This is a genomic window from Arthrobacter sp. Y3221114 (genome assembly GCF_059092625.1).
The window spans coordinates 112,011-168,006 of the sequence record NZ_JBNHHW010000009.1 but is presented as its reverse complement, the minus strand read 5'-3'; the positions used below and the strand labels follow the sequence as shown (position 1 = coordinate 168,006).

The window sequence follows — 55,996 nt, the reverse complement described above, 5'->3', positions numbered from 1 at the left end:
ACACCGCCACCGTGGGTCCGCCCCGCTGGCCTTCCGCCGGCTGGCGCGCGGTGCTGAAGGGCTGGGGTGGTGGCAGGTGGCCATCTGCTTCGTCATCTGCGTCTATTACGCCGTCATCATCGCGTGGGCCGCGATGTACATGATCTACTCCTTTACCGAGGCGTGGGGTGACGACCCCGCCGGATTCTTCCTGGGGTCGTTCCTGCAGGTGAGCGAGGACGTGAACATCGGCTTCGACTTCGTGCCGACGGTCCTCATCCCGCTGGTGGCGGTCTGGGTAGTGGTGCTGCTTGTGCTGGCGGCCGGCGTGCAAAAGGGCATCGGGCGGGCGAACATCGTGTTCCTGCCGCTGCTGCTGGTCATGTTCCTGCTCCTGGTGATCCAGTCGCTGTTCCTCCCGGGCGCCGCCGACGGGCTGAACGCCCTGTTCACTCCCGACTGGGGTGCGCTCACCAACACGACGGTGTGGGCCGCGGCCTATGGGCAGATCTTCTTCTCGCTGTCCGTTGCCTTCGGCATCATGGTCACCTACGCGTCCTACCTCAAGCACCGGACAGACCTGACCGGATCCGGGTTCGTGGTGGGTTTCGCGAACTCGGGTTTTGAGATCCTGGCCGGCATCGGCGTCTTCGCGGCGGTCGGCTTCATGGCCTTCAGCGCAGGTGCCGAGGTCGGCGATGTGGCCGCCGGTGGGATCGGGCTGGCGTTCATCGCGTTCCCCACCATCATCTCGGAGGCCCCGCTGGGCGGACTGCTCGGGGTGCTCTTCTTCGGCTCGCTGGTGTTCGCCGGATTCACCTCGCTGATCAGCATCATTGAAGTCATCATCTCCGCGGTCCAAGACAAGCTCGGCATGAGCCGCATCAAGACCACATGGTCCGTCGGCATCCCGCTGGCCTTGATTTCCATCCTGCTGTTCCCCACCACCACCGGCCTGAACCTGTTGGACGTCACCGACGCGTTCGTCAACAGCTTCGGCATCATGGCGTGTGCCCTGGCGACCGTGCTGCTGGTGACCTACGGATTCCGCAAGCTGCCGCTGCTGGGCGGACACGTCAGCGAAGTCTCGTCCATCAAGCTGGGCCTGTGGTGGCGCATCATGGTGGGCATCATCGCGCCGATCGTGCTGGGCTACATCCTGATCAGCGAACTGATCAAGAGGATCCAGGAAGGCTACGGCGACCCGCCCATGCCCGACTGGTTCGTGAACGTCTTCGGCTGGGGCATGGCGGGGTCCCTGATCGTGGTCGGCTTCATCCTGTCGCTAATTCCCTGGAGCAAGAAGTCGGCGGCCAATGACCCGGAGTTGGATGCGCACACCCTGAAGGAGACACAGCCATGAGCACCGCGGCGATTGTCATGCTGATCATTTCCATCCTGACGGTCTGGGGAGGCCTGGCGTTGGCCCTGGTCAACCTCAGCCGCCACCCCGAAGACGAGGGTGCCCTGCCGACGGACCACGCACCCGAGCTCTGAACCGCTGCCCGCCCCGGCGGCGTCCCGCGGCCTCCATGCCGCTGTTGCGGGCTCTCCCTTCTGGCCAATTGCACGGCAAGGTGGCGCCGTTTATGTGCGGGCCGCCATAGGCAGCTTCGGGCCGGGAACCGTAATCTCGCTGTAGAGCGCGGCTTCCCCGTGGTCCGGCCTGCCCGCCGGCCTCCTGCGAAGCCGCGGCTGCGATGCGAGTGTGCGGGTCCTTCGGGCTGTCCGCGGCATTCCCACCTCAACGTGAAAGGCACATCATGACCACTCAGACGACCCAGCCCCAGTTCCGGCTGGAGCAGAAGCGGGATGTTTCCGCAGGCTTCCCCGGCCCGAAGTCCGCCGAACTGGCCGCCCGCCGCAGCGCCGTGGTTGCCGGCGGCGTCGCCTCCAGCGTTCCGGTCTACGTGGCCGACGCCGACGGCGGCATCATCACCGACGTGGACGGCAACTCGTTCATCGATCTGGGATCCGGCATCGCCGTGACCAGCGTCGGCGCCTCCGACCCCGCCGTCGTCGCCGCCGTGCAGGAGCAGGTCGCCAAGTTCACCCACACCTGCTTCATGGTCAGCCCCTACGAGGGCTACATCGCCGTCGCCGAGAAGCTGGCCGAGCTGACCCCGGGCGACCACGAGAAGCGTTCGGTGCTGTTCAACTCCGGGGCGGAAGCCGTGGAGAACGCAGTGAAGGTGGCCCGCATAGCCACCGGCCGCACCGCCGTCGTCGCTTTTGACCACGCCTACCACGGCCGCACCAACCTGACGATGGGCCTGACCGCCAAGGCAACCCCGTACAAGTCCAGCCCGGCCGGCAGCTTCGGTCCCTTCGCGCCGGAGATCTACCGGGTGCCGATGAGCTACCCGTACCGCGAGGAAGCCGACATCAAGGGCGAGGACGCGGCACGCCGCGCCATCACCATGATCGAGAAGCAGATCGGCGCCGAGAACGTGGCCGCCATCCTGATCGAGCCGATCCAGGGCGAGGGCGGCTTCATTGTCCCGGCCGAGGGCTTCCTGCCCGCACTGGCCGAGTGGGCCAAGGACAAGGGCGTTGTCTTCATCGCCGACGAAGTCCAGTCCGGGTTCGCGCGCACCGGTGCCTGGTTTGCCTCGGAGCACGACGGCGTGGTGCCCGACATCATCACGATGGCCAAGGGCATTGCCGGCGGCATGCCGCTCTCCGCAATCACCGGCCGCGCCGAGCTGATGGACGCCGTGCACCCGGGCGGGCTGGGCGGTACCTACGGCGGCAACCCGGTGGCCTGTGCCGCCGCGCTCGCTGCCATCGAAACCATGCAGACCCAGGACCTCAACGCCCGGGCCCGCCACATCGAAGAGCAGGTCATGGGCCGGCTGCGGAAGCTGGCCGAGGAAGTGGACATCATCGGCGAACTGCGCGGCCGCGGCGCCATGCTGGCCATGGAGTTCGTCAAGCCGGGCACCGGCCAAACCACCAAGGAGCCCAACGCCGAGGCCACCAAGGAGATTGCCGCAGCCTGCCTGCAGGAAGGCGTCATCATCCTCACCTGCGGCACCTACGGCAACGTGGTGCGCCTGCTGCCGCCGCTGGTGATCGGCGACGACCTGCTGGCCGATGCACTGGACGTGCTGGAAGCAGCCATCCGCAAGGTAGCAGCGGCCTAGCACCCGGGCACCGTCCGAACGGGCGGCCGCCGGAACCCCCGCCATCGGCGGCGGGGTCCGGCGGCCGCCCGCGGTCGTTTCGAGCCGCTTCAGCCGCCCGCTCGGGCCCCGGCTTCCAGCCTGTCGACGCCGGCAGTCTCCGGCTAGAGTCGGAACCATCATCGCCTCATCGGGTGCGGATGTTGCCGGCACCGCCGCATCCGCTGCTGCACGGACAGGGACAGGGGTAGTTTGCATGCGTTATGTGGTGGGTTACCAGCCGGACGAGCGGGGAGCCGATGCCGTGGCATTGGCCGTGGCAATCGCCCGGACCCAGGGGACGGGGCTGGATATCGTCTACGTGGTGGCCGACAGCGCTCCCTACGTGGCGTTGAACCCCGAAGGCAGCCGCGTCAGCGCCAGCGAGCAGGAAGTGCTCACCGCCCGCCGCGAGGCTTTGAAGCTGGTCCCGGCAGACGTCAATGCCGAATTCAAGGTGCGGTCCGCCGAGTCATTCGCCGAAGGGCTGATCGCGGCGGGCGAAGAAGCCGGCGCCAGGTTGATTGTCATCGGCGCCAGCAGCAACAGCCTGTTCAAGCGCTTCACGGTGGGCAGCGTGGCGAATGCACTCCTGCACGCCTCGCCGATTCCGGTGGCGTTGGCGCCCCGCGGCTACCAGCGGACAGAGCCGTTGACCCGGTTGACCGCATTCATCGGGGAGCGGCAGGGCGCACAGGCGGCTCGGGACGTTGCCCTGAACGCGGCGTCGCGCCGCGGCCTGCAGTTGCGCCTGGTCTCCCTGGTCTCCCTGGACACCCGTGAAGACTCGGACAGCGGCGAGGCCATCCACAGTGCCCACCTGCACGCGAACTCCGTGCTGGCCCAGGCCGCCACCGAACTGCCGGCAGGCAACGCCACGGTGACCGTGGCCCATGGGCGCAACATCGAAGAGGCCATCGATTCCCTGGACTGGGACGAGGGTGAACTGGTGGTCATGGGATCCAGCCGGCTGGCCCAGCACAACCGCCTGTTCCTCGGCGCCACGGCGTACAAGGTGCTGCGCTCGCTGCCGGTACCCATGGTGGTGGTTCCGCAGGAAGTGGACGGGGTGCGGGACTAATCCGGCGGGCAGGCCGCTGACCGTTCCACCGGCACATTCCCGCCTGCTGCGGCGCCGGCCACTCCGGTCGCCGCCCGGACGGTACGGTCCGGCCGTCCGGTCCAACCGTGTCTTGGCCGGTGGCCGCTGTCCGGTGCTGGTAACCTCCGTCACAAGCGGGTATTTGTCTCACGTCATGTGTCAACTCCCGTTGTCACGCGCCTCGGCGCGCACGTCGACAAGGGGGATTCCGCATGAGCGCTGTGCGCCGCTATGTTCTGCCGGTGGTCTGGCTGGCGATATTCGCAGTCATAGCTGCTGCACTCTTCAAGCTCGCCTTCGTGGATGGCATGCGCGCGGAGGCGGTCACCCGGCAGCCTTCCGCCCAACTGGTCACGCCCAGTGTCCCGGCGGCCTTGGGCACCGTGAACAATGTGGTGCAGCTTGAGGGCACGGTTGCCAGCGACCCGGCCGTGACCGTGCGCAGCACGGCGGAAGGCACGGTGAACTACCTGTTCGTAGCGGCCGGCGCGAACGTGGCCAAGGGTGATGCGCTCTTCCAAGTGCAGAAGCTCCTGGAGCCAGACGCCGTGCAGCAGGTCTCGCTCGAGCCGGATTCGGAGGACGAGCCGGCTGCACCGGCTGCCCCTGCGTACACCTACGTGAACGTGGTGGCCCCCGCTGCGGGCAAGCTCACCGATCTGTCCGTGCTGGTGGATCAGCAGGTCTCGGTCGGTGCCGAAGCAGCCATTATTTCCCCGGGCACGTTCTCGGTGACCGGAACACTGACCGCTGACCAGCAGTTCCGGCTGCTCGACCGGCCCAGTACCGCCACCGTGGCGGTCACCGGCGGTCCGGCTCCCTTCGAGTGCAAGGCAGTGACGGTCGGGGAAAGCCCGGCAGTCGGCGCCGCGGGCCCGGTCCAAGAGCAGCCCGGGGATCCGTTCGGACCGGCAGCCCCGGCTGCGGCGACGGGCACTGTCAGCTGCGCCGTGCCAGCCGACGTCAAGGTTTTCGCCGGGCTGGGCGCAACGATCGACATCACCGCCGGAACCGCCCAAAACGTGATCGTGGTACCCACCACGGCGGTCCAGGGCTCCGTGGACACCGGCCTGGTGTGGGTAGTGGAGGACGACGGCGGGGCGCCGGTTGAGCGTCCGGTCGCCCTGGGACTGAACGACGGGATGCAGGTGGAGATCGTCGAGGGGCTGGCAGAGGGCGACATGGTCCTGCAGTTCATTCCCGGCGCGCCCGGGGACCAGATGATGCCCGGCATGGAAGCCGATTTCGGCATGGTGGGCGGATGAGCGCTGCGGCGACGGGTGCCCCGCTGCTGGAGTTGCAGGGGGTGACGCGGAGCGTGCACATCCCGGACCGCGGCCCGCTGCACATCCTGCAGGGCATCGAGCTGAGCATCGGTACCGGAGAGCATGTGTCGATAGTCGGCCGGTCCGGGTCGGGAAAGTCCACGCTGCTGAACATCCTGGGCCTGCTGGACGTGCCCAGCACCGGCGAGATGTTTTTTGAGGGGCGGGCGGTTTCTACCATGGGGGAGAAGCAGCGAGCCGTGGCCCGCGGCTGGGGGAGAGGCCGCACAAGCTCTCCGGCGGCGAGCAGCAGCGGATCGCCATCGCGCGGGCGCTGGTGAGGTCGCCCCGGCTGATCCTCGCTGATGAGCCCACGGGGGCCCTGGACATAGACACCGGGCAAAGCGTGATGGCCCTGCTGGACGAGGTGGTTCAGGAATCGGGTGCGGCCCTGGTGACCATCACGCACGATGCGAATGTGGCGGTCTTGGCCCAGCGTCATTACCGGCTCGGCGACGGGATTCTGCACGCATCGGAGTTTGCGGCATGACCGGCGCCGTTGCCCTCCTGGTCGAGGCATGGGCCGAGCTGCGCATCAACAAGACCCGGATCCTCCTGGCCCTGATCGGCGTGGCGCTGTCCGTCGCGGCCCTGACCACCGTCGTCGGGCTCGGCAACATGGCCAGGGAAGGCCTGGTGCAGGGGCAGGAGCAAACCGGAGGCCGCGCAGCGACCGTGACGGTTGAGGTTCACACGCCGACGGGAACCGAGGATTCGGCGGTCCTGCAGGCCGCCTTCGAGGGGCTCGTGGAACGTTACGGCGTGGAATACGCGAGCCGCCGGGCCTTCGCCCAGGTTTCGTTCCAATTCCCCCACGGAGTCGTGACCGCCGAGACCACGGTGGTGGACCGCAGCTATGGCGAGATGCGGCGGGTCAACCTGGTCACCGGCCGCTGGTTCACGGAAGCGGACGCCGCGGCGCTTGCACCGGCGGTGATCATCAACGAAGCATTCCACCGGCAGCTGGGGGAGCCCGATCTGGCGCTGAATCCGGTCGTGCAGATCTTCCAGCAGCGGCCGATCGCGGCCACCGTGGTGGGCGTGATGCCCGACTTCTACCAGGGTGCCATGGCCCGGGCCATGATGCTCACCAGCCAGTACGAGCGTATGGGCCTGGGCGGGGCGGCGGGTCCTCCTCCCGTCTTGGAAATGTGGCTCCCGGTCGAACTCGAGCCAGGCCTGAGCGCGGCGATCGCCGGTGACCTCCAGGCCCAGTTTCCCGATGCCCAGGCGCATGTGTACCGCAGCGACTATGCCGCCTGGGGCGACCCGTTCGAGGGCATCCAGTGGGCGGTGGGCGGCATCGCCGGACTCGTGCTGCTGCTGGGCGCCGTGGGACTGCTCAACATCTCGATGGTCACGGTCAGGTACCGGGTGCGGGAGATCGGCATTCGGCGCAGTTTCGGAGCGACCTCCGGCCGGATCTTCTTCGGCGTCATGCTCGAGTCGGTGGTCGCGACGTTCGTGGCCGGCGTGGTGGGGGTGATGCTCGCCGTCGCCGTGGTGAAGAGCCCGTGGATCCAGGACCTGATCGCCCAGGGCATCAGCGAACTGCCGCCGTTCCCGGTGGAAGCGGCGCTGCTTGGCATCGGCGCTGCGACGGCCGTCGGCGCGCTTGCCGGCGTGATCCCGGCAGTGGTTGCCGTGCGGGTCAAGGTCATCGACGCGATCCGTTACTAGCCGGCCGCCCTAACCCGCGGCTGCCGCCGCGGGTTCGCCCCCGGCCTTGGGCGCCCGCTTGAGGGCAACGGCCATGTCGGTGGTCAGGATGGCCAGGGAGAGCCAGACCAGGCCGAAACCGATCCAGCGTTCCAGCGGCATGGGCTCGTGCAGGAAGACGAGCGCGATGATGAACTGCAGGATGGGGGCCAGATACTGCAGCATGCCGACGGTGCTCAGCGGCAGGCGGCGGGCGGCGGCGCCGAAGAACAGGAGCGGCAGCGCGGTGATGAGTCCGCTGGCCGCCATCAGCCAGAAGTGGCTGGTGCCTTCGGACAGCACAGTGGCCTGGCCGCCGGCCATCAGGATGAGCATGATGACCACCGAGACCGGGGCCAGCACCAACGTTTCCACGCTGAGGCTGGTGACGGCATCGACCCGGCCGCCAATGTTTTTCTTGACCAGGCCGTAAAACCCGAAGCTGAGCGCCAGGATCAGTGCAATCCAGGGGACGTTGCCGTACCCGAACGCGAGCACCAGTACCGCTGCGAACGCCACGCCCATCGCGGCCCACTGGGCCGGGCGGAGCCGTTCCTTGAGCAGGATGACCCCCAACAGCACGGACACGAGCGGGTTGATGAAGTACCCCAGCGCCGCTTCGATGGCGTGTTCATTCAGCACCGCGAACGTGTAGGTGAACCAGTTGACCGCAATAAGGACCGCGGCCAGGGACAAGGTGGCGAAGGTGCGCCTGTTGACCAGCGCGGCGCGGAAGGTGCGCCAGCCGCGCAGCGCCGTGATCAGCAGGAAACAGAACAGCAGCGACCAAACAATCCGGTTGGCCACGATCTCCAGCGGCCCGGCGGGTATCAGGGCGGTGAAGTACAGGGGGAGGATGCCCCAGAGGCCGTAGGCCGAGAGGCCATACGCCATGCCGGCCCGGGTCTCGGTGGTCCGCCGCCGCGGTGCGGATGCGGGGACGCCGTCACTGCGTGTCTCGGCCCGAGGCGCAGGGACGGAGGATCGGGAGGAGGAGGCACCGCCGTCGTTCATGGACACGCTGGCGACAACCTCCGGTCAGTGGGTTCCATTCCACCCACCGTACTCCTGTGCAGCCGCGGCGGTCAGAACTTCCCGCCGGCCAGCTTTCCCACCAGTTCGCTGAACTCGTCGAGCGGATGCCGACGGCCCCCGGAGGGATCGCGGTGGTACGTGACGGCGAGCGACTGCAGCGGCGGGACGCCCACCAGCCGCGCGCGCTCGCCGGCGGCGGCCAGGGCCTGCTGCGGACCGAACTGCGCAAGCGCCTCCGGCCCGAAGAACGAGCATGCGGGGACGCTGACGCCGGTGAAGCGGGCAGGGAAGGCCAGCCGGTCCAGCAGCATGGTGTGTCCGGCCAGCGCGGTGCGGGCGTGTGCGCGGTGCATGGCCGAACCGAAGGAGGCCAGCTCGTCGTCGCTGAGCGGATCCACCGATTCGCAGAACAGCTCCACCGACTCGTGGACACCCGTCGACGAGCGCGTCACCGTCAGCACGCCGATGGACGGCACCTCCGTGCCGGGACGGGGGCGGCCGACCACGACGATGTTGCTGGTCATCGGCGCGAGGCGGAAGCAGTAGCTGGTGAGTTCGGCCGCGTCCCACGGTTCGCTGACCGGTTCGTGGATGCCCCACCCCACCGGCGCGGCGCCGGTCAGCTCCGTGAACAGCGCGGCGGTGAAGTCGCCGATCCGGGTGGACTCGCTGGCCGGATGCAAAATCTCGCCGCGGGCCTGGATCACGCCGTCGGATCCGGCCGGTGCCTGGAGGTAGTCCGCTGCCAACTGTTCCTCGGCGGCGAAAACGTCACCGCTCCAGCGGTACTGCTGGCCGGTGAAGCCGTTGTAGAACGTGCCGTCCGCGGCGCTGGCCATCCAGATGCAGCCCTCGCGCTGCAGCAGCTGGTACAGCGGCAGCGTCAGGGTGCTGGTGCTGGGCGTCATCACCACGAACTGGCGCTCCGATGCGCGGGCGGCCTCATAGGCGCGGGTGAGGGTGGGGGAGAGGAACGCCAGCGGCTTGTCCTGGAAGACGACGGCGGTCCGCCCGGTGTGGAAATCGAAGGCGGAAGCGTGCATGTCCATCACTATTCTCCGGACCCGGGCAGTTGGTGGACGACGACGGCGCCGCGGCACCGCACGGCGATGTTCTGCGCCACCCGGTAGCCGAGCTGGTCGCCGTCGGGGATGCCGTTGCGGATGGTGATCTCCTGCCACCACAGGTCCTGGTGCTCGGGCTCGGCGAAGTCCGGGTCGTCGGAGAAGATCGACGGGATCGGGGTGCCCTCGATGGCCTTGACGGTGGCGCCGGCGAGCAGCCGGGACACCTCGCCGGGGACCCGGACCAGGCGCGGCAGTTCGACGGCGAGCATGGTGGTGCCGCGGCCGTCCTCCACTTCCAGCAGGGCGTTGCCGGCCACCTGGCGGACGTACTCCTGCGGCACCACGGCCAGCAGCGAAACCATGACCACGTCCTGGCCCGGTTCATCGAGCGCGACGACGGTGACGGTGTTAGACATTGGCGGTTGCCTCCATCGGCGTCCATAGGGTCTGCACGGTCTGCACCGGGCCGCCGGAGCGGACCAGCAGTCCGCGGCCGGGCGGCAAGCGGCGGGCGCGCACGTTGTTGAGCAGGCCGCCTTCGGAGCGGTCGCCGGAGAGGATCAGCCCGGTGCTGCCGGAGTCCCGCAGCGCGGCGAAGAACTGTTCGTACATGCCGCGGCCAGCCCCGCGCACCCGGCGGGTGAGGATCACGTTCAGCTGCAGTTCCGGGCCCATCGGCAGGTACTCGATCAGCGAGCGGAGCGGTCCGGCGCCGCCGGCCGTGAGGATGTCGTAGTCATCGGCCAGCAGCACTATCCGCGGGATGCTGTCCGCCTCGCCGATGCTGTCCTGCATCGCGTCGCCGCCGGCGGCACGCTTGGACAGCTCCGAGGCGATGGCGTTGGCCAGCGGCTCGGCCTGGGCCGCGCTCGGCGCGTAGCCGCCCAGGTAGGCATCCGGGACCACGTCGGCCAGCGCCCGGCGGGGGTCGAAGACGGCGAAGACCAGGTCCCGGGACGGGTACTGCGCCACCAGCGAGGCCACCAGGGAGCGGACCAGGTTGGTCTTGCCGGACTGCTCGTCGCCCATCACGATCAGATGGTGCTCGCCGCGGACGACGTCCAGCATTTCGGGGCCCAGATCGGTCTCGCGCAGGCCGAGCGGCAGCAGGCCCTGGAGCGCCGGGACCTCGAGCTGGGCGGCTTCGACCACCTGCGGCAGGATGCGCACCTGCATGGCGCGCGCATCGGTGGAGGCGGCGACGGCGGCCACCATGTCCCGGGTGCCCTGCGTGGCCGTGTCCGCGTCGGCCACGCCGTCGATGCGGGGGAGCGCAAAATGGCCGAAAAGCTTGGCGTCGGTCAGCGCGCGGCCCGGGCGGTCGGCGGGCATGGTCTCGGCCAGTTTGCGGCCGTAGGAGGAATCTGCCGGATCGGCCAAGCGCAGCTCGATCTTGGTGCCGAAGAAGGACTGCTGGGCCAGCCGGATCTCGTTCTGCCGGTTGGCGGTGGTGACCACGTGGATGCCATAGCCGCCGCCGCGGGCGATCAGCGAATGCACGGCCGGCTCGATGTCCTCGAATTCATCGGTCAGCAGGCCGTAACCGTCCAGGACCAGCACGACGTCGGCGCTGGGCAGTTCGGGAATCTTGCCCTGGGCGCACAACCTGCGCAAGGTGGCCAGCGAGTCCACCTGGTACTTCTCGAAGACGATCTCACGTTCGCCCAGCATGGCCAGCAGTTCTTCGACCGTGCGGCGGACCACCTCGCGGTTGGTCCGCACGGCCACGCCGCCCACGTGCGGCAGGCCCTCCAGCGGGATCAGCGAGTTCCCCAGCAGGTCCACGCAGTAGATGCCCACTTCCTGCGGGCTGTGGGTCAGGGCCAGCGAGGCCGCGATGGTGCGCAGCGCGGTGCTCTTGCCCGACTGCGGTCCGCCGATGATGGCCACGTTGCCGCCCGCCGTCTTCAGGTCCAGTTCCCAGACGCCCTGCCACTGTTTGGCCGGGTCATCCAGCAGGCCGATCGGGACCTTCAGCCCGCCGCCGGAGGCGAGCCGGATGCCCTGGCTGGTGGTGGTCACCGAACCGGCGGCGGTGTCCAAGGCCAGCGCCGCCGGCAGCGGCGGCAGCCAGATGGGATCCATGGCGCGCGGGAACCTGGCCAGGGTGGCCATCAGCGCTGACAGGACGGTCGGGCCGGTGGTGCGCTTGGACGCCCCGGTACGGGCCGGCTTGGCGGCGGCCGCGCCGGCGTCGTCCGCCCGCTCCAGGCTGGCCGCATAGGTGGGCATCGGCAGCACCCGGGGGCCGTCGTCGTCGGCGGTTTCCTCCGCCTCCCGGGCCTGGACATCCTCCAGCGGGCCCGACACGTAGCCGGCCTTGAACCGGGTGTAGACGGTGGTATCCACCTTCAGGTAGCCGTACCCGGGGACCGGCGGCAGGTGGAAGGCGTCCGGCGTGTCCAGCACGGTGCGGGACTCCGATTCGGAGAGCGTGCGCAGGCCGATCCGGTAGGACAGGTAGGTCTCCAGCCCGCGCAGCTTGCCGGACTCGATCCGCTGGCTGCTCAACAGCAGGTGCACGCCGATGGACCGGCCGATCCGGCCGATGGAGAGGAACAGGTCGATGAAGTCCGGCCGGGCGGTGAGCAGTTCGCCGAACTCGTCGATGATCACCACCAGGTGCGGCAGCGGCTCCATGGCCTCGCCGCGGGCCAGCCGTTCCTGCCGGTGCAGCTGGTAGTCGGTGATGTTGGCGATGTTGCCGGCGGCCTTGAGCACTTCCTGCCGGCGGACGACCTCGCCGTTGAGGCTGGAGTAGATGCGTTCGATCAGGCTCGCGTCGTCGGCCAGGTTGGTGATCACGCCGGAGACCTGCGGCGCATCGGCGAAGGGAGCGAACGTGGCGCCGCCCTTGAAGTCCACCAGCACCATGGACAGCAATTCCGGCGGATGGGTGGCCAGCAGGCCCAGCACCAGCGACCGCAGCATTTCCGACTTGCCGGAGCCGGTGGCGCCGACGCAGAGCCCGTGCGGGCCCATGCCGAACTGCGCCGATTCCTTCAGATCCAGCAGGGCGGGCCGGCCGCGGTCGTCGGGGCCCAGCGGGATCCGCAGGAAGTCCACTTCGCTGCGCGGCTTCCAGAGCCGCCTGATGTCCGCCTCGTCCAGTGCCGGGCTCAGGCCGAGCATGTCCAGGAAGCTGTCCGAGCTGGCGGCGGTGTTGTGTTCCAGCGAGTCCGCCGAGAGCCGCATCGGCGCCAGTTCCCGGGCCAGCGCCTGGGCGGTCGCCACGGCCAGCGGGTCGAGGGTTCCCTGTTCAACGACCGGCTCGACCGGATCCTCGCGGTAGTTCTGGATCAAGAATCCCGAGTCCGACGGCGGGGCGCCGGCTTCCGGGGCGGCGGCGCCTGCCGCGCGGCCCGCCCGGGGGAGGGCCGTCCGCGCGCCGGACGGGGCGGCGTTCGCGGCCGCACCGTCCTGGGTGACGCGCACGCTGACTTCGCCGGGTTCCTGGCCGCGGTCGGCCACCAAGTACACCACGGTGATCCCCAGGTGGGCCAGTCCGGCGTGCCGGTCCGGCAGCACGAGTTCTTCGGGCAGCCCGCCGTAGCAGTCGGCGAGCACCAGCAGGCGCGGCAGGTGCTGGCTGGCGCCCCTGAGGTTCTTGGAGGATTCGGCCGCCACCACCGCGCGGCGGTTCAGCTCGTCGGCCACCACGGCCCCGAGTTCGTCCAGGGAACGGGCCATCCGGCGGACCGGACCGGTGGCGTGGGCCTGCTTCTGGTCCGCCAGGTGCGGCAGCCACAGGGCCCAGTCCCAGTCGCCCAGCCGGTCTTCGCCGGCCGCGATGCCCACATGCAGGTCTTCGGGCGAGTGGAAGGCGCAGGCCTCGGCGAGCAGGTTGCGGGCGGCATTGAGCACGAACGCGCGGGAGCCGACGATGCTGACGTTGCCGGCCGAGTCCAGCGGCAGGGTCAGCGGCAAATCCGGCGACCTCTCATACCGCCGCTGCAGGATACGGACCTCGTTGTCCATGAAGGTGTCGCGCTGGGCCGTGGCCGGGCCCTGCTCGTTGATGGTGATCTGCCGGCTGATCCGCTCTCCGGAGCCAATCCGCACGTGCAGGAAGTCCTCGTTGCCGCGGCGCCGCTCCCACAGCCGTTCCGTGTTGCGGACAATGTCGAAGAGGGCAGTGGGCTCCGGGTTGCTGGTGCGCGCCGTGGTGATGGTGCGCTGCTCGTCGGCGCGGAGCGTGGCCCGGGACTCCTCCAGGTACTCCAGGTAGCGGTCGCGCTCCTCGGCCCGGGTACGGGCCGCACGGCCGCGCTGGCCCAGCATCATGACGATGGACGCGACGACGGTCACGATCATCGCGATGGCGCCGACGGCGGCCAGGCTGTTGCCGCGGAAGAGCATCATCACGGTCATGGACAATCCGGCGCCCAGCAGCGGAATCAGCGCCATGGCGTTCATCCTGCCGGACTTTTCGGCCATCGGCGGCGGGGCCTCCAGGCTGAAGGGCGCGGCCTCACGGGCCGGGGCGGTGGTCCGGGCCGGCCGGTGGAAGATCTTCACGCTCATCGGCCGGTATGCTCCATCGCCAAGGCCAGCGCCGTGGAGGCGAGCTCCGCCGCCTGCAGCCGGACGGCACGGGACATCAGGCCGGGGTCGATTTCGACCCCGCTGGCCAGGTGCCGGTCATACCCCAGGGGCAGCACGGGGATCCCGTCCCGGGCCAGCAGCTTGGCTTCGGACATCGGATCCAGCGGGGCGTCGGCATCCGTCTGGGTCAGCACGGCCAGCAGGCCGGTCCCGCCCAGCTCCGGGGTGGCTGCCCACGCGGCCGCCGTCCGCCGTACGTCCTGGACGCCGGCCACCGAGGCGGGGGCCACCAGCACGGCCAACTGCGCGGCGCCGACGGCCCAGTTCGTGTCCGGGTTTTCGCCCGGGCCGGTGGCGCAGTCGTAGACCGCCACCGGGCAGTACCGGGAGATGTTCTGGCCCGCGGCGGAGAGCGCGGTGTTCCCGGCATGCCCGCCGAGGGCACGTGCTCCGGCCACCCAGAGGTTGGGCCCGGCGGCGGCCAGCCGCCGGCGCAGGTCGTCGGCGCCCGCGGCGGGGGAGTGTTGCAGGACGGAGGCGGCGTCGTCGATCGCCGGCGCGTCCGGCACCCCGAGGCGCAGCGCCAGGGTGCCGCCGGCGGGTGCCAGGTCCACGGCCGCAATCGTGTCCTGCCGGGCCGCCGCGTACAGCGATGCCAGCAGCGCCGCCGTCGTGGTCTTCCCGGCCCCGCCCCGGCTGCCGATCACCGCGATCCGGCGCCCCGTGCTGACGGCGGCCTGCGCGCCGGCCGTCGCGGCGACCAGCCGCTGCGGGTAGTCGTCGGAGGAGACCAGGCCCTTCGCCGCCCGGAAGGTGCGGACCAGCCAGGGCTCGCCGCGCCGGCTGCGCAGGCGGCGGCGGCGCTGTTCGGCATCGGACTCGAACGGACCGGGCCCGGCGGGTTCGGCGGACGGAACCGGCGTGCTCCACGGATCGGCCAGCTGCGTCCGGCCGGGGCGGCCTGCACCGGATGGGGCCGCCGGGGGCATGGAACCCGGAGCGGGCGGGCCCGCCGGGACGTGGCCGGTGGCGGTGTTCTCCCGGGCGATCAGGTCCCTGCGCGAAATCGGTTCCATGGAGTCGGTTCCAACCTGTCTCAGTCGAAGGTGGTCAGCAGCGAGGCGAAGACGCCGAACAAGCCGATGACCAGCGGGACAGCGGCCAGGATGGCCAGCGTCTCCAGTCGGTTGGCCAGCAGGCGCAGTTTCGCCGCGGAATGGTCGGCGAGCGTGGCGGTCAGCGAGATCACGACGGCGATGGCCAGCACCAGCAGGCCGGCCGCCACGAACCAGCCGTGCCCGGGAGCGAAGGCCAGCACCGAACGTGCCAGGGCGAGCGTGCCGACGGCGGCCGCCAGGTACAGCGCGATCCGATCGGTGGCCAGCGGAAAGGCACGCGCGCGCAGCCCGGTGGCCAGGGCCAGGCAGCCGATCAGCGGCATCGTCCAGACCTGCGACGCGGTGTCGGTGCCCAGGATCCACAATCCGGCGGCCACGGAGAGCGCCGCCAGCGCGGTGCCGAAGCTGAGCCCGCGGTGCGCCGAGGCGATGGCCACGTGGACGTCGGTGCGGCCGATGCGGCCGCCCTTGGCCCGCCGGTCGTCCAGCGTGGCCAGTCCGGACGTGGAGAGGGCGATCTGGGGCAGCAGGCCAAGGGTTGCGCAGCTGAGCAGCGCGGCCACGCCGGCAGCCCGCACCGGGTCGCTGAAGAGAGCCAGCGAGGCGGCCCAGAAAACGGTGAGCAGGGCCAGCAGGCCCGCGGCCGACATCAGCGCCCGCGGACGCTGCGAGATCAGGCCGGCACAGACCAGTGCCACGGCGCTCGCCGCGGCGGCCAGCAGCGCGTGCGTCCCGGGAGCGGCCGGCAGGCGCAGCACGCCGCCCACGGCCAGCAGCCAGCCGGTGCCAACGAGCAGCGGGCCCAGTACCGTTGCGGTCGCCCGGCCCAGGTAGATGCCGGCGCCCAGCAGCACCGCGGCCAGCGCGAAGAAGACAGCGGCGGCCATGGCGGGGGCGGCGCCGTCGAGCAGCAGATGCACGCCCAGATGGAGTCCGACGGCGGCGAAGACGGCCCCCGTCCCGCGGCGGACCCGCTCGGTCCAGCGGCCGCCGATGTCCTCGGTCTGTTCCACCACGGCGTCGGTGATGTCGTACACCACCGGTGCGGGCGGGGCCTCGGACACATTCACCAGCCGGAGCATGGCGCCGTCGGCGATGCCCGCGTCCGTCAGCGACGCGTCCTCGCGGACCGGATCGCCGGCGGGGGTGATCAGCGTCTTGACGGCGACGGCGGCGGCCGGCTGGTCATCGAGCAGCTCCAAGACCTGGGGCAGCAACAGGCCGACCGGCGTCTGCGACGGGAGCAGGACGTCCACGTGGCGCTGCGGTCCGGCCACGGTGACGCGGGTAAAGGTTTCGGCCATGCTCAAGCGGCTCCTCGGTGGGGGACGAGCGGCAGGCGGGCGCCGCCGTCGTCCGCCGGATCGCCACTGAGGTGGAGGACGACGGCGGACTGCGCCCGCTGCTGCCGTTCCTGCCGCAGGTCCTCCAGCAGGTTGGTCACGAACGAATAGCCCACGCAGACGGCGGCAATGACCGCCGCCATGGCGATGCTGAAGAAGAAGGTGCGCACGCTGGACTTCCAGCGCCGCTGCAGCGGATTCGCGCCGTACAGCAGCGCCGCGGTCAGCCGGGCACGCCGGAGAGCCACGGACTCAATGAGCTGGTTGTCGTAATCGTGGGCCACGTCTCTCCTCCCAAGCGGTGCGTCGCCTACCGAGCTTATCGCTCCAAGTGATGGATTAATTCCCGCGTGTCCCGCGCAGGATGGGGAGATGTACCCATTAACTTCGATTGACGCAATGCGGGCCAGCGCGTTCTATGGTAAAGGCGGGGAACCGCTCGAGGACAACCGGCCGGGCGGCAACCCGGCGCACCGCGGACGCAGCAGGCGTCCGCCGGCGCAAGCGGCAGCTACAGCCCCGTGACGGGGCACGGAGGTGGAGCAATGAGCGGCAACCAGTTCATCAAGATGGAAAAGAGCGCGTTTGTCGACGCCGGAAAGGCCAGCGCGGCGGCCGACACCGAACTCCAGGCACTGATGAAGGAACTTGAGGCAGTCCCCGAGCCCATGCGCGGCAACACCGCCGGCGACTTCTGGGAAAAGTTCAAGGGCATCATGGGCCGGGCCAACATGGTGGCGTCCGGGCTGCAGAAATCCCTGGTCTCCATTCAGCAGGGCCAGTCCGAGGTCAACACCACCATGCAGCTGGGCGAGCAGCAGCAGGCCGACGACGCCGATGCCACCGAGGGCAAGGCGGCCTGGGACGACGCGGTGTTCCGCAACCGCGGCTAGCCTGCCCCGGCAGGTGGCCCCGGCAGGTGGCCCCGGCGGGCGGCACCGGCTTAGGGCCTCAGGGCAGCGCCCCCACGGCCCCGCCCCTCAAGCGGGACTGACTCACAGACGATCTTTTTCCGGCCGAGGCCGGGCATGAGGAAGGAAACATCATGGCAGACCAGAATTCATACGCCTTCTCCGACGGCGGAGCATCGCAGGCCCAGGACAACCTGGACCGGGTGAAGAAGAAGCTCAACGCGCTGGTGGAAACCCGCAAGAAGGACGCCGCGGACCTGCAGGCCAAGTTCCAGGCCACCGACATCGCAGAGCAGTACGACCGGGTGGAGCAGGCCTGGGCAGACGCCGGCTTCGCGTTTGCGGGCATCATGGCGGACGTCCACAAGCTGCTGGAGGACGCCAAGAGCACCGCGGGCAACACCATCAAGACGGCCGGCGGGAAGATCGCCAACATCTAGACCGCCAACATCCGGCACGGAAGGCAAACAGCAGTGGCACTCGACGGCTGGGACATCGAACCCACCAAAGTCCAAACAATCGTCACTACCGCCAGCGGGCGGGCCGACAGTTTTGAGAGGGATTTCCCGGCCCTGGGTACCGCAGTCGGCGACATCGTCGCCGCCGCCAAGTCCGGACCGGTGATGGATGCGCTCAACGGGTGGGCGGAGAAGACCGTCCAACCCGGACTGAACAGTGTTGCCGGACGGCTGCAGACCACGTTCCAGGGCACCATGGACGCGGTGAACTCCTACGTCATGGGGGACGCGCAGATGGCCGGAGACGCCCAAAACCTGATCGGGACCCTGCCCGAGGTGGAAGACACGTCGCGTCCGCACCGACCGCACGGACCCACTCCGCTGGCGCTCTGATCAACCGGTCCGCCACTTTCACGAACATCTAGTCTCACGCACCGAATAAGGGGAATCAATGACGGCCTGGGATCCCTACTCCGAGGAATACCCGCAGCGTCCCGACGCGGAACTGCTGCGCACCCATGCCAAGGCGCTGGATGACAAGGCCGAAGACATTGACGACGCCGTCGAACTGATCGAGAGCGACTGGAGCGGGCTGGAAGCGGTCTACAAGTCGCCGGAAGCCCCGCAGGTCTACGCCGCGGTCCAGCCGATCAAGACCACCACCGAGGACATCAAGTCCGACACCGCAGCCATCAAGGCGGCCATCGAGGCATTCGCCGACTGGGCGGATACCTTCACGTCGCGCTACGACGCGCTGGTGGCCCGCTGGCACGGCGTGCGGGCGCGGATCGCGGACGAAGGCAGCGACTGGCGCAAGGACGAGGACCTGGTCAACGACGACAATCGGATCCTCAGGGACGCCAACGCGTTGGCGGCCGAGCACATGGCGGCCGAGCGCACCTGCGCCAACGCGATTGCTGCGCTCTACGGCGGTATCACGCTGGTCGAAACCACCCAGGACGGCCCCGGCACCGGCGAGCAGGCGTACGGCTACTCGGCAGAACAGCTTGATTCGGCTACCGGCGAGGGCCACATTCCCTGGGGCAAGCCGACCGAGTGGGACAAGCCCTGGTACGCGGACGTCTGGGACGGCATGGTGTCCTTCGGCAAGGGCGTTTGGAGCGGCATCACCGGCACGGTGACCGGCCTGTGGAACATGGTCAACTTCACCGACGGCGAGACCTTCGCCGCCACCTGGAAGGGCATCGGCCAGATCGCCCTGAACGTAGCCATCGTTTCCAGCCCGATCACCGCCGCCGTCGCCGAATCGATCGGCGGCCCGGGAACGGTCAAAAAGGCGGGCGAGGAACTGCTGGCCGTCGGCAAGGCAGCCATCCACTGGGACGACTGGCAGCGCGACCCGGCCTATGCCGCCGGCGCGACGGCGTTCGATCTATCGGCCATCCTCCTGACGGCCGGCGGCGGCGCCGTGGCCAAGGCCGGCGGCGTGGCCAACAAGATCACCGCGGTCAGCCGCGCCGGCGGGGCAGCGTCCAAGGTGCTGGACTTCTCCGGCCTGTCCAAGACCGCGGGCCTGACCACCAGGGCCATCGACTTCTCCACCAACTTCAAATTCACGGCCATTGACGTCACGACCAACGGCTTCAAGACGGTCACGGGCACGGTCCGCCCCTACGTCAGCACCGCCGGCCACGTTTTCACCGACGGGCTGCGCAACGCCTCCTCCGGCCTGCGCGCCGGCGCGGACAACCTCACGACGTCGCTGCGCACCGGCGCGGACAACCTCACGACGTCGCTGCGCACCGGCGCGGACAACCTGGCCAATGCGCTGGGGGGCCCGCGCCTGGCCACCGCCGGCGGTGGCTACACCCCTGCCCACCGGTTCGACGTGGACATGCCGTCCAGCCGGAACACCAGCACCATCATGAACTTCGACGCGGACGGGCCCAAGCCGTCGCCGGGCAACAGCGGCTACACAGTGCCGGAACCTTCGGGCCCGCCGCAGTATGGCCAGCGGGTCGAGACGCCGGAGACCAACCCGGCGCCGGCACGCATTCCCGACACCGAGGCGCCCCGCAGCACTCCGGAACCCGATCCCACCACCCCCAAGGCTCCGGAACCCGATCCCACCACCTCCAAGGCGCCCGCTGCGGAGGCCAACGACGGTGTCAACGGCTATGACGTGAACGGGCAGCGCGTCGACGACAACTTCCGCCATCCGCAGTCACCACAACACGGCGCTGCCATGCCTGACGTCATCCAGAATCCGGAATCACACGCGAGGTACGGCCAGCACCGGGCCGATGACCTCTACCAGGACGTCGCGATCCCGGACTGGGCGGACCTGCCCAAGGACCAGCACGGCCGCCTGGACATCAACAGCGACCTCGACGACATCGTGGACCGTTCCCAGCCTGCCTATGGCACGGATGAGTTCGGGAACCCCTTGGATAAAGGCGAGTACGCGAACCGCTACAGCGAGTTGGACGAGTTCCGGCCGGACGAGTACCGGGCGGCCTATCCGGACAACGCCGGAGCGGCCGAGGGAACCATCCGGACGTACTCGTCGTACGACGACCTGCAGGCAGACTTCGGACAGGTCAAGTTGGACCGGATCGGTCCCAACGGCGGAGACTACCTGGCCATCGAGGGGACCCCGTGGCACATGCGCGGCCTGCCGGTCGATACCCTCGGCAAGCCGCTGCACCACTTCGAGCTTGAGCGGTTGCCCGAGGGCGTCAAGATCGAGGTCTCCGAAATCGCCCCGGCTTTCGGACGCCCGGGCGGCGGAACCCAACTGCGGTTCCTCGACATCACCCAGGGGTCGGAACCCAAAGCCATCGGCGTCGACGAACTGATCCGCAGGGAAGGCCTCCGCGAGACCGGACCCCGCCAATTCGACCCGCCGTGGGCGCGCAACGCCGACAACCCGGTGGACCTGTTGGCCGAGCACGACCTCGACTTGTCTGCACGGAAATCCGTCGTTGACGCGGTCGAAGAGCAGGGCATCACGCTGGAACGCACGACCGTCTACGAGGTGGACGGCCGCGGCAAGTTCTACACGAACTCCGCCGGCCATATCCAGCAGATCGAGGCTCCCAGCGGATCCAAGGGCAACTGGAATCCCGAGTTGAACAACCCGAGGCCCAACATCAGGTACCACATCGACGGCAACATCGTGGTCCACACGGACGGGTTCGGGCGCCCCACGGCACTGCACGCCCACGACCTTGAGTACTTTCCCAAGAACCGGGCCGACACCTGGCGGCATCCGGGCAACCAGACCCACGTTGGGGGACACGGCGGCGGCGACTACGACGGCGGCCACCTCCTCGCGGCAATGTTCGGCGGCCCGGGGGAGAAGATCAACCTGATTCCCCAGCTGAACATCCAAAACCGGAACCTCGGCCTGGGCGCCCTGACACCCATCGAGCGGCTGCGGCTGACGGGGGCCGCCGAGACCTGGTATGACACCGAGCTATGGATCCGCGACCGGCTCCGTGACGTGTCTTCGGACGGCAGCAAGCCCTCGGTCACGTGGGACGTCCGCCCGATCTACGATGCTGGTGACGGAAACCGTGTTCCACATATGGTGGAACTCAAAGTAACGGTCAACGGCCAAACCCGGCGCTTCGACTTCGAAAACTAAGGAATGAACTCCCCGTGACATCACAGCTGCTCTCCGACGAGTTCTTGTCGGCCATGGCAACCGCGGCCTCTTCGCGGTTCCGGACCTATCAGGAGATCCGGCTGGAGTTCGAGATCTACGGTGCAACCGTCTCCTGGACGGAGATGGCACGTACGGCCGAAGGCGCATGGGTCAGCATTGACTTTTCCGACGCCGTACCCCTGGACCGCAGGGCGCTGAAGTCGGACAAGGCCGCCAGCTACACGAAGGGCAAGGGCACCTGGTTCGCCGCCCGGCTGACCCTGGTCCCGGACGAAGAACCGCGGTTCGAACGGTTCGACACGGAGCCGTTGGAGCCCACCCCGGGCGCCCTCCAAATTCCGGTATCGCCCGCTGCGGTCCAGGCCGAGCTGGCCTTGTTCCCGCGCGAGCAGGAAGGGATTCCCGGATGGATGCGCGACATCCTCGAAAGCAGCGGTTTGGACGTGCCGTATCTTGACCCGGCAACCGAAGAGTTGGTGCTTGGCAGTGAACGGGCTCCCTTCCAGGACCCCGCCCAGTAGCTCCCCCGCACCCTCCCGGAAGAAGGAAACACCCCATGTCCGAACAGACGCCTGTGCTGCTCCGCCAACAGCAGTTGGCCGAGATACTCGCCGGCTGGATGCTGCAGGCCGTCAACAGCGAGCCCGGATGGGACCGGATGGTGTTGGAGTTGAAGCCCGCCGCCGATGCCATGCTCATGCGCATCACCCAAGAGCGCGGCGGAAGGGCCGCGGCCAATGCCGGGGCCCTGCAGCCCGGAACCGCGCCCTTCGACGCCGCCACCGAACTGCACAGGCTCGGCGTGGGGGACAACGGAGAGTCCTGGCGCTCGGCCGCCGTGAACCTCTCCGCACGGGACTGGCCCGAACCGAAATACTCACTGGACACCTACTTCAATTTCGACCAGCCCGTGCCCGATTTCGGTCTGGGGGAACCGGCCGGCCAGGCGTCCGCATCAGAACCGGAGCATGAACAACCCGGCCGGCACGGCGTGGACAACCGCCTGGTCGCGGACGCGGTGGCCAGATTCAGCGAGAATCCGGGGAAGGCGGCGGCAGTCAATGTGTTGCGCCACCTGATCGGCAGCGAACTGCTGCTCGATGCCACCGATAACCCCGGGCGTCCCGGGATCAGCGTCGTCGAAGTCCACGGTTCGCCGTCCGTGCTCGCCTTCACCTCGCAGGAGAAACTGGCCGAGTTCCGAGCCTCCACTGGCCGACCGGGAGCCCCCGTGTCCTGGGTCCAGCCAGGCGAGGAACTGTTGAAGTTCGTCGACAGCCACCCGGACATTGCCTACCTCTGCATCAACCCGGCGGGCCCGACCTGCGCCCTCGGACGCCAGGAGATCGGCTTCGCCGTCGGGAGCCTGGCCAATGTCGGCCTGAAGCGGGCAGTCGCCGGCCAGGCCGGCGTTAACGCCGTGGCGGAACAGCTCAAGCGGCCCGGCGCCGTCGTGTTGGCGGCCGATCGTGCCGATGAGGGCGGATCAGACGGGGGCCCGGTCCTGCTCAAGGGGCAGGACGGGGGACCGATTCTTCCCGTGTTCTCATCCGGGCCGGAAGTCGCCGCCTTCAAGCCCTCGGCGAGGTTCAGGGAAGTGCCGGCAACCTGGGCCATCGACATGCTGCGCCAGAGGCCCGAGCTGTCGATGGTGGTGGACCCCGCCGGCCCGGAAGCGCTGCTCCGCGCCTCGGACTTCTGACATGGCCGCCCACCTGGAGCAGCTGGACGACGCCCTGCTGGCCACGGCTGCCCAGTGGTTCGGGGGCGACAGCACCATCGAGGACGGCGCCTGGACCGTACGGAACGAATACGGCGTCCGGATGTCCATCGCGGCCGAGGCCGACGGGTTCATCTTGCGGGACGTCATCGCACGTTATTGGCCCGGGAGACGGGAATACGTCCACACCTCGGACCCGGGGGTCCTGCTGCGCTGCCTGTTGTTCCGGGCGGCGTTCTGGCATCGCAAACGCCGCGGCCTGCGCTTTCTGGCATTGTCCGACCAGGGGACGGACGACTCCAGCGGCTGGGCGATGCGCACCAAGCCCCACAAGTCGCCTGCAGTGCTCGAGCGTACGGGGCCGAGCGGCACCGTCACCGCTGGCTTTCCAGTGGCGCGGGATGCGCGGATCTTCACCCGGTATGCGGCACTTCCGCTGGAGACCCTCGCGGTGTCACTCGTCGCGGCGGACGGCGCCCCGCTGTTTGGGCCGGGCAGGCCCGGCCACATGCTTTCCGAGCTGCCGGGCCGGCTGGCGGGGCTGCCGCCCGAACGGATGGACAAGGCCGTACAGTACGCAGCCATAGCCGAACCGCTGGTCCGTGAAGATCAATGGGCCTTCACGAACGCGGCCGGAGAGCGCACGACCGTCAGCGCGACCGCCGACGGGTACATCCTGGACTTCGAAATGCCGCATGACAATGCTGACCGGAAGAGGTCCTACGTGCGCACCGACGACCCTGACATACTCACCCGCTGCCTGCTGTTCCTCAGCGGCCGGGCGAACCGGTTCCTGGAAGCAGCGGACGCCGGGGACGGATTCCTGCCCTACACCGACCGATACGGTTGCCGGGCCGAGGATCCTGGCGTGGCCTACCCCGTCACCCTCACCGGGACCAGTGAGCAAGGGGAGTTCCGGGCCTTCTTCCCGACCGGCACCGGGGCGCGCCATCTGTCCTATTACGCCGGGGCGCCGATCGATGAGCTGCTGGCGTCGATCGAGTCGGACGACGGTTCGCCGCTGTTCGGCCCGGACCGGCTGGAAACCGCCGGCCGCGGCCTGCCGCCGGCGACCGGGAGCCAGTGAGATACGCGGCACACTGTTAGGAGGGAAACGGGCGGGCATTTAGAATAGGAAACTGTGCGCTTATTGCGCAGGAGGATTCCCGAAGAAGAAGGACTGCCCGTGTCTAACTCTGCCGAGGCCATCACCCAGCGTCCCCTGAGGGTGGCTATCGTCGGCGCCGGACCAGCCGGCGTTTACGCCGCTGACATCCTCACCAAGGCCGAGCGGGACTTCGAGGTCAGCATCGACCTCTTCGACCGCTACCCCGCGCCCTACGGCCTGATCCGCTACGGCGTGGCGCCCGACCACCCTCGGATCAAGGGCATCGTCAACGCCCTGCACAAGGTGCTGGACCGCGGCGACATCCGCTTCCTGGGCAACGTCGACTACGGCCGGGACCTGACCCTGAGCGACTTCCGGCACTTCTACGACGCGGTGATCTTCGCCACCGGCGCCATCCAGGATGCCGCGCTGGACATTCCCGGCGTTGAGCTCGAAGGATCCTACGGCGCCGCCGACTTCGTGTCCTGGTACGACGGCCATCCGGACGTGCCCCGCGACTGGCCCCTGGAGGCCAAGGAAATCGCGGTCATCGGCAACGGCAACGTGGCCCTGGACGTGGCACGCATGCTGTCCAAGCACGCCGACGACCTGCTCAGCACCGAGATCCCGGACAACGTGTACCGCGGCCTGAAGAACTCGCCCGTCACCGACGTGCACGTCTTCGGCCGGCGCGGCCCGGCCCAGGTAAAATTCACGCCGCTGGAGCTGCGCGAGCTTTCACATTCGCGCGACGTGGACATCGTGCTCTACCCGGAGGACTTCGACTTCGACGAGGGCTCCGACGAGGCGATCCGCTCCAACAACCAGACCAAGACCATGGTCAACACCCTCACCAACTGGCTGGTGGAAGAACAGGACACCGGCGCCTCCCGCCGCCTGCACCTGCACTTCCTGCACACCCCGGTGGAGATCGTGGAAGGCACCGGCGACGGCACCGGGCACGTGGCGGCGATCAAGTTCGAGCGCAACGAACTGGACGGCACCGGCAACGTCCGCGGCACCGGCGAAATCCTTGAGTACCCCGTCCAGGCGGTCTACCGGGCCATCGGCTACTTCGGCTCCGAGCTGCCCGAGGTCGGCTACGATGCCCGCCGCGGCGTGATCCCCAACGAGGGCGGACGCGTCCTGGACGAGGACGGCAACCCGGTGCCGGGCATCTATGCCACCGGCTGGATCAAGCGCGGACCGGTGGGCCTGATCGGGCACACCAAGGGCGATGCGCTGGAGACCATCGGCTTCCTGCTCGAGGACCGGCTGGACCTGCCCGCGGCCTCCGATCCCGCCGAGGACGCCATCATCAAGCTGCTCGAGGAGCGAGGCGTCGCCTACACCACGTGGGAAGGCTGGCTGAAGCTGGATGCCCATGAGCGTGAGCTCGGGGCCTCCTTCGTCCCCGAAAACAACGACGGCGGTGCTCCCGCCATCGAGCGCGAGCGCGTCAAGGTGGTCCCGCGCGAAGAGATGGTGAAGATCTCGCAGCCCTGATCCACGGGACCGGCTTCCCCGGCCGTCCGGGGAGCCAGCCCGACCCTGCCGGCCCCGCCGTCGGGTGACAGGCGGCCGGAACGTATCGGCCGGACGCGCCGGTACGGTGCCGCTAGCGCTTGACGTAGAAGCGCAGGATGTCGCCGCCGGGGAGTTCCACGCGTACCTTGTCCTCGCCGGGCGTGCTGAGGTGCGCTTCGGGATAGGCGGAACGCAGGCTGCTGAGCAGCGCCTGGTACGGATCCGGAGGCGAAGCATCCGCTCCGGGCAGGCTTCCCGGTGCCGGGCGGTGGAGCCACGCCCGGAAGCGGCCGCCGCACCGCCGCAGCAGGGACTGTACTGGAGCCACCATCGCCATCCTCGCTCGCTTCACTGCCGGCGGCCGGCCGGTCCAATTCCGCGTTTCTGCCCTTTCACCCAGTATGGGAGCCTCCGGCCCTTAATCTGCGAGGCGTTCCGGCAAGTCGCGGAAGCACGTGTGTTGCGGCCCCCAACGACTATGCTGAAGCCGAGTCGATGGCCGGCCGCGCTGAAGCCGAGCCGATGCCCGGCCGCGTCCACCCGTGCCCCCGATCCGTTTCGGGGCGCGTCAGGTCCCAAGCAGAAGGAGGCAGGGCACCCGCATGGCCAGACCGCAGAATCCGCAGCGCAAGCCGCAGCTGCTCGAGGACATCCTGGCCTACCTGCAGGACAAGAACCTGGCGGACCTGTCCTTTCGCCCGCTGGCCGAAGCCCTGGGCATCAGCAGCTACATGCTGGTCTATCACTTCGGGCACCGGGAACAGCTGCTCGAGGAGATTGTGCAACGGGTCGAGACCGATCTCTCCGCGCCGTCGCCGGAGCAGTTGGCCGGCCTGGCGGTTCCGGAGCTGCGGCAGTTGCTTCTCCAGGTGTGGGAGCACTCGCAGTCCCCGCACAGCCGCGCCCTGCAGCGCCTGGGGTTCGAAGCGGCCATCCAGCAGGCGGCCGCCAGGCACACCACCCATTCGGCGCCGCCGCTGCGACCGCCCGGGTTCATCCGGTGGCGCGACTCCGCCACCGCTTGGCTCAGGAGCCGCGGGGCAGGGGAGCAGACGGCAGCGGCCGAAGGCACGCTCTTCGCTGCCGGCGTGTGCGGGCTGTGGTTTGGGCAGGTCGTTGCCGACCAGGCCGGAGAGCCGGCGGCGGCGTTCAACCTGCTGCTGGAACGTTTCCTGGCGGCTGCAGCCTGAGAAGACCGAGGCGCCGTGCCGGCGCCGTCCTGCGTCGCCGTGCTGCGGCGCCGTGGCGAGGCGCCGTGCAGACTCCGTCGCAGACGGACGGGGGCGCTCCGCCGTCGTGATTCGGGAGAGGCTCGCATACTCTGGGGGAGTGACGAACGATATACCGCTGAATGAAGAACAGACCCGACGCGTGGTTGCCCTCGCCATGGACCTGGCCCGCGAGGGCAAGACCGGCGAGCTGGTGGAGTTCCTCGACCACGGGCTGCCCGTGGATGCGCTGGATTCCGACCACAACACCCTGCTGATGCTGGCCGCCTACCACGGGCAGGAAGAGACCGTGGGCATGCTGCTGGAACGCGGGGCCAACCCCGATATCCGCAACGTGCGCGACCAGTCGCCGATCGCCGGCGCCCTGTTCAAGGGCGAGGACGCCGTGGTGTCCAGGCTGCTGGCGGCCGGGGCGGACCTGGATGCCGGCACCCCGAGCGCGCGCGATGCCGCCAAGATGTTCGGCCGCGAGCACCTCCTGGAGAAGTAGGGCCCGCAACAAAAAACTGCCCGGGACCGGCCATGGAGGCGGTCCCGGGCAGCTTCATGCCGTCGGATGAGACTGGGGTGTTACGCCGAGTCGGTGTTCACGTCGACCGGGGAGATCTTGCCGGCCTGCAGGGCCTCGATGGCCTTGCGCACGCCTTCGCCGTAGGCCGGGTCGGCCTTGGTGCAGTTGGCGATGTGGCGTTCGATGGTCGCCTGGGAAGCGCCGTCAATGGCACGGGCGGTGTTCTCGAAGAGGACCTGCCGCTGCTCGGCGGTCATCTTCTCGCGGAAGAGGATGCCGGGCTGCTCGTAGTAGTTGTCGTCGTCCTCGCGGAAGTTGAACCGGTCGGCCACGGCACCTACGGCCTGGGCCGGGTCGCGGTAGGCCGGCTGTTCCTGCCAGCGGCCGTAGCCGTTGGGATTGATGCCCGGGGTCGCGCCCTGGTTGCCGTCAACGCGCATGGCGCCGTCACGGTGGAAGGAGTTGACCAGCCCGGCGCCGCGCGGGTAGTTCACCGGGATCTGGTGGTGGTTGACGCCCAGACGGTAGCGCTGCGCGTCGCCGTAGGAGAACAGGCGTCCCTGCAGCATGCGGTCCGGCGAGAAGCTGATGCCCGGAACCACGTTGGCCGGGGTGAAGGCAGCCTGCTCGACGTCGGCGAAGTAGTTCTCCGGGTTGCGGTTCAGCTCCCACTCGCCAACCTCGATCAGCGGGTAGTCCTTCTTGGACCAGACCTTGGTCAGGTCGAACGGGTGGTACTTGTAGGTCTCCGCGTCAGCCTCGGGCATGATCTGGACCATCAGCTTCCACTTCGGGAAGTCGCCGCGGTCGATCGACTCGAGCAGGTCGCGCTGGTGCGACTCGCGGTCCTCGCCGACCAGCGCTGCGGCCTCGGCGTCGGTGAGGTTCTTGATGCCCTGCTGCGTGCGGTGGTGGAACTTCACCCAGTAGCGCTCGCCGGCGTCGTTGATGAAGCTGTAGGTGTGCGAGCCGAAGCCGTGCATGTGGCGGTAGGACGCCGGGATGCCGCGGTCGGACATGACGATGGTGACCTGGTGCAGGGCCTCCGGCAGGTTGGTCCAGAAGTCCCAGTTGTTCTCGGCGCTGCGCAGGTTGGTGCGCGGATCACGCTTCACTGCGTGGTTCAGGTCCGGGAACTTCAGCGGGTCGCGGAAGAAGAACACCGGGGTGTTGTTGCCCACCAGGTCCCAGTTGCCCTCTTCGGTGTAGAACTTGACCGAGAAGCCGCGGATATCACGCTCGGCGTCGGCCGCGCCGCGCTCGCCGGCGACGGTGGAGAAGCGGGCGAAGAGCTCGGTCTTCTTGCCGACCTCGGAGAAGATCTTGGCCTTGGTGTACTTCGTGATGTCGTTGGTCACCGTGAACGTGCCGAAAGCACCGGAGCCCTTGGCGTGCATGCGGCGCTCGGGGATGACCTCGCGGTCGAAGTGGGCCATCTTCTCCAGGAACCACACGTCCTGCAGCAGCATCGGTCCGCGGGGACCCGCGGTCAGGCTGTCCTGGTTATCGGCTACGGGCGCGCCCGCAACGGTTGTCAACGGCATGGTGTTATCAGCCATTTAGTTATCGCTCCTTGTCGGATCTTCCAATTGAAGGTCTTTCGTGGCAGTGCAGGCGGGGCAGGTGCCCCAGAAGGTGACCTCGGCTTCGTCGATCGCGAAACCGTGGTTGTCGGCCGCCGTCAGGCACGGTGCCTCGCCCACGGTGCAGTCGACGTCGGCAATATTGCCGCACGACCGGCACACCACGTGGTGGTGGTTGTCGCCAACCCGGGCCTCATAGCGCGCCGGGGACCCCGAGGGCTCGATCCGGCGCAGCAGCCGGGCGTCCGTCAGCGCCGCAAGAACGTCGTAGACGGCCTGCTTGGACACGCCGCCCAGTTCGTCCCGCACCACACCGGTAATGGTGTCGGCGTCGGCATGCGGGTGCGCGCGGACTGCTTCCAGCACCGCCGCCCGCGGACGGGTTACGCGCAGCGACGCCTCGCGCAACAAGTCCTCCGGATCCCTCATCTCGACCATGAAACGATTCTCTCACCTTTTTTGGACCGAGTCCAGAAAATGATCTGGACTCAGTCCAGAGAGGACGACGGCGGTGCTCCCCGCCAGCGGGTACCTCGCCCGCCGCCGGCCGCCAGCGGGTACCTCGCCCGCAGCCCGCCGCCAGCGGGTACCTCGGCCGCCGCCCGCCGCCGCCCGCCGCCCGCGCGGGCCCGCTGCTGCCCCCTGCCGCTGCTGCCCGCCGCCGTCCGCCCGCCGCTGCTGCCCGCCGCCGTCCGCCCGCCGTCCGCTGCCGCCCGCCGGCCGGCCGGGGCGCCACGCCCTGCAGCCCGGGCTCGGACCGCCCGGAAAAGGTGCTGCGGGCAACTAGAATCTCCGCCATGCCCAAGTTGTTCGCCGATACGGCGCCGCTCAAGGAGAGCCCGGATTTCCGCCGGTTGTGGATCGGAACATCGCTCTCCGCGATCGGCGCGCAACTGACGGCAGTGGCGGTCAGCCTCGAGGTCTACCAGCTCACCGGGTCAACCTTGGCCGTGGGCGGCGTCGGCGTCGTCGGGCTGATCCCGCTGGTGCTGGCCGGCCTCTACGGCGGTTCCGTGGTGGATGCGTACGACCGCCGCAAGGTGGCGCTCTATTCCGGCCTGGTGTTGTGGGCTTGCACTGCCGTGTTCGCCCTGCAGGCGTGGTTCCGGTTGGAACAGGTGTGGCTGCTGTACCTGGTGATCGCGGTGCATTCGGCCGCGGCCGGGCTCAACCAGCCGGCCCGCAGCGCCATCGTGCCGCGGCTGGTCCGGCGCGAGATGCTGCCGGCCGCCAATGCCCTGACCATGATGACGTTCGGACTGGGCATGACCATCGGTCCGCTGGCCGCCGGGGTGCTGGTTGCGGGGGTCGGCTTCGGCTGGACCTATACCCTGGACGTCCTCACGTTCACCGCGGCCATCTGGGCGGTGGTCAAGCTGCCGCCGATCCCGCCCGAGGGCGACGTCAGGAAGGCCGGCCTGCGGTCGGTGGCCGAAGGGTTCCGGTTCCTGCGCACGCGTCCCAACATCCGCATGACGTTCCTGGTGGACATGGTCGCGATGGTGCTGGCCCAGCCGCGCGCGCTGATGCCCGCCATCGGTGCGGTCATCATCGGCGGCGGCGAGGCGACGGCTGGCATTTTGTTGGCCGCGGTCGCTGCCGGGTCGTTCATTGCGGCGGTGCTGTCGGGGCCGCTGGGAGGGGTCCGCCGGCAGGGCCTGGCGGTGCTGTGGTGCGTGGTGGTGTGGGGGATTGCCGTCGCAGGGTTCGGCGCCGTCGTCGTCATGGCCGGGCGTACAAACGCCGCGGCCGCCGGAGACGTGAGCGGATGGCTCCTGCCCGCGGCCCTTTGCCTCGCCGCTGCCGGTGCGGCCGATACAGTGAGCGGCGTCTTCCGCAACACCATCCTGCAGGCGGCGACGCCGGACGCCATGCGCGGACGGTTGCAGGGCATCTTCATAGTGGTGGTGGCCGGCGGCCCGAGGCTCGGCGATGCCGTCGCCGGCGGTGGCGGCCAATGGCTGGGCGAAGGTTTTGCCGCGCTCGCCGGCGGTGTCGCCTGTGTGTGCGCCGTCGGGCTGCTGCACAGGTTCCAGCCGCGGTTCTCCCGCTACAACGACAGGCACCCCGAGCCCTAGGCGCCTCGGCTGACGGAGGCAGATGGGAGCCCGCGGAACATGGCGCCGGGCTCCGGCGTTGGAATAGGTACCGGTGGATACACTGACATACGGAGCTCCGTGCCTGGATCGGCACGGAGCCGGATCGGCGCGGGAGAGGACTCATACGCGGTGCACAACCACTTCAATGGACTGAAAACGGCCGGCCTGCTCGGCGGACTCTTCGCCCTCCTGCTGGCAATTGGCGCGCTGTTGGCCAGCGGGACCGGCAGCGCCAACTGGATCTGGATCATGGCCCTGATCGGCGTGGGCACAACCGCCTACAGCTACTGGAACAGCGACAAGCTCGCCATCCGCAGCATGCAGGCCTACCCCGTGACCGAAGCCGACCAGCCGGGCATGTACCGGATCGTTCGTGAACTGTCCGCGCGGGCCAACCAGCCGATGCCCCGGCTCTACGTGTCCCCGACGATGGCCCCCAACGCCTTCGCCACCGGCCGCAATCCCAAGAACTCGGCCGTCTGCTGCACCGAGGGCATCCTGCGCCTGCTGGATGAGCGCGAACTGCGCGGGGTGCTGGGCCACGAACTGATGCACGTCTACAACCGCGACATCCTGACCTCCTCCGTCGCCGCCGCGGTGGCGGGCGTGATCACCTCGGTCGCGCAGTTCCTATTGTTCTTTGGCGGCCGCGACCGCAACGCCAACCCGCTCGCGCTGATCGCCATGTCGCTGCTGGCCCCGATTGCGGCCATGCTGATCCAGATGGCCGTCAGCCGCACCCGCGAATACGACGCGGACGAGGACGGCGCCTCGCTGACCAACGATCCGCTGGCCCTGGCGTCGGCGCTTCGCAAGCTGCAGTACGGCACGCAGCAGGCGCCGCTGCCGCAGGACCAGCGGCTGGTCAACACCAGCCACCTGATGATTGCCAACCCGTTCAAGGGCGGCGGCGCGAAGAAGCTGTTCAGCACCCACCCTCCGATGGACGACCGTGTGGCGCGGCTGGAACGGATGGCCGGACGCCCGCTGGGCTACTGAGGCCGGCATGCGGCTGCTGCTGATCCGGCACGGGCAGACCTACTCCAACGTCCGCGGGCTGCTGGACACGGGTGCCCCCGGGGCTGAGCTGACCGAGCTGGGACACGCACAGGCGCGGGCGCTGCCGAAGGCCCTCGACGGCGAACCGATCGACGCCCTGCTCGCATCCACCCTCGTGCGCACGCAGCTCACGGCGTCCCCGCTGGCTGCCGCCCGAAGGCTTGAGACGGACGTGCGCGACGGGCTGCGCGAGATCTCGGCCGGCGAGCTGGAAATGCGCGGCGACCGGGACTCCATCATTGCCTACATGACCACGGTCTTCGCCTGGGCGGCGGGAGACCTGGAGCGCCGGATGCCGGGCGGCCCGGACGGCCACGAAACGTTCGGGCGCTTCGATGCCGTCATCGAAGAAGCCCGAAGCTCCGGCATCGGCACCCTGGCGGTGGTCAGCCACGGCGCCATGATCCGATGCTGGGCCGGTGCCCGGGCGTCCAACCTGTCGGTCCCGTTCGTGGCCCGGAACCAGTTGAGCAACACCGGGGTGGTCGTGCTCGACGGCGGTCCCGACGGTTGGGAGGCGCTCACCTGGATGGGCCAGGCCGTTGGCGGACCCGAACTGGCCGACCCGCTCACCGACGGCCCCACCGCCGATCCGATGAGCCCTGGGAGCGTCCCCTCCGACTCCCGGGACTGACGAGCAAAAAACCGCGCGGACCCGCAGCGGCCGCCAGCATGTCACACATTTGCCGGCGGCGGTGTCCTATCTTTGCAACCACACAACAGAGGGAGTTCGCGGTGAGCGCACAGCATCGGATCGTCATCATCGGAGCGGGCTACGCCGGAGTCATGGCCGCAAACCGGCTGGCCGGCAGCAAGGAGTTGGCAGGCAGGATCTGCGTGAGCGTCGTCAACCCTTCGGCCGACTTCGTGGAGCGGATACGGCTGCATGAGGTCGCGGCGGGCGGCCGGGAATCGGCCTCCGTTCCAATGGAATCGCTGCTGCACCCGGCTGCCACCCTGGTGGTCGGCCGGGCCTCCCGGATCGATCCTCGGAAGCGCACCGTCCACTTCGACGACGGCCGGCCCGCGCTGGACTATGACTTCCTGGTCTACGCTCCCGGCAGCACCAGCCAGCCCGTCCCTTCGGGATCCGGCGGCTACACACTGCAGGACGCCCGGTCCGCCGAGCGGCTGCGGCGCGCATTGAAGCAGCTGGCTCCGGGCGACGTCGTCAGCGTTATCGGTGGTGGCCTGACCGGCATCGAGGCAGCTGCCGAAATCGCCGCGGCGCTTCCGCGGTTGATGGTGCGGCTGGTCTCGCGCGGGCGGGTCGGGGCGGACCTGTCCGACGGCGGCCGCCGGGCCTTGCTCGCACAGCTGGCGGACATCGGCGTCGAGGTCATGGACAACACCCGCGTGGACCGGGCGGAGGGGCCGCGCATCGTGCTGTCTGATGGCACAGCCTTGGCTTCGGACTGCACTGTCTGGGCGGCCGGTTTCACGGTTTCCGGCCTCGCCGAAGCCAGCGGCCTGGCCACCGATGCCCACGGCAGGCTGCTCGTCGACTCGACCCTGTCCTGCCCCGGGTTTCCGGAGATTGTCGGTGCCGGAGACGCCGTTCGCGCGCAGGCCACGGTTGCCTTGCACCTGCGGATGGGGTGTGCGGTGGCCCTGCCGATGGGCGCCCACGCCGCTGAGAACGTGATCGCCCAAATCCGGCAGCGGGCCCCTCAGGAGTTGTCCGTCGGGTTTATGGTGCGTTGCATCAGTCTGGGCCGGCGGTCCGGGCTGGTCCAGCCGGTGCATGCGGACGACACCCCGCGACGGTTTGCCCTGAGCCGCCGGGGAGGCGCGTTCGTCAAGGAACAGGTGTGCCGCATGACGCTGTCGTGGCTCCGGGGCGAACTGCGACGCAGCGGTTCGTACAGCTGGCCCCGCGGCCCGCGCAGGGCCGCGGCACAATAACGGCGGCACCCTCCGAACGGGGTTCCGAACGGAGGCGCGCGGTACTCGGTATTCCGCCGCTTTACCGGTGTGTGCGGGGGCAATTACCTGTTGTACGCAGGCGATTACCGGTTGGTGTCCAGCGCACTACTCGAACTCCTCGGATCCGCCTCGATTTCGTTGCCCGCGGTTTAGTCGGCCTGTTAGTGTCACCGGATCCGCGCCGGCGCGGGGTCCGTTTGGGGGAAGAGAGTTCATCATGCGTTTTTCGTCATTGGTGGCCGCGACGGCGTTGGGGCTCGTCGTCGCATTGGCGCCAGCAGGTCCGGCGCTCGCCGGTCCCGCCGAACGGCAGGCCAACTGTACAGCGCTGGGCGGAACGCTCAGCGGCAACGGCAATAATCAGATCTGCACTGTGACAACTGTCGTCGTCGGCCCTGATGTTCCATCTGGAACCCCGACCACCACGTTCAGTGCAGACCGGCCCGTGGGCGATCCGGTCACCGTGGACACGTCGCTTCCAGCCCGCCAGCCGGATCCCACGGTGACAACCGAGGAACGCAACGTCGGCGATGCGACTGTCGTCAGGACCGAGCGCGCCGGCACCCCTGTGGTGACCGAGGAAGAGCGCAATGCCGGCGAGGCGACCAGCGAGGATGTCGTTGTTCCCGGCACGCCGACGTCGACAACCCGGACGGAGCGGGGCACGCCGACGAGCACCGAGACGCCCACGACCACCAACTGCCGCAGGGTAAACAACGAGCGGGCAGCAAAGCCCGTTGAGAGATGCGAGCGGGCCGTTCTGACTACGACGACGACGCCCACAACGATCGTCACCACGACGACCACCCCGCAGGAACGGGTCACCACGACGACCCAGCCGCGGGAGACGTTGATCACCACCACGACGCCGTTCACCGAGGTCTTCACCAGCACCCAGCAGCGTGAAATGTGCACCACCACGACCTACCAGACGGTGATCGCCACGGCGACGACGCAGCAGACGGAGCGCACGGCGACGACTACGCAGCCGACAACGCGGACGACCACCACGACGAAAACCACGTTCAACTTCCCGCGCGGCACCGACGTCCCCACCCCCACCGGCGCGCCTGAGGTGACGCAGTCGACGGCTCCGGGGACTCCGGTGGTGACGGAAGCAGTGGTTCCCGGCACGCCCATCGTGACCACCGGAACCCGGCCCGGCGATGAGGAATCGGACACCGAGTGCGCGCCGATCGCCCCGGTGGTGACGGTCACCGAAGGGGAAACGCGGCAGGAAGTCACGACGGCGACCGTGCCCGCAGAGCCGATTGTCACGGTGACCCGTGAGGACATCGAGCCGCTGGTCGTCGAGACCGAAGCCCCGGGAGCGCCGATCGTGACGACCGACGTCCGCAGCACCGGGCAGACCTGCTACAACAATCCCTCTAACGCAGAGCAGCGGACCAACCGCTGCTCGGCATAAACCCCTAAGCGGGTCTGACGGCTGCCGCCTTCCACCAGGAGGGCGGCAGCCTTCGCGCGGTGCCGAAGCCGGACGGCTACTTGAGGCGGCTAGAGTCCGTGCACCAGGAGGTTCTGGTGCGGTTGTAGCCAGCCTTTGGCCAGTGCTGTTTTCGCGTCATATCCATCGGCGATCAGCTTGGCCTTGATACCGGATGCTTCGAGTGTAAGTACGCCCGTATTCTCGAGTCGGCCGCACCCAGCGGCGTAAACATCGAATGCCGGGTTGTCCATGATTAAGCACATTTCGCGGGGGTCGGGGGTGTCCATCAAGGCGGTGTAGAACGCGTAGCCGTCCTTTTCCGTCAAGAAACGTACGCTGTCCGAAACTACGCCCAGTTCTTCTAAGCGCTCCGCCGGAATTTCGTCCTCGGTACTGGACGGGGCAGACAGTGCTGACACCCGGGGAGCCTGGTGGTTGGTGCAGCCTGCCAGCGTCAGCAGTACCGCGGCTGCAGCGCCCAGTTTGGTTAGCGTGTGCATTGTCTCCCCGTCTCTGCTGGAACAACGTTTGTCTCACGCTAGCGGGGAAACGATAAGCGTAGGAGGAAATGAACGTTGCGAAGCAGTAACTAAAGCCAACAACACAAACCGGATTTCACCGGTGTTGGGAGCCTCATACCGAGGAATGGAAATTGGGCGGAATCGAGAAACTTATGGCTGAGTCCAACGAACGTTGGGCTCAAGCAGCCAAGAGAGCTCAGGGGTTGGCGGACAACGGACTGGGCGCCGCCGTGAAGGTCTACTACACGCGGTTCTGGCTAATGGGTGTGATCGTCCTGGTCGCGGTTGGTTCCGTGGCGGCGGCTCTGGCATTTGGGGCTTCTTATGGCGACTGGCCCTCGTACCTAACGTTCGGCTGCATGCTTGCGGGGCTAGGCACCATGATCGGAGGTCTGATCTTCAACTCGAAGAAGGTCGTACCGGCAGCCGAATATGGAAACGTCGACGTGACCCTTTCGCTGACGAGCGAGGAACGAAAGCAAGTCCGCCGGCAGGTAGCAGGAAAGGCGGCAGTCGTTCCGGAGCATCTCACGGTAACGCGCGGCGCGGCTGTGCAGATGCGAAAGGCTCTTGCAACGCAGCTGTTGATAATGCCGTTCTACCCTTTGGTTTTCATTGCTCAAGCTATCAACGGTGCCGGAGGGAATGATCCATTCGGCTGGGTCTTTGCAGGTATGATATTCCTCTTGCTGATCGGGAGCCTATTTCTCATAAAAGATTTTTTCCGCTCGGGTCAATTCCTCGCACGCACGGCTGATCAGCCTTGGGGCGCGCGATAGCGGGAACCTTGTACGGCTCTTGCCTAACCAATTGGAGGACGTGGGCATAGTTTAATTCAAGGGTGGACTCAGGAAGGGTCTTCAGCTTCCGCACGTCGAGCCTGAAGCTGCAACTGGCCGTTCCGTCAACAGAGGAAGTCGCTGCGGTGCGGGTGGCGGCAGTGCCGATGACAAGACAAGGACCGCAGCCGTTGGTCTTATGGCTGCGGTCCTTGGCACTCCTGCGGACTCTCTGCGGACTAACGCCTAGTAATCATGCTTTAACTGAGCGTTATGTCCTGGGCTACCGGTAGTTGATGAACTGCAGGTCGACGTCCAGGTCGGAGCCCTTAAGCAGCGAAATGACTTCCTGCAGGTCGTCCCGGGACTTCGAGGTGACGCGGAGTTCGTCTCCCTGGATCTGCGCCTTCACTCCCTTGGGGCCCTCATCGCGGATAATTTTCGAGATCTTCTTGGCCTGGTCCTGGGCGATGCCCTCCTTGACGCCGGCCTCGATCCGGTACTCCTTGCCCGAAGCGAACGGCTCGCCGGCGTCCAGCGACTTCAGCGAAATGCCGCGCTTGACCAGTTTCGACTGAAGCACGTCCAGAACGGCCTTGACCCGTTCCTCGGAGTTGGCCTTCATCAGGATTTTCTCGCCGCTGAAATCAACCTCGGCGCCGACTCCCTTGAAGTCATAGCGCTGTGCGATTTCCTTCTGCGCCTGGTTCAACGCGTTGGCGACTTCCTGCTTGTCCACCTTGCTGACGATGTCGAACGAAGAATCGCTGGCCATGGTTCCTCCTGGGTCGGGGCGTATGTGTCTTGGCACCAGCCTACTGAATCGCACCCGAACGCGCGGCTTTCCCAGCTGGGACGCAGGTTCCATCCATCGTTCCTTCATCCCGATCCGCGAGAATCACAAAGCCGTATCAATCACGAAGCTTCAGGAGAAGCACGCATGGGAGCACGCCCGCGGTACATAGTCACGTCGATGAGGGTTGCCGCGGGTTCGTTCCTGACCGTAACGGCCGTCGCCACCGTGGTTGTGATGGGCTCCGCGCCGGCCTCGGCGGGCACTGCCTCCCTGGCGTCCGTCCAGGCGCCCGCGGCGGCGGCCGGCGCCGCTTCTTTGATCCGTCGGGACACCCAAGAGCTGGAGCGTGAACTTCGGCAAGACGTCACGAGCGGAACCCTCTTCGATGGCGCAGCCGACTATGGCCCCGCCGGCTATGGCCGCACGGGCGGTGGCGGGTCGGCAGGCTTGGGCGGCCCCTCCAGTGCCGTTCGCGACGCGTCCGGTTCCGGGCCCGCCGCCCGGTTGGACGGCATCCGCCGTGAGATGGATCAGGCGGTACGGCTGCAGCTGGTCACCGCGGAGCAGGCAGAGCGGTTCGTCGGGCAGATGCAGGAGCGTATTTCCCGCGGTTTGTAGACTGCGCGAGGCCCGATTCGATTCTTGGGCCGATCTTTGTGTAAAGTTGTCTTGCTTCCTCACGGGGAAGCGGTCTTCTTCTGAAGAAGGCGTTCGGCAGATTACCCGAGCGGCCAAAGGGGGCTGACTGTAAATCAGCTGGCATTGCCTACGGGGGTTCGAATCCCTCATCTGCCACCGAACGGGAAACCCCGTCTGACCAGGTGAATTACTGGTGGGACGGGGTTTTTCCATACCTGCCGGCCATGCCGGCCGCCGCTGGTTCACTCCCCGGCACAGGGTCGGGGACCGGCGTCGATAGACTTGACCGCGGATGTGACCGGCGGCGACCAGCTGCCACGACGAGGAGTTCTCTTGCGACAATTCACCGCCCGCTTCGCGACGCCGGAGGAAATCGAGGCATGGGACAGCCATGTCACGGCCAATCCCAACGGCGGCAACATGCTGCAGGCCAAGGCCTACGCCCTGGTCAAGGCGGACCACGGGTGGAAGCCGCTGTACCTCGCGTATGAGACCGAGGACTACACCAGCTACAACCTGGTGTTGGAAAAGCAGGTCCCGCTGCTGGGCAAATACTGGTACATGATCAAGGGCCCGGACGTTGCTTCGCCCGAGGACCTGCCCGGCATCTTCGAGGCCAACCGTAACTTCTGCCGGGAGCATGCACGCGGGGTCTTCGCGATCCGGATCGAGCCGGATATCGAGGCCACCGACGGAACCCGCGCTCTGCTGGCGGGCGAAGGCCTGGTCAAAATGCCCGACCTGCAGCCGAACGACCACACCGCTATCGTCGACATCTCCCCGGAGCCGGACGTCGTCCTCAAGAGCTTCTCGTCGCGCGGGCGCAACGCCGTACGCCGCGCCATCCGCGAGGGCGCCGAAGTGGTGACGGCCGAACCGACGGAAGAGAACTTCAGGGCGATGTTCAACCTGATGGGTCAGGTGCAGCAGGGCCAGAAGAACGTACAGGTCCGCTCCTTTGAGTACTTCAAGGCGTTCTGGGGCAACTTCATTGCCGCGGGGCAGGGCCGGCTGCTGTTCACGTACGAAGACGGCAAGCCGTCGGTGGGCGCGTTCGTGGTCAACTACGGACGCAAGGGCACCTACAAGGACGGCGGATCGCTGCCGCGCCGCAAGCAGTACGGGGACTCCCACCTGATCCAGTGGACGGCCATGAACCAGCTCAAGGAGCTGGGCATCACTACTTACGACCTGTGTGGAACACCGCCGGCGTCCGAACTCAAAAATACCGAACACGAGTACTACGGGCTGGGCCTGTTCAAGACCAGCTTCACCAAGACCATCACCGATTTCGTCGGCTGCTATGACCAGGTGATCTCCCCGTTGAAGTACAAAGTGTGGTCCGCTGCCGGGGAGAAGATTGCCCGCGGCCTCTACGTGCGCCGCCGCCACCAGCCCTTCTACTGAGCGGCGCCGCCGACCCCAGACCCGGCACCTCGCAACAGCCCGCCCAGCCCTGTAGCCGCCCGGGCAGCCCTTGCTCAGGCCGCTTCGGCCAGCGGCAGCGGGTGGATGTCCCAGAGGAAGCAGTACGTTTTCCGGCCGGAATTGTGCATGACGTTGTAGTACAGCCACTGCCAGGCAGTTGCGTCGTTATGGTCCGCCGGAGCGGGCGGACAGTCGGCGGGCGTGTACCACTTTCCATCGCTCCAGATGCAGTGCAGGTCGCCCACGTAGGTGGCCGCCGGGCCGGCGCCGGGCCTGCCGTGCGGCAGTCCGATCCTTTCCTTCAGCGAGGCGCCCTCGCCCACGGCGTACAGCTCGTTCCGTGACGGGTCATGGGCAAACGGCAGATGCTCCTGAAGCTCGTCCATCACGGCGATGCTCTTGGAAATGGCGGCGTCGAGTTCCAGTCCGTCGGTCACAATCAGGACGGTGCAGCGGTTCATGGCTTTTCCTCCGGTCGCGGTCTCTGGTGTGATCGACCTTAGGGATCCGGCCACCGCAGCCGGTAGCCCCGGTAGCGGATTGTGGATAACGGCCGGGCGGCAGGCCATGCGCTGAGCGAACAGGGGGCGACAGGCCGCAACCCGGCGCGTTAGCGTGGAGGTATGGCAACCATTGATATCACCGAGGCCCAGTTTCCGCAGACCATCGAAGAGAACGACATTGTGTTCGTTGACTTCTGGGCCGACTGGTGCGGCCCGTGCAAGCAGTTTGCCCCCGTCTACGATGCCGCGTCCGAGGAACACGGCGACATCGTCTTCGCCAAGGTGGACACCGAAGCCGAACAGGGCCTGGCCGCCGCGGCCGGCATCACCTCTATTCCGACCCTCATGGCCTTCCGCGAAAAGGTGCTGGTGTTTTCCCAGCCCGGCGCCCTGAATTCCAGCCAGTTCGGGCAGCTGGTGGACGCAGTCAAGGGCCTGGACATGCAGGAAGTCCACGCCCAGGTGGCTGCCCAGCAGCAGGCGGCGCAGGACGGCCAGGCTTCCGAGTAACCGCACGGGGGTCAGGACTCCAGGGGGAGCGGGGCGCATGCCCTGCTCCCTCGGTCTTTAAGGCAAGCCGTGGTTTCGCGGCGTTAGTGCCGGCGGTGGTCCTGCGGCGCCAGCCGCGGTCCGAACGCGGGCTTGCGGAAACCGCTCAGCACCAGCATCCGCACCACCCGCTGGCGGTGGCCCCTCCACGGTTCCAGGAGTTCGAGCATGCCGGCGTCGTCCGTCTTGCGGCCGGTGAGGGCGTAGCCGACGAACGCAGCCAAATGGAAGTCGCCCACCGACACCGAGTCCGGGTCCCCGTGCGTGCGCTGCGCGGTCTCGGCGGCGGTCCACGGTCCGATCCCCGGCACGGTGCACAGCTTGCCGGCCAGCTCTTCGCCGGCCGGCAACGACGCCAGCCGTTCCAGGGCGCCGGCCGAGGAACAAGCCCGCATGATGGTGGCCGAACGCTTCGAGTCCACCCCCGCCCGGTGCCAGTCCCAGGACGGGATACGCCGCCACCCCTGTGCCGTCGGCGGGACCATGAGCCCGCCCGGTGCGGGCCCCGGTGCCGGAGTCCCGTGCCGGCGGACGAGGTATTTGTAGGAGTAGCGCGCCTCGATCGTGGTGATCTTCTGCTCCAGGATCACCGGCACCAGCGCATCAATCATCCGTCCGGTCGCCGGCAGTCGCAGCCCGGGATGCCGCCGGCGCGGCTCACGCACCAGGCGGGGCAGGCCCGCGTGGAAATCCGGAGTGTCGAATCCTGACCAGTCATCGTCCGCCCCCAGCAGCGCGGGGAGCCCGGCCAGTGCTTCCTCGGCACCCGGCCCCCATGCCCGTCCCATGACGACGGCGGTGCCCCGGCTGCCGTCGTGCCCTCCCGGACCGCGGGCGAGGCGCAGGGTTGCCGCGCCGGAGGAGGTGTTCAGCGTCAGCCAGGCACCGGCGTCGTCAATCCGGGCGGTGGGATCCTGCGTGCCGCGGGACAGGATGGACAGCGTTCCGCGCAGGTCATACGGCTCCGGAAACTCCACCAGTGCAGTGAGCCCGGTGGCGGGCGCGGTGGCGGTGGACAGCATGGATTAATCGTCCCACGCGCTCCGGACAGTTCCTTCACCCGCGCCCGGTTCAGGCAAGGTGCGGCCCCGGCGGGCGGGCGGGCGCAGCCGCACGCGGGGCCCGGGCATGAACCCGTCTTACGCCGGATGTGCCCCCGGATACGCTGGCGGGTAGATTTGGGCCCATGAAATATGCCAATTCTGTTCTGGACCTGATCGGCAACACCCCGTTGGTCAAGCTGAACAAAGTGACCGAAGGTCTTGCCGCCACCGTCCTGGCGAAGGTGGAGTATTTCAACCCGGGCGGTTCGATCAAGGACCGCATCGCGGTGAAGATGATCGAAGAAGCCGAAAAGGACGGGCGGCTGAAGCCCGGCGGCACGGTCATCGAACCCACCAGCGGCAACACCGGGGTGGGCCTGGCCCTGGTGGCCCAGCAGAAGGGCTACAAGTCCATCTTCGTGACCCCGGACAAGGTTGGCCTGGAAAAGCGCGACGTGCTCAAGGCCTACGGCGCCGACGTCGTCGTCACCCCGACCTCCGTGGCGCCGGACAGCCCGGAGTCCTACTACGGCGTCTCGGACCGGCTGGTGACCGAGGTGGACGGCGGCTTCAAGCCGGACCAGTTCAACAACCCGGCGGCGCCGGCCAGCCATTACGAGTCGACCGGCCCGGAGATCTGGCGCGACACGGACGGCCGGGTCACCCATGTGGTGATCGGCGCCGGCACCGGCGGAACCATCACGGGAACTGGCCGCTACCTGAAGGAGATCTCCGCCGACCGCGCCGCCGGTCCCGTGAAAATCATCGGTGCCGACCCGGAGGGCTCGGTCTACTCCGGTGGCAGCGGACGGCCCTACTTCGTCGAGGGCGTCGGCGAAGACATGTGGCCGGACAACTACGACAAGTCGGTTCCGGACGAGGTGCTGGCCGTCAACGACGCCGAAGCATTCGCGATGACCCGGCGGCTGGCGCAGGAAGAGGGACTGCTGGTCGGCGGTTCCTCCGGCATGGCCGTGGTGGCCGCGCTCAAGGTGGCCGAAGGGCTGGGGCCGGACGACATCGTGGTCGTGATCCTGCCCGACTCCGGCCGCGGCTACCTGGGCAAGATCTTCAACGACGACTGGATGAAGTCCTACGGCTTTATCGCCGGCGGCGACGAAGCGACCGTGGGCGAGGTGCTGCGGGGCAAGAGCGGCGTGCTGCCGGACCTGGTCCACACCCATCCCTACGAGACGGTGCGCGACGTCATCGGGATCATGAACGAGTTCGGCGTCTCGACCCTGCCGGTGCTCTCGCAGGAGCCGCCGGTGGTCATGGGCGAGGTGGTCGGAGCCGTGAACGAACGCGAACTGACGGCCAAGCTGTTCAAGAACGAGGCGAAGCTGACAGACAAGGTCGGCGACCACCTGGGTGCGGCGATGCCGCTGGTCGGTGCGCTGGAGCCGGTATCTGCCGCCCGCGAGAAGCTGCAGGCGGTCGACGGCGTGCTGGTGACGCTGGCCGGTGCCCCGGTGGGTGTGCTGACCCGCCACGACCTGCTGTCCTACCTGACGAGCTGAAGGAGAGAAGAATGAGCGCAGAGAACAACCAGGGGTTCAACACCCGCGCCGTGCACGCCGGCCAGGTGCCGGACCAGGCCACCGGCGCGGTGGTGCCCGCGATCTACCAGTCTTCGACCTACGCCCAGGACGGCATCGGCGGGCTGCGGAACGGCTACGAGTACGGCCGCGGCACCAACCCGACCCGGGACTCGCTGCAGGTGCAGTTGGCGGCGGTGGAGGGCGGCAAGCACGCCTTCTCCTTCGCCTCCGGGCTGGCCGCCGAAGATGCGCTGATCCGTGCCCTGCTGTCCCCGGGCGACCACATCGTGCTGGGCAACGACGCCTACGGCGGGACCTACCGGCTGATCAACCGCGTGCTCGGTGCCTGGGGGATCGGCCACACCGTGGTGGACATGTCCGACGAGTCGGCCGTGGCCGCCGCGGTCAGCGAGCACAAGGCCCGGTTCCTTTGGGTCGAAACCCCCTCCAACCCGATGATGAAGGTCACCGACATTGCCGCGCTCGCCGAGCTGGCCCACGCCGCCGGCGCGCTGCTGGTGGTGGACAACACCTTCGCCTCTCCGTACCTGCAGAACCCGCTGGCCTTCGGCGCAGACGTCGTGGTGCATTCGACCACCAAGTACATCGGCGGACATTCGGACGTGATCGGCGGCGCCGTGGTGCTCAACGACGACGCGCTCGCCGAGAAGGTCGGTTTCGTGCAGTTCGCGGTGGGTGCGGTCTCCGCCCCGCTGGACGCTTTCCTGACCACCCGCGGCCTGAAGACGCTGGGCGTGCGGATGGACCGGCACTCGGCGAACGCCCAGGCCGTGGCCGAATGGCTGCAGGGCCGGGCCGAAGTCGAGGCCGTCTACTACCCGGGCCTGCCCGAGCACCCCGGCCACGAGCTGGCCAAAAAACAGATGCGCGGCTTCGGCGGCATGGTCTCCGTTTCCTTCACGGGCGGCGAGGCGGCGGCCCGCAAGGTGGCCGAGTCCACCGAGGTGTTCACGCTGGCGGAATCGCTGGGCGGCATCGAGTCGCTGGTCAACTACCCGTCGGAGATGACCCATGCCTCGGTGAAAGGCACCGAATTGGCGGTGCCGGAGAACCTGATCCGGCTGTCGGTGGGCATCGAGGACATCGACGACTTGATCGCAGACCTGGAAAAGGCGTTCGGCCAGCTCTAGGCACGCAAGAGGCTGCGGTACCGGCAGGCCGGGCCGCCGCCTCTGGCGCGTCCGGGGCCGGAAGAGAATACTGTGTCCATGGATGCGAACAAGCAGTACCCTCCGGCTAGCGTTGTCGCCGGTCTGCAGTCGCGCAGGGCCCACGAACTGATCGAGTTCCTGACCGGAACCATGGGATTCACCGAGCACGCACGGTTCGAGGAACACGGCCTGGTGGTGCACGCGGAGCTGCTCTGGCCCGAAGGCGGCATGGTGATGGTTTCCAGCCACGCGGAGGGGACCCTGTGGGCCCGGGAACCCGGCTCGGCCCAGCTTAACGTCTACACCCGCGACCCGGACGGCGCGTACGCGCGCATGAAGGCAGCCGGGGCGTCGATCATCCGGGACCTGCAGGACACCGACTACGGCGACCGCGGCTTTGGCATCAACGACCCGGATGGAAATCTCTGGGCCATCGGAAAATACCGCGGCCAACCGCTGCCGGCCGACGGCGCCAAGGAACAGGACATCAGCTACGAGGGCCACGCCTGAGCAAGCATCCGGACAATCATATGATTGCCCCATGAATTCCGGATCCCTGCTGGCCGTCTGCCGGCTGCACGCCTTGAAACCCGATGCCAGCAAGGTGGGCATCACCGGGATCGATAAGCGCCCGGTGGACGAACGGGTGCCGGTCCACCCGATGGGGCTGCGCGCCGATGTTCAGGCGGACCGCAAAAACCACGGCGGAGAGCTCAAGGCCCTCTACGCCTATGCCCAGGAAGATGCCGACGCGTGGTCGGCCGAGCTCGGGCGCGACATACCGCCGGGGCTGTTCGGCGAAAACCTGCGGACCACGGGCCTGGAAGTCAGCGGCGCGCTGGTGGGGGAGCGGTGGCAGGTCGGCCCCGACGTCGTCGTCGAAGTGACGATGCCGCGGATACCCTGCGCCACCTTCGCCCGCCACATGGGCGAGCCACAGTGGGTCAAGCGCTTCCTGCGCAAGGGGCTGCCCGGTGCCTATCTCAAGGTCGTCACCCCCGGCTCCCTCGCCGCCGGTGACAGCATCCACGTCCTCTTCCGCCCCGCGCACGGCGTCAGCGTGGCGGAATCATCGCTGGGGCTAAGCCCTGAGCAAGCGCAGGCGCTGCGGGCTTCAGAGGCCACGGGCGAGATTGCGCTGCACGGCAACGTCGGCAAAGCAGTCCGGAGGGTCCTCGACCGCGGCCGCGTCCACGCCTGAGGACACCGGCCGCACCCCTCGTCCGGGGTTGTTCGCCCGACCATCGCGACGTAGGCTTTATGCAACTTGTTGTGCAAAGGAGTGCATCGTGGCCGAGGCCTACCCGAAGTTGTTCGAACCGCTGGACCTCGGCTTCACGGTCCTGCCCAACCGGGTGCTGATGGGGTCCATGCACGTTGGGCTCGAGGAACTGCCCGGCGGCTTCGAGCGCATGGCGGCCTTCTACGCCGAACGCGCGCGCGGCGGCGTCGGGCTGATCGTGACCGGCGGCTTCGCCCCCAACGCCGACGGCAGGCTGCAGCCCGGCGGTGCGATGATGACGACGGCGGAGGACGCCGCCCGTCACACGATCATCACCGGCGCGGTCCATGCCGCGGGAGGGCGGATAGCGCTTCAATTGCTGCACGCCGGACGTTACGCCGCGCATCCCGCTCCGGTAGCCCCCAGCCCGCTGCAGGCTCCGATCAGCCCGTTTACGCCCCGCGGGCTCACCGAACCGGAGATCGGGCAAACCATCGAGGACTTCGCGAACGCGGCCGCGCTGGCCCGCGAAGCAGGATACGACGGCGTGGAGATCATGGGTTCCGAGGGATACCTGATCAACGAGTTCATCGCCGCCCGCACCAACCAGCGGACGGACGGCTGGGGCGGCAGCTACCGCAACCGGATCCGCTTCCCGCTGGAGGTTGTCCGCCGGACCCGCGAGCGGGTGGGGGAGGATTTCATTATCATCTACCGCCTGTCCATGCTGGACCTGGTGGAAGGCGGATCCACCTTCGAGGAAGTCGCCGAACTGGCCCGCGGAGTCGAAGCCGCAGGGGCCACCATCATCAATACCGGCATCGGCTGGCACGAATCCCGCGTGCCGACCATCGCCACCTCGGTCCCACGTGCCGGTTTCTCCTGGGTCACCCGCCGGCTGATGGGCGCCGTCGGAATTCCGTTGGTAACCACCAACAGGATCAACAACCCGGATACCGCCGAACAGCTGCTGGCCGACGGATACGCTGACATGGTGTCCATGGCCCGCCCGTTGCTCGCCGATCCGGCTTTCGTGCTCAAGGCCTCGCGCGGACGGGCGGACGAGATCAATACCTGCATCGCCTGCAACCAGGCCTGCCTGGACCACACCTTCGTCGGCAAAACCACCTCCTGCCTGGTCAATCCGCAGGCCTGCCACGAGACAGAACTGCTGATCGCGCCCGCCACCGAGCCCAAATCGCTGGCCGTGGTCGGGGCGGGACCGGCCGGGCTGGCCTGTGCCGTCACCGCGGCCAAGCGCGGCCACCGGGTCACGCTCTTTGAAGCGGCGGACGGCATCGGCGGCCAGTTCAACCTGGCCAAGCAGATCCCGGGCAAGGAAGAGTTCCACGAGACCATCCGCTACTTCAGCCGCCAGCTGGAGCTGCTCGGGGTCGAGGTGCGGCTGAACACCCGGGCCACCGCGGCGGCCCTGGCCGAGGGCGGGTTTGACGAGGTCGTCCTCGCCACCGGCGTGGTGCCCCGGCTTCCGGATTTGGACGGAGTGAATCACCCGAGTGTGCTCGGCTACCTGGATGTGCTGCGCGACCATCGGCAGCTGGGTGAAACAGTCGCGGTGCTGGGAGCCGGCGGCATCGGCTTCGACGTCAGCGCATACATCACCCAGGCCGGCCCCAGCGCCACCCTGGATCCGGACCGGTTCCGCGAGCACTGGGGGGTGGACGACGACCCGGCGGTGCGCGGCGGCCTGGCCGCGCCCAGGCTCGAACGCCCGGCCCGCAGCGTCTATTTGCTGCAGCGCAAGGAATCCAAGCTCGGAGCCGGACTGGGCAAGACGACCGGATGGATCCACCGGGCCGAGCTCAAGAGCCGCGGGGTGCAGATGATCCCGGCCGTGACCTACCGCAAGATCGACGACGACGGACTGCACCTGACCGTCGACGGCACCGACACGGTGCTCGCCGTCGACAACGTGGTGCTCTGCACCGGCCAGGAGCCGCAGCGGGAGCTGCAGCAGGCGCTGTTAGCCGCGGGGCTGCCGGTCCACCTGGTCGGCGGCGCCGACGTGGCGGCCGAACTCGACGCCAAACGCGCCATCGACCAGGCGACCCGGCTGGCTGCGGCCCTGTAACGGAACGAGCTGTCATGTCCTTGCCGCACGCCATCCTCACCGCCTTGCTGGAACGACCCGGATCCGGGGCAGAACTGGCCCGCCGGTTCGACAAGTCGTTCGGCTTCTTCTGGCCGGCGACGCACCAGCAGATTTACCGCGAGCTCGCCAAGCTGGAACAGCACGGCCTGGTCGAATCGACGGGCCGCGACTCCAGCCGCGGGCGGGCCAAGGAGTACCAGGTCCTTGCCGTGGGCCGGGAGGAATTGCGGCGCTGGACCGACGAACAGCAGAACCCCCGCCCCGTCCGGGAGGAACTGATGATCCGCCTCCGCGCCTCCTCGGTGCTCGGAGACGTCCCGATCGCCGGGGAGATCGAGCGGCATCTGGGCCTGCACCGCGCGCAGCTCGAGGCCTACCGCCAGCTCGACCAGCGGGGCACCTGGACCGACGCCAACCGGCTGCAGCGGGCCGTGCTGCGGGCGGGCATCATGTTCGAGGAGGCCTGGATCGAGTGGGCCGAGCAGACCCTGCAAGGGGAGTAGGAACACGAACCGTCACACGGCGCCGGGCGCCGCTGTGCCAAAGGTCACCGCCCGTCGTCGTGCTCTCTGTCCTTGGCCAGCCGGAGCGTGCCGTACACTGGATACATCCCCCACTGTCGGTATTCCCTTAGTTCTGCGCGATAATGCCGTTTACGGTCTTGTCGAAGCGTCTGATTGTGTGTGGGCCCGCCTCTAAGCGGCGGGCAGTTTCATGTTTGGGAGCGCCGGCTAAAGAAAACGCCGCCAGGTCTCTCCGCAGTTTGCGGGTGGCCAGCGAAGCGGCGGAAAGCCCTGCCACGGGATTGGAATAGCGCCGGGCTTTGAGTCAGAGGACCGCGGACATCAATGTGCCGCGGCCACCGGTCCCCAGCTGAATACGAGGAACTGCCCCGTGTCCGAAAACACTGTTAATGCCCTGCCCGAAAACACCGACGCCCCGGCCGTCGAAGACGAGAACACCGTACTCTTCACCGACTTCGGCCTTGACGGCCGTGTCCTGGCAGCACTGACCGACGTCGGCTACGAGAAGCCGTCGCCCATCCAGGCCGCCACCATCCCCGTGCTGCTCGAAGGCCGCGACGTCGTCGGCCTGGCCCAGACCGGCACGGGCAAGACCGCGGCGTTTGCCGTTCCCGCCCTCTCCCGGATGGCCGAACTGCCGCCGACCAAGAACACCCAGATCCTGGTGCTGGCCCCCACCCGTGAACTGGCCCTGCAGGTGGCCGAGGCCTTTTCCTCCTACGCCGCACACATGGACGACTTCACCGTGCTGCCCGTCTACGGCGGCTCCGCATACGGCCCCCAGCTGGCCGGCCTGCGCCGCGGCGCCCAGGTGGTTGTCGGTACCCCCGGCCGCGTGATCGACCACATCGAGAAGGGCTCGCTGGACCTGTCCGAACTCCAGTACCTGGTGCTGGACGAGGCCGACGAGATGCTGCGCATGGGCTTCGCCGAAGAGGTCGACCAGATCCTCTCCAAGACCCCGGAAAGCAAGCAGGTCGCCCTGTTCTCGGCGACCATGCCGACCGCCATCCGCCGGATCGCGAAGAAGTACCTGAAGGACCCGGCCGAGATCACGGTCAAGGCCAAGACCACCACGGGCACCAACACCCGCCAGCGCTACCTGCAGGTCATGGGCCCGCACAAGCTGGATGCCATGACCCGAATCCTGGAAGCCGAGGATTTCGACGGCGTCATCGCCTTCGTGCGCACCAAGATGGCTACCGAGGACCTGGCCGACAAGCTCAAGGCCCGCGGCTACCGGGCCGCCGCCATCAACGGCGACATCCCGCAGCAGCAGCGTGAGCGCACCGTCGAGGCCCTGCGCGACGGCAAGATCGACATCCTGGTTGCCACGGACGTTGCCGCCCGCGGGCTGGACGTCGAGCGCATCACCCTCGTGGTCAACTACGACATCCCGCACGACACCGAGTCCTACGTGCACCGCATCGGCCGCACCGGCCGTGCAGGCCGCTCGGGCGACGCCATCCTGTTCATGACCCCGCGCGAGAAGTACCTGCTGCGGGCGATCGAGAAGGCCACGCGCCAGCCCGTCGAGCAGATGAACCTGCCCTCGGCCGAGACCATCAACAACCTGCGCATGAGCAAGTTCGCGGAACAGATCACCGAGACCCTGGCATCCGAGGACGTCTCGATCTTCCGCGACCTGATCGCGAACTACGAGACCGAGCACGACGTGCCGGCCGCCGAGATTGCGGCCGCGCTGGCGGTCATGGCCCAAGGCGGACGTCCGCTGCTGGTCCAGGACCTGCCCGAAGCACCGAAGGGCCAGCGCGAGCGTGCCGGCGGCGGACGCGACAGCATGAATTCGCGCGGCCCGTCCCGCACGCTGACCGAGGGCAATGCGACGTACCGGATCGCGGTGGGGCGCCGGAACCGCGTGATGCCCGGATCAATCGTCGGCGCCATCGCCAACGAGGGAGGCCTGTCCGCCGCCCAGATCGGCGGCATCGACATCCGCTCCGACCACTCGCTGGTCGAGCTGCCCGCGGACCTGAGCAAGGACCAGCTGCGCGCGCTGTCCAAGACCCGCATCGGCGGCGAGCTGATCCACCTGGAGCTGGATGGCGGCCGCAAGCCGCGCCGGGACCGCGACGACGTCGCCGGCGGACACCGCGGCGGCTTCCGCAGCGACCGGGGCGACCGGCCGTTCAAGAAGAAGTTCGACGGCGACCGCCCCTACAAGAAGAAGTTTGACGGCGACCGTCCGTACAAGAACGACGGCGAACGCAGCTTCAGCGGCGACCGCAGCTTCAGCGGGGACCGCAGCGACCGTGGATTCGGCGGGGAGCGCAGCGACCGTGGCTTTGGCGCCGCGCGCAAGCCGCGCCACACCCGCGGCTGACCTGGCCGGATCGGCTTCCAGCTAGTCATAACCCTTCCGGGGCATCGGTCATGGACAGGTGCCCAGGAGGCATTTAACGGCCCCGCCCCTGCAAGCAGCAGGCCCGGCCCCTTCAAGCAACGGACCCGGCCCCCTTTTCAGCCAACGGGCAGCGTGCCGGAGACCACCGTGGATGCGTACTCCTCGGCACGGGCGATGGCCGGCACCAGTCCGCGCGCTTCGAAGACGCCGGCAGCTGCCTCGGCCTGCCGCTCGCTCGTTTCCACCAGCACGGATCCGCCCGGCGCGAGCCAGCTCGGTGCCCCCTCCGCGACCCGCCGCATGACCGCCAGGCCGTCAGGGCCGCCGTCGAGCGCCCACCACGCCTCATTGAGGCGGGCTTCGGGCGGCAGCAACTTGATCTCCCCCGTGGGCACGTAGGGAACGTTCGCGGTCAGGACGTCGATACGGCCCCGCAAGGCCACGGGCAGCGCGGCGTACAGGTCGCCCGTGTGCACCTGTGCCGCCGGCAGGTTTGTCTGCGCGCATGCCACCGCCGCCGGATCCAGATCTGCGGCGTGTAGTTCGGCGGGTTCGAGCAGTCCATCCAACGCCGCCGCCACGGCCCCCGAGCCACAGCACAAATCGACGACGACGCCGGTGGGCGCCGGGGCCAAAGCCGCGGCCTGCCGGACCAGGAACTCGGTCCTTCGCCGGGGGACAAAAACCCCGGGGGCCACCGAGATGCGCAAGCCGCAAAACCGGGCCCAACCCAGAACATGTTCCAAAGGCGTCCCGGCTGCCCGCTGTTCCACCCTGGCGGAAATGGCTTCCCGGAGACCCCCTTCGGCCAGCAGCAGGTCGGCCTCTTCCTCGGCGAAGACGCAGCCTGCGGCGCGTAGCCGGGTCGCGATTTCGTCCCGGGCCAATGGCTGGAAAACCTGCATGTGGAGTCCTTTCGAATGACGCCAGAGTACCCTTTCGTCCGCGTCCGGTGGCCGCGTCCGGTGGCCGCCTCGGTGTGATCTCGTCTGCAGTCCGTGCGCCCGAAACGACGCCGGAGACAAGCTGCCCGGGACAGTCCGCGGAGGAGACCGCCGTCGGGCGTGTGTCCTTCGCCACGGGGCGCGATTCCGATTTCATCCCGGGGCAAATTGCTGGTAATGTATTTCTCCGTTGCCCCCCTAGCTCAGTGGTAGAGCGCGTTCTTGGTAAGAACGAGGTCACCGGATCGATTCCGGTGGGGGGCTCTGAATGGCAAAGCCCGCGTCTGCGTCGCGAGACGCAGCGCGGGCGCTCCCATTCGTGGCGGTGTAGCTCAGCTGGTTAGAGCGCACGACTCATAATCGTGAGGTCCCCGGATCGAGTCCGGGCACCGCTACCGAGACCCTGAGGGGCCCGATCGGAACTTTGGTTCCGGCCGGGCCCTTCGGCCGTTAAAGCGCCCGCCGCCGGCCCCAAACGCCGGCTGGAGGCTGCAGCCCGCGGGTAAGGGGAGCTCTCACTTCCTTTACTAGAGTGGACGCCATGCCCGCCCTGTATCTCGCCCACGGCATCGCCTGGACCCCCGCGGGCCCCCTGCTGCGCCTTGCAGCTCCGGACGGCACGCCGAAAGACCTGCCCGTGACGCAGGGGTTGAGGCTGGGCTTCCGGGTGCTGGACCCCCAGCGCTACTGCCTGGGCAGCCACCGGGTCCGGTCCGCCGATGAGCGCACGCATGTGCCGTGCCGGCAGCAGGCTCCGGCGGAGCGGGGTCACCAATGTGTGAACTGCTTCCTCAACGACGACCTGCGCTTCATGCATGACAGCCACCGCAGCGGCCGGGCACCCGAGGGGCTGCTGGCCTACCTCGCCCAACCCCATTGGCTGTACGTGGCGACGTTTGCCAACGGTGCCAGCAAGGTGGGAACGGCGGCCCATGTGCGGAAATCGTTACGGCTGGCCGAACAAGGCGCAGTGGCCGCCCGTTACGTCGCCCGGGCGCGCGACGGACGGGTGGTCCGGGTACTCGAGGACGCGGTCTCGGGAAATACCGCTTTGACGCAAGCCGTGCGCAGCGCCGCCAAGTTCGCCGGGCTGCTGGCCCCGCTGCCGCTGGCCGAGGTGGACCGGCGCAACTCCGGCCACGCGGCCACGGTGCGCGAACTGCTCCCTGCCGTTCAACTGGAGGGCTTCGACGTCGTCGACGAACAATGGCACGTTCCGGCGCTGGCGGCGCCGGTCTTGGCGCATGGCGTCAAAAGGGGCTACCCCGGCAGCTTCTCCTCGGGTGACCACGGGTTCATCGTGGATGGCCTCCTGGGCAGTGTTGCGGCCGCGCGGCTCCAGGACGACGGACCCATCTTCCTGGTGGACCTGGGTGGGTTGAAGGGCCGCCGGATCGCCGTCGGCGACTACGTCTCCGAGCAGCCCCTCCTGCAGGAACAGCTGTTCTAGGCGGACGGGGGGTGCAGGTGGTGCAGGCGAACGAGGGCAGGCGTTGCCCGGGCGGGCGCACGGGTCCGCGGTTCGGCCGGTAGGGGACGTGGCCGGTAACCTTGAGGTATGAATCCTTGGGACCTCGGCTCGCCGCTTTACCGCAAGCTGGTGATCTCTGCCATGGTGCTGATCGGCGTCGGGATCCTCCTGTCTGTCATCGCCGCCTCGGCAAGCATCCAATGGCTGATCTGGACTGCACTGGCCGCCATCATCACGGGCCTGCTGACCCATCTGGCCGGGCTGCTGGTCCGGTTCCGTGATGCCCGGGCCCGGCAAGCAGCCGCCAGCCCACGGGGCACACCTCCAGCGAAGCGTCGATAGTCCCTTCCACTCCATCTGAAGGAGATCCATGTCCGAGCATGCCGGGGTCAACCCCGACCTCGCCGGCCGTACCTACCCGGCCGGCGCCGCCTATACCGTAGGCCGCGAGAAGATCCGGGAGTTCGCTTCGGCGGTCAAGGCCACGCATCCAGCGCACTTCAACGTCGAAGCCGCACAGGAACTGGGCTACGGCGACCTGGTGGCTCCTCCCACCTTCGCGATCATCGTGGCCCAGCGCGCGGATGCCCAGCTGATCGAGGACCCTGACTCCGGCATCGATTTCTCCCGCGTGGTCCATGCGGACCAGCGGTTCGTGCACCACCGGCCGATCGTCGCCGGCGACGAACTGGTGGCCGAGCTGCACGTCGACCAGGTGCGCGCCATGGGCGGCGGGGCCATGATCACCACCCGTGCGGAAATCAGCACCGTCGCCGGCGAGAAAACGGCCACCACCACGTCGTCGATCCTGGTGAGAGGGGAAGGCCAGTGAGTGTTGAACTGAACGAACTGACTGTTGGACAGGACATTGGTTCGCGGAGCATCGAGGTTTCCCGCGCGGACCTGGTCAGGTACGCCGGAGCGTCCGGCGACTTTAATCCGATCCACTGGAACGGACGCTTCGCCGAGCAGGTGGGCCTCCCCGGCGTCATTGCGCACGGCATGTTTACCATGGGCGCCGCGGTGCAGCTGGTGACGGACTGGATCGGCAACCCGGCCGCCGTCGTCGACTACCAGACACGCTTCACCAAGCCGGTCCTCGTGGAGGACCTTGACGGACCCGGCGCCACGATCGAGGTCAGCGGTGCCATCGGGGCCGTCGACCAGGACAACGGCACGGCGCGCGTCGACCTGACCGTGACCGCTGCAGGCGTGAAAGTACTGGTCAAAGCCCAGGCGGTCGTCAGGATTTGGTAAACCGCACCGCGCACACCGCGCACACCGCGCACACGGCGCTGGAGAGGCCCACACCGTGACCGAAACGATTCTTGCGCCGCTGACTACCGTCGGTGTGGGCGGGCCCGCCCGGCGCTTCATCGAGGCCGGCACGGAGTCCGAGATCATCGAGGCTGTCCGTGCCGCCGATGAGTCCGGAGACCACCTGCTCGTTATTGGCGGCGGATCCAATCTTGTGATTTCCGACGACGGTTACCCCGGCACCGTGGTGGGCATCGCCAACCGCGGCTACAGCGTCCGGGAGCATGACGGCGCCGTCGGGCTGACGGTACAGGCGGGCCAGCCATGGGACGAACTGGTAGCGCTGACGGTCGACAACGGATGGGCCGGGCTGGAAGCCCTCTCCGGCATCCCCGGACTGACAGGGGCAACGCCTGTTCAGAACGTCGGCGCTTACGGGAACGATGTCTCGCAGACCATCGTTCGGGTCCGAACCTGGGATCGGAAGACTGGGTCTGTCCAGGAATTCGCGAACCTTGACCTCAACTTCGGCTACCGGGATTCGATCCTGAAACAGAGCACGTCCAATGGATCTCCACGCTTCGTCGTGCTGGAAGTCGAGTTCCGCTTAGCCCTCAGCCGCCAGAGCCATCCGGTCCGTTACGCCGAGTTGGCACGCGTGCTTGGTGTTGACGTCGGAGGCGTGGCCAAAGCCGCCGACGTTCGCCGTGAGGTGCTTCGGCTCCGCGCTTCCAAGGGCATGGTCCACGATTTAGCCGACCGGGATACGTTCAGCACCGGCTCGTTCTTCACGAACCCCATAGTCGACATGGACATCGCGGAGAAACTGCCGGCGAACGCGCCACGCTGGCCCGCCGAGGACAAGGCCAAGCTGAGTGCTGCCTGGCTGATTGACCACGCAGGCTTCTCAAAGGGCTTTGGACTTTCCGGAACGTCGAACGGTCCCCTCAGCGGCTACGAGGTGGCGGGCGGCCGCGCCTCCCTGTCCACCAAACACACGCTGGCGATCACCAATCGCGGCGGTGCCAGCGCCGAGGACATCCTGGCGATTGCACGGGCAGTCCGGGACGGAGTTGAACGGTCCTTCGGCATCCGGCTTCAGCCCGAGCCGCTTCTGATTGGCTGCAGTCTGTAGCTGCAGGCCCCCTGTCCGCCTGGCCTCCTGTCTGCCTGATTTAGTCCACGAGCGCCCGGGGGCCCGGACCGGGTGCCCGGTGCCGGCAGGAGTGCGCGCGCCCTATGAATGCCCGAGCATCTCGGACATGAGGTTGTGGTCCGCTGGCGCAGGTTCCTGCCCCGTGAGGTGGGTGAAGTAGGCCGCTGTGCCTGCTAAGGCCACCAGACCTCCGCGTTCGAAGGCTTCGCGCTGCAGTTGGGAGCCCGTTCCCCGGGCCAGGACCTGCTGGGACAGGAGCATGATGCTGGTCTCGTCCCCGGCGTCGGCAAGGGCCTCCCGGGTGTGCTCGAAGAGCATCGCGATCACAGCGCCGGCCGGGCAAGGAACGCCGGTGAGGGGATGCAGGAGATTGCCGGCGATGCCCCAG

The 55,996-nt window shown here is 68.1% G+C and carries 54 protein-coding genes, 3 tRNA genes and 1 pseudogene (2 of these 58 only partly in view); 42 read left to right on the top strand and 16 right to left on the bottom strand.

The features are described 5' to 3' along the window. The 8 genes from AC5RV3_RS17310 to AC5RV3_RS17275 all read left to right on the top strand — a co-directional run. Window positions 1–1,342, top strand: partial view of a sodium-dependent transporter gene (locus AC5RV3_RS17310; protein WP_494123133.1) — the 3' portion only. It extends 230 nt beyond the left edge of the window; only the last 1,342 of its 1,572 coding nucleotides appear in the window; its start codon lies off the left edge, out of view; its stop codon occupies window positions 1,340–1,342. Then, entirely contained in the window at window positions 1,339–1,476 is a 138-nt protein-coding gene (locus AC5RV3_RS17305; RefSeq protein WP_493989459.1) for a methionine/alanine import family NSS transporter small subunit, read from the top strand. Before AC5RV3_RS17310 ends, AC5RV3_RS17305 begins: the two co-directional genes overlap by 4 nt. 266 nt (window positions 1,477–1,742) lie before the next feature. Further along, on the top strand, window positions 1,743–3,125 hold the full coding sequence (gabT, locus tag AC5RV3_RS17300) for a 4-aminobutyrate--2-oxoglutarate transaminase (protein WP_494123132.1): 1,383 nt from the start codon (window positions 1,743–1,745) through the stop codon (window positions 3,123–3,125). Window positions 3,126–3,360: 235 nt separating this feature from the next. Then, complete coding sequence (locus AC5RV3_RS17295) at window positions 3,361–4,224, top strand: universal stress protein (protein WP_493989457.1); 864 nt, start codon at window positions 3,361–3,363, stop codon at window positions 4,222–4,224. 233 nt (window positions 4,225–4,457) lie between these two features. Then, window positions 4,458–5,510, top strand: coding sequence for a permuted SH3 domain-containing protein (locus AC5RV3_RS17290; protein ID WP_494123131.1), 1,053 nt, complete (start codon window positions 4,458–4,460; stop codon window positions 5,508–5,510). Then, complete coding sequence (locus tag AC5RV3_RS17285) at window positions 5,507–5,851, top strand: ATP-binding cassette domain-containing protein (protein ID WP_494123130.1); 345 nt, start codon at window positions 5,507–5,509, stop codon at window positions 5,849–5,851. The genes AC5RV3_RS17290 and AC5RV3_RS17285 overlap by 4 nt, the downstream gene beginning before the upstream one ends. Then, window positions 5,782–6,060 (top strand): ATP-binding cassette domain-containing protein, encoded by a 279-nt coding sequence (locus AC5RV3_RS17280; protein ID WP_494123150.1) that lies wholly within the window; start codon window positions 5,782–5,784, stop codon window positions 6,058–6,060. Before AC5RV3_RS17285 ends, AC5RV3_RS17280 begins: the two co-directional genes overlap by 70 nt. Next, window positions 6,057–7,250, top strand: a complete 1,194-nt coding sequence (locus AC5RV3_RS17275) for an ABC transporter permease (protein ID WP_494123129.1) — start codon at window positions 6,057–6,059, stop codon at window positions 7,248–7,250. Before AC5RV3_RS17280 ends, AC5RV3_RS17275 begins: the two co-directional genes overlap by 4 nt. A 9-nt stretch (window positions 7,251–7,259) precedes the next feature. On the opposite strand, the gene rarD is transcribed toward AC5RV3_RS17275, so the two are convergent. From rarD to AC5RV3_RS17240, 7 genes are all read right to left on the bottom strand, one after another. Beyond that, the gene (rarD, locus tag AC5RV3_RS17270; RefSeq protein WP_494123149.1) at window positions 7,260–8,282 is read right to left on the bottom strand and encodes an EamA family transporter RarD; all 1,023 of its coding nucleotides are present in this window, start codon (window positions 8,280–8,282) and stop codon (window positions 7,260–7,262) included. 71 nt (window positions 8,283–8,353) lie between these two features. After that, on the bottom strand, window positions 8,354–9,346 hold the full coding sequence (locus AC5RV3_RS17265) for a DUF6177 family protein (protein WP_494123128.1): 993 nt from the start codon (window positions 9,344–9,346) through the stop codon (window positions 8,354–8,356). An 8-nt stretch (window positions 9,347–9,354) separates the two neighbouring features. Beyond that, the gene (locus AC5RV3_RS17260) at window positions 9,355–9,786 is read right to left on the bottom strand and encodes a hypothetical protein (RefSeq protein WP_494123127.1); all 432 of its coding nucleotides are present in this window, start codon (window positions 9,784–9,786) and stop codon (window positions 9,355–9,357) included. Next, window positions 9,779–13,894, bottom strand: a complete 4,116-nt coding sequence (gene eccCa, locus AC5RV3_RS17255; RefSeq protein ID WP_494123126.1) for a type VII secretion protein EccCa — start codon at window positions 13,892–13,894, stop codon at window positions 9,779–9,781. Before eccCa ends, AC5RV3_RS17260 begins: the two co-directional genes overlap by 8 nt. Then, on the bottom strand, window positions 13,891–14,991 hold the full coding sequence (locus tag AC5RV3_RS17250; RefSeq protein WP_494123125.1) for a nucleotide-binding protein: 1,101 nt from the start codon (window positions 14,989–14,991) through the stop codon (window positions 13,891–13,893). The genes eccCa and AC5RV3_RS17250 overlap by 4 nt, the downstream gene beginning before the upstream one ends. A gap of 20 nt (window positions 14,992–15,011) precedes the next feature. Next, on the bottom strand, window positions 15,012–16,337 hold the full coding sequence (eccD, locus tag AC5RV3_RS17245) for a type VII secretion integral membrane protein EccD (RefSeq protein ID WP_494123124.1): 1,326 nt from the start codon (window positions 16,335–16,337) through the stop codon (window positions 15,012–15,014). Between the two features lie 2 nt (window positions 16,338–16,339). Beyond that, entirely contained in the window at window positions 16,340–16,660 is a 321-nt protein-coding gene (locus AC5RV3_RS17240) for a hypothetical protein (RefSeq protein WP_494123123.1), read from the bottom strand. Between the two features lie 261 nt (window positions 16,661–16,921). Here AC5RV3_RS17240 and AC5RV3_RS17235 point away from each other — a divergent pair, with 261 nt between their 5' ends. From AC5RV3_RS17235 to AC5RV3_RS17200, 8 genes are all read left to right on the top strand, one after another. Next, entirely contained in the window at window positions 16,922–17,269 is a 348-nt protein-coding gene (locus AC5RV3_RS17235; protein ID WP_493939538.1) for a hypothetical protein, read from the top strand. 152 nt (window positions 17,270–17,421) lie between these two features. Then, window positions 17,422–17,727 carry a hypothetical protein gene (locus AC5RV3_RS17230; protein ID WP_493989446.1) on the top strand — a complete coding sequence of 102 codons (306 nt, stop codon included), beginning with the start codon at window positions 17,422–17,424 and terminating at the stop codon, window positions 17,725–17,727. Between the two features lie 33 nt (window positions 17,728–17,760). Further along, window positions 17,761–18,138, top strand: a complete 378-nt coding sequence (locus AC5RV3_RS17225; RefSeq protein WP_494123122.1) for a DUF6507 family protein — start codon at window positions 17,761–17,763, stop codon at window positions 18,136–18,138. Between the two features lie 58 nt (window positions 18,139–18,196). After that, window positions 18,197–21,355, top strand: coding sequence for a glycohydrolase toxin TNT-related protein (locus AC5RV3_RS17220; RefSeq protein WP_494123121.1), 3,159 nt, complete (start codon window positions 18,197–18,199; stop codon window positions 21,353–21,355). Between the two features lie 14 nt (window positions 21,356–21,369). Further along, window positions 21,370–21,897: a hypothetical protein gene (locus AC5RV3_RS17215; RefSeq protein ID WP_494123120.1), complete on the top strand. Its 528-nt coding sequence runs from the start codon at window positions 21,370–21,372 to the stop codon at window positions 21,895–21,897. A 35-nt stretch (window positions 21,898–21,932) separates the two neighbouring features. Then, entirely contained in the window at window positions 21,933–23,078 is a 1,146-nt protein-coding gene (locus AC5RV3_RS17210) for an SseB family protein (RefSeq protein WP_494123119.1), read from the top strand. A 1-nt stretch (window position 23,079) separates the two neighbouring features. Continuing rightward, the gene (locus AC5RV3_RS17205; protein WP_494123118.1) at window positions 23,080–24,183 is read left to right on the top strand and encodes an Imm61 family immunity protein; all 1,104 of its coding nucleotides are present in this window, start codon (window positions 23,080–23,082) and stop codon (window positions 24,181–24,183) included. Window positions 24,184–24,282: 99 nt separating this feature from the next. Next, window positions 24,283–25,710 (top strand): FAD-dependent oxidoreductase, encoded by a 1,428-nt coding sequence (locus tag AC5RV3_RS17200; protein ID WP_494123117.1) that lies wholly within the window; start codon window positions 24,283–24,285, stop codon window positions 25,708–25,710. A gap of 112 nt (window positions 25,711–25,822) precedes the next feature. On the opposite strand, the gene AC5RV3_RS17195 is transcribed toward AC5RV3_RS17200, so the two are convergent. Next, on the bottom strand, window positions 25,823–26,062 hold the full coding sequence (locus tag AC5RV3_RS17195) for a hypothetical protein (RefSeq protein ID WP_494123116.1): 240 nt from the start codon (window positions 26,060–26,062) through the stop codon (window positions 25,823–25,825). A gap of 271 nt (window positions 26,063–26,333) precedes the next feature. On the opposite strand from AC5RV3_RS17195, the gene AC5RV3_RS17190 reads away from it, so the two are divergent. Together AC5RV3_RS17190 and AC5RV3_RS17185 are read left to right on the top strand one after the other, a co-directional pair. Beyond that, window positions 26,334–26,921, top strand: coding sequence for a TetR/AcrR family transcriptional regulator (locus tag AC5RV3_RS17190; RefSeq protein ID WP_494123115.1), 588 nt, complete (start codon window positions 26,334–26,336; stop codon window positions 26,919–26,921). Window positions 26,922–27,117: 196 nt separating this feature from the next. Continuing rightward, window positions 27,118–27,450, top strand: a complete 333-nt coding sequence (locus AC5RV3_RS17185) for an ankyrin repeat domain-containing protein (protein WP_493989642.1) — start codon at window positions 27,118–27,120, stop codon at window positions 27,448–27,450. A gap of 80 nt (window positions 27,451–27,530) precedes the next feature. On the opposite strand, the gene AC5RV3_RS17180 is transcribed toward AC5RV3_RS17185, so the two are convergent. Both AC5RV3_RS17180 and AC5RV3_RS17175 read right to left on the bottom strand, forming a co-directional pair. Continuing rightward, the gene (locus AC5RV3_RS17180) at window positions 27,531–29,030 is read right to left on the bottom strand and encodes a catalase (RefSeq protein ID WP_493989437.1); all 1,500 of its coding nucleotides are present in this window, start codon (window positions 29,028–29,030) and stop codon (window positions 27,531–27,533) included. After that, window positions 29,031–29,492, bottom strand: coding sequence for a Fur family transcriptional regulator (locus AC5RV3_RS17175; RefSeq protein ID WP_493989436.1), 462 nt, complete (start codon window positions 29,490–29,492; stop codon window positions 29,031–29,033). Between the two features lie 359 nt (window positions 29,493–29,851). Here AC5RV3_RS17175 and AC5RV3_RS17170 point away from each other — a divergent pair, with 359 nt between their 5' ends. The 5 genes from AC5RV3_RS17170 to AC5RV3_RS17150 all read left to right on the top strand — a co-directional run bounded on the left by AC5RV3_RS17170 (window position 29,852) and on the right by AC5RV3_RS17150 (window position 35,564). After that, window positions 29,852–31,132, top strand: coding sequence for an MFS transporter (locus AC5RV3_RS17170; RefSeq protein WP_494123114.1), 1,281 nt, complete (start codon window positions 29,852–29,854; stop codon window positions 31,130–31,132). Window positions 31,133–31,282: 150 nt separating this feature from the next. After that, window positions 31,283–32,152: a zinc metalloprotease HtpX gene (gene htpX / locus AC5RV3_RS17165; RefSeq protein WP_494123148.1), complete on the top strand. Its 870-nt coding sequence runs from the start codon at window positions 31,283–31,285 to the stop codon at window positions 32,150–32,152. A 7-nt stretch (window positions 32,153–32,159) separates the two neighbouring features. Further along, the gene (locus tag AC5RV3_RS17160) at window positions 32,160–32,846 is read left to right on the top strand and encodes a histidine phosphatase family protein (protein WP_494123113.1); all 687 of its coding nucleotides are present in this window, start codon (window positions 32,160–32,162) and stop codon (window positions 32,844–32,846) included. A 101-nt stretch (window positions 32,847–32,947) separates the two neighbouring features. Further along, the gene (locus AC5RV3_RS17155; protein WP_494123112.1) at window positions 32,948–34,117 is read left to right on the top strand and encodes an NAD(P)/FAD-dependent oxidoreductase; all 1,170 of its coding nucleotides are present in this window, start codon (window positions 32,948–32,950) and stop codon (window positions 34,115–34,117) included. A gap of 238 nt (window positions 34,118–34,355) precedes the next feature. Continuing rightward, window positions 34,356–35,564 carry a hypothetical protein gene (locus tag AC5RV3_RS17150; protein WP_494123111.1) on the top strand — a complete coding sequence of 403 codons (1,209 nt, stop codon included), beginning with the start codon at window positions 34,356–34,358 and terminating at the stop codon, window positions 35,562–35,564. An 89-nt stretch (window positions 35,565–35,653) separates the two neighbouring features. On the opposite strand, the gene AC5RV3_RS17145 is transcribed toward AC5RV3_RS17150, so the two are convergent. Then, the gene (locus tag AC5RV3_RS17145) at window positions 35,654–36,085 is read right to left on the bottom strand and encodes a hypothetical protein (protein WP_494123110.1); all 432 of its coding nucleotides are present in this window, start codon (window positions 36,083–36,085) and stop codon (window positions 35,654–35,656) included. Window positions 36,086–36,237: 152 nt separating this feature from the next. Between AC5RV3_RS17145 and AC5RV3_RS17140 the strand changes: the two genes are divergently transcribed. Beyond that, window positions 36,238–36,885 (top strand): hypothetical protein, encoded by a 648-nt coding sequence (locus tag AC5RV3_RS17140; protein ID WP_494123109.1) that lies wholly within the window; start codon window positions 36,238–36,240, stop codon window positions 36,883–36,885. 283 nt (window positions 36,886–37,168) lie between these two features. On the opposite strand, the gene AC5RV3_RS17135 is transcribed toward AC5RV3_RS17140, so the two are convergent. Further along, the gene (locus AC5RV3_RS17135; protein WP_494000553.1) at window positions 37,169–37,660 is read right to left on the bottom strand and encodes a YajQ family cyclic di-GMP-binding protein; all 492 of its coding nucleotides are present in this window, start codon (window positions 37,658–37,660) and stop codon (window positions 37,169–37,171) included. Window positions 37,661–37,825: 165 nt separating this feature from the next. Between AC5RV3_RS17135 and AC5RV3_RS17130 the strand changes: the two genes are divergently transcribed. The 3 genes from AC5RV3_RS17130 to AC5RV3_RS17120 all read left to right on the top strand — a co-directional run bounded on the left by AC5RV3_RS17130 (window position 37,826) and on the right by AC5RV3_RS17120 (window position 39,727). Then, a complete protein-coding gene (locus AC5RV3_RS17130; RefSeq protein ID WP_494123108.1) occupies window positions 37,826–38,299 on the top strand; it encodes a hypothetical protein in 474 nt (157 codons plus the stop codon). A gap of 95 nt (window positions 38,300–38,394) precedes the next feature. Then, window positions 38,395–38,476, top strand: a tRNA-Tyr gene (locus AC5RV3_RS17125). A 177-nt stretch (window positions 38,477–38,653) separates the two neighbouring features. Continuing rightward, entirely contained in the window at window positions 38,654–39,727 is a 1,074-nt protein-coding gene (locus tag AC5RV3_RS17120; RefSeq protein WP_494123107.1) for a lipid II:glycine glycyltransferase FemX, read from the top strand. Between the two features lie 74 nt (window positions 39,728–39,801). Here AC5RV3_RS17120 and AC5RV3_RS17115 read toward each other — a convergent pair whose 3' ends face one another. After that, window positions 39,802–40,209, bottom strand: a complete 408-nt coding sequence (locus AC5RV3_RS17115; RefSeq protein WP_494123106.1) for a hypothetical protein — start codon at window positions 40,207–40,209, stop codon at window positions 39,802–39,804. A gap of 162 nt (window positions 40,210–40,371) precedes the next feature. Between AC5RV3_RS17115 and AC5RV3_RS17110 the strand changes: the two genes are divergently transcribed. Continuing rightward, a complete protein-coding gene (locus AC5RV3_RS17110) occupies window positions 40,372–40,761 on the top strand; it encodes a thioredoxin family protein (RefSeq protein ID WP_494064786.1) in 390 nt (129 codons plus the stop codon). Window positions 40,762–40,844: 83 nt separating this feature from the next. Here AC5RV3_RS17110 and AC5RV3_RS17105 read toward each other — a convergent pair whose 3' ends face one another. Then, window positions 40,845–41,822, bottom strand: a complete 978-nt coding sequence (locus AC5RV3_RS17105) for a DNA-3-methyladenine glycosylase family protein (RefSeq protein WP_494123105.1) — start codon at window positions 41,820–41,822, stop codon at window positions 40,845–40,847. A 164-nt stretch (window positions 41,823–41,986) separates the two neighbouring features. On the opposite strand from AC5RV3_RS17105, the gene AC5RV3_RS17100 reads away from it, so the two are divergent. The 7 genes from AC5RV3_RS17100 (at window position 41,987) to AC5RV3_RS17070 (ending at window position 50,759) form a co-directional block, all read left to right on the top strand. After that, window positions 41,987–43,363 (top strand): cystathionine beta-synthase, encoded by a 1,377-nt coding sequence (locus AC5RV3_RS17100; protein ID WP_494123104.1) that lies wholly within the window; start codon window positions 41,987–41,989, stop codon window positions 43,361–43,363. Between the two features lie 11 nt (window positions 43,364–43,374). Beyond that, window positions 43,375–44,535, top strand: coding sequence for a cystathionine gamma-synthase (locus AC5RV3_RS17095; protein ID WP_494123103.1), 1,161 nt, complete (start codon window positions 43,375–43,377; stop codon window positions 44,533–44,535). 78 nt (window positions 44,536–44,613) lie between these two features. Further along, the gene (locus tag AC5RV3_RS17090; protein WP_494112486.1) at window positions 44,614–45,066 is read left to right on the top strand and encodes a VOC family protein; all 453 of its coding nucleotides are present in this window, start codon (window positions 44,614–44,616) and stop codon (window positions 45,064–45,066) included. A gap of 31 nt (window positions 45,067–45,097) precedes the next feature. After that, complete coding sequence (locus tag AC5RV3_RS17085) at window positions 45,098–45,757, top strand: MOSC domain-containing protein (RefSeq protein WP_494123102.1); 660 nt, start codon at window positions 45,098–45,100, stop codon at window positions 45,755–45,757. An 88-nt stretch (window positions 45,758–45,845) separates the two neighbouring features. Continuing rightward, window positions 45,846–47,870, top strand: a complete 2,025-nt coding sequence (locus AC5RV3_RS17080; RefSeq protein ID WP_494123101.1) for an FAD-dependent oxidoreductase — start codon at window positions 45,846–45,848, stop codon at window positions 47,868–47,870. Between the two features lie 14 nt (window positions 47,871–47,884). Further along, window positions 47,885–48,394: a PadR family transcriptional regulator gene (locus AC5RV3_RS17075; protein WP_494112489.1), complete on the top strand. Its 510-nt coding sequence runs from the start codon at window positions 47,885–47,887 to the stop codon at window positions 48,392–48,394. Between the two features lie 391 nt (window positions 48,395–48,785). Then, window positions 48,786–50,759: a DEAD/DEAH box helicase gene (locus AC5RV3_RS17070; RefSeq protein WP_494123100.1), complete on the top strand. Its 1,974-nt coding sequence runs from the start codon at window positions 48,786–48,788 to the stop codon at window positions 50,757–50,759. Between the two features lie 137 nt (window positions 50,760–50,896). Here AC5RV3_RS17070 and AC5RV3_RS17065 read toward each other — a convergent pair whose 3' ends face one another. Next, on the bottom strand, window positions 50,897–51,685 hold the full coding sequence (locus tag AC5RV3_RS17065) for a putative protein N(5)-glutamine methyltransferase (RefSeq protein WP_494123099.1): 789 nt from the start codon (window positions 51,683–51,685) through the stop codon (window positions 50,897–50,899). Between the two features lie 231 nt (window positions 51,686–51,916). On the opposite strand from AC5RV3_RS17065, the gene AC5RV3_RS17060 reads away from it, so the two are divergent. The 7 genes and pseudogenes from AC5RV3_RS17060 to AC5RV3_RS17030 form a co-directional block, all read left to right on the top strand. Then, window positions 51,917–51,988 (top strand) — tRNA-Thr (locus AC5RV3_RS17060). A gap of 57 nt (window positions 51,989–52,045) precedes the next feature. Beyond that, a tRNA-Met gene (locus AC5RV3_RS17055) sits at window positions 52,046–52,119 on the top strand. A 146-nt stretch (window positions 52,120–52,265) separates the two neighbouring features. Then, on the top strand, window positions 52,266–53,174 hold the full coding sequence (locus tag AC5RV3_RS17050) for a DUF2797 domain-containing protein (protein WP_494123098.1): 909 nt from the start codon (window positions 52,266–52,268) through the stop codon (window positions 53,172–53,174). Window positions 53,175–53,282: 108 nt separating this feature from the next. After that, window positions 53,283–53,537: a hypothetical protein gene (locus AC5RV3_RS17045; RefSeq protein ID WP_494123097.1), complete on the top strand. Its 255-nt coding sequence runs from the start codon at window positions 53,283–53,285 to the stop codon at window positions 53,535–53,537. A 28-nt stretch (window positions 53,538–53,565) separates the two neighbouring features. After that, entirely contained in the window at window positions 53,566–54,027 is a 462-nt protein-coding gene (locus AC5RV3_RS17040) for an FAS1-like dehydratase domain-containing protein (protein ID WP_493981509.1), read from the top strand. Continuing rightward, window positions 54,024–54,452 carry a MaoC family dehydratase gene (locus AC5RV3_RS17035; protein WP_494112493.1) on the top strand — a complete coding sequence of 143 codons (429 nt, stop codon included), beginning with the start codon at window positions 54,024–54,026 and terminating at the stop codon, window positions 54,450–54,452. The genes AC5RV3_RS17040 and AC5RV3_RS17035 overlap by 4 nt, the downstream gene beginning before the upstream one ends. A 52-nt stretch (window positions 54,453–54,504) precedes the next feature. After that, a pseudogene (locus tag AC5RV3_RS17030) lies at window positions 54,505–55,587 on the top strand (UDP-N-acetylmuramate dehydrogenase); the annotation flags it as partial. 102 nt (window positions 55,588–55,689) lie between these two features. Here AC5RV3_RS17030 and AC5RV3_RS17025 read toward each other — a convergent pair. Further along, on the bottom strand, window positions 55,690–55,996 hold the end of the coding sequence (locus AC5RV3_RS17025; RefSeq protein ID WP_494123096.1) for a carboxylate-amine ligase. Its footprint extends 887 nt past the window's final position; the window shows 307 of its 1,194 coding nt (coding positions 888–1,194); the start codon falls outside the window, past its right edge — the gene reads right to left on this strand; its stop codon occupies window positions 55,690–55,692.

Bases quoted from the DNA above. Each gene is read 5' to 3' on its own strand.
- AC5RV3_RS17260 (WP_494123127.1), bottom strand. From the start codon at position 9,786: ATGTCTAACACCGTCACCGTCGTCGCGCTCGATGAACCGGGCCAGGAC.
- AC5RV3_RS17250 (WP_494123125.1), bottom strand. From the start codon at position 14,991: ATGGAACCGATTTCGCGCAGGGACCTGATCGCCCGGGAGAACACCGCC.
- AC5RV3_RS17115 (WP_494123106.1), bottom strand. From the start codon at position 40,209: ATGAACCGCTGCACCGTCCTGATTGTGACCGACGGACTGGAACTCGAC.
- AC5RV3_RS17045 (WP_494123097.1), top strand. From the start codon at position 53,283: ATGAATCCTTGGGACCTCGGCTCGCCGCTTTACCGCAAGCTGGTGATC.
- rarD (WP_494123149.1), bottom strand. From the start codon at position 8,282: ATGAACGACGGCGGTGCCTCCTCCTCCCGATCCTCCGTCCCTGCGCCT.
- AC5RV3_RS17195 (WP_494123116.1), bottom strand. From the start codon at position 26,062: ATGGTGGCTCCAGTACAGTCCCTGCTGCGGCGGTGCGGCGGCCGCTTC.
- AC5RV3_RS17065 (WP_494123099.1), bottom strand. From the start codon at position 51,685: ATGCAGGTTTTCCAGCCATTGGCCCGGGACGAAATCGCGACCCGGCTA.
- AC5RV3_RS17105 (WP_494123105.1), bottom strand. From the start codon at position 41,822: ATGCTGTCCACCGCCACCGCGCCCGCCACCGGGCTCACTGCACTGGTG.
- AC5RV3_RS17220 (WP_494123121.1), top strand. From the start codon at position 18,197: ATGACGGCCTGGGATCCCTACTCCGAGGAATACCCGCAGCGTCCCGAC.
- AC5RV3_RS17050 (WP_494123098.1), top strand. From the start codon at position 52,266: ATGCCCGCCCTGTATCTCGCCCACGGCATCGCCTGGACCCCCGCGGGC.
- AC5RV3_RS17090 (WP_494112486.1), top strand. From the start codon at position 44,614: ATGGATGCGAACAAGCAGTACCCTCCGGCTAGCGTTGTCGCCGGTCTG.
- AC5RV3_RS17185 (WP_493989642.1), top strand. From the start codon at position 27,118: ATGGACCTGGCCCGCGAGGGCAAGACCGGCGAGCTGGTGGAGTTCCTC.
- eccCa (WP_494123126.1), bottom strand. From the start codon at position 13,894: ATGAGCGTGAAGATCTTCCACCGGCCGGCCCGGACCACCGCCCCGGCC.
- AC5RV3_RS17040 (WP_493981509.1), top strand. From the start codon at position 53,566: ATGTCCGAGCATGCCGGGGTCAACCCCGACCTCGCCGGCCGTACCTAC.
- AC5RV3_RS17205 (WP_494123118.1), top strand. From the start codon at position 23,080: ATGGCCGCCCACCTGGAGCAGCTGGACGACGCCCTGCTGGCCACGGCT.
- gabT (WP_494123132.1), top strand. From the start codon at position 1,743: ATGACCACTCAGACGACCCAGCCCCAGTTCCGGCTGGAGCAGAAGCGG.
- AC5RV3_RS17210 (WP_494123119.1), top strand. From the start codon at position 21,933: ATGTCCGAACAGACGCCTGTGCTGCTCCGCCAACAGCAGTTGGCCGAG.
- AC5RV3_RS17160 (WP_494123113.1), top strand. From the start codon at position 32,160: ATGCGGCTGCTGCTGATCCGGCACGGGCAGACCTACTCCAACGTCCGC.
- AC5RV3_RS17190 (WP_494123115.1), top strand. From the start codon at position 26,334: ATGGCCAGACCGCAGAATCCGCAGCGCAAGCCGCAGCTGCTCGAGGAC.
- AC5RV3_RS17235 (WP_493939538.1), top strand. From the start codon at position 16,922: ATGAGCGGCAACCAGTTCATCAAGATGGAAAAGAGCGCGTTTGTCGAC.
- AC5RV3_RS17085 (WP_494123102.1), top strand. From the start codon at position 45,098: ATGAATTCCGGATCCCTGCTGGCCGTCTGCCGGCTGCACGCCTTGAAA.
- AC5RV3_RS17230 (WP_493989446.1), top strand. From the start codon at position 17,422: ATGGCAGACCAGAATTCATACGCCTTCTCCGACGGCGGAGCATCGCAG.
- AC5RV3_RS17150 (WP_494123111.1), top strand. From the start codon at position 34,356: ATGCGTTTTTCGTCATTGGTGGCCGCGACGGCGTTGGGGCTCGTCGTC.
- AC5RV3_RS17305 (WP_493989459.1), top strand. From the start codon at position 1,339: ATGAGCACCGCGGCGATTGTCATGCTGATCATTTCCATCCTGACGGTC.
- eccD (WP_494123124.1), bottom strand. From the start codon at position 16,337: ATGGCCGAAACCTTTACCCGCGTCACCGTGGCCGGACCGCAGCGCCAC.
- AC5RV3_RS17100 (WP_494123104.1), top strand. From the start codon at position 41,987: ATGAAATATGCCAATTCTGTTCTGGACCTGATCGGCAACACCCCGTTG.
- AC5RV3_RS17265 (WP_494123128.1), bottom strand. From the start codon at position 9,346: ATGCACGCTTCCGCCTTCGATTTCCACACCGGGCGGACCGCCGTCGTC.
- AC5RV3_RS17130 (WP_494123108.1), top strand. From the start codon at position 37,826: ATGGGAGCACGCCCGCGGTACATAGTCACGTCGATGAGGGTTGCCGCG.
- AC5RV3_RS17095 (WP_494123103.1), top strand. From the start codon at position 43,375: ATGAGCGCAGAGAACAACCAGGGGTTCAACACCCGCGCCGTGCACGCC.
- AC5RV3_RS17295 (WP_493989457.1), top strand. From the start codon at position 3,361: ATGCGTTATGTGGTGGGTTACCAGCCGGACGAGCGGGGAGCCGATGCC.
- AC5RV3_RS17275 (WP_494123129.1), top strand. From the start codon at position 6,057: ATGACCGGCGCCGTTGCCCTCCTGGTCGAGGCATGGGCCGAGCTGCGC.
- AC5RV3_RS17110 (WP_494064786.1), top strand. From the start codon at position 40,372: ATGGCAACCATTGATATCACCGAGGCCCAGTTTCCGCAGACCATCGAA.
- AC5RV3_RS17285 (WP_494123130.1), top strand. From the start codon at position 5,507: ATGAGCGCTGCGGCGACGGGTGCCCCGCTGCTGGAGTTGCAGGGGGTG.
- AC5RV3_RS17290 (WP_494123131.1), top strand. From the start codon at position 4,458: ATGAGCGCTGTGCGCCGCTATGTTCTGCCGGTGGTCTGGCTGGCGATA.
- AC5RV3_RS17180 (WP_493989437.1), bottom strand. From the start codon at position 29,030: ATGGCTGATAACACCATGCCGTTGACAACCGTTGCGGGCGCGCCCGTA.
- AC5RV3_RS17145 (WP_494123110.1), bottom strand. From the start codon at position 36,085: ATGCACACGCTAACCAAACTGGGCGCTGCAGCCGCGGTACTGCTGACG.
- AC5RV3_RS17170 (WP_494123114.1), top strand. From the start codon at position 29,852: ATGCCCAAGTTGTTCGCCGATACGGCGCCGCTCAAGGAGAGCCCGGAT.
- AC5RV3_RS17135 (WP_494000553.1), bottom strand. From the start codon at position 37,660: ATGGCCAGCGATTCTTCGTTCGACATCGTCAGCAAGGTGGACAAGCAG.
- AC5RV3_RS17075 (WP_494112489.1), top strand. From the start codon at position 47,885: ATGTCCTTGCCGCACGCCATCCTCACCGCCTTGCTGGAACGACCCGGA.
- AC5RV3_RS17175 (WP_493989436.1), bottom strand. From the start codon at position 29,492: ATGGTCGAGATGAGGGATCCGGAGGACTTGTTGCGCGAGGCGTCGCTG.